Genomic DNA, 57671 nt, shown 5'->3' on the forward strand with positions numbered 1-57671 from the left:
TGGCCATGAACCTCGTGCGCGCGCCCGGAGACCGACACAGCCTCAAGGTCAGGCGAAAGCTCGCCAATCTCAACCCAGACTACCTCGAGGCCCTCATCCGACAGACCCCAAAATCAGCAACAAAAAGCTGAAGCGATTCCCCTGGCGGGAATGCGGGGCGGGAAACGCGCCGCGGGCAGCCCGTTGCGAGGTTTGAACGGATTCGATCGGGCGCTCCGCGCAGTCCCGTGCAGAGTCCCGGACAGCCCGCGCGAGGCGAACCCGAGCTCCGTCGTCGCCGTTGCCCCGGTCCCGGGCCGCGTGTGAAAAGCGCGCCGGACAAGCGGGATTCGAGGGAGTTTTTGGTGGCCGAGGTTCCCGAGCGGAACGAAGCAGCTGCGGCTGGCGCCGTACGGGTCGAGGCGCCCGCGCGTCTGCATTTCGGCTTCCTGGACCTGCATGGCGGCCTCGGCCGACGCTTCGGCAGCATCGGACTCGCCATCGACGAACCCTCCCTGGCACTCACCGCGCGACGGTCGGCGCAGGCTTCGGTTACGGGTCCCGAGGCCGAGCGGGTGCGCGGCTACGTCCGGGCCGCCGCAGCGCATCTCGGACGCGGCGAGGACGTCGCCGTCACGGTGGAACGGGCGATCCCGGCCCATGCCGGCTTCGGCTCCGGCACGCAGCTCGGTCTGGCGGTGGCGGCCGCGATGGCCCGCCTGAACGGGGCGCCCTTCGCGGCCGACGCCTTCGCGGCGATTCTGGATCGCGGCAACCGGTCGGGCGTCGGCCTGCGCGCCTTCACGGAGGGCGGCCTGATCGTCGATGGCGGGCGCGGGGCGGATGGCGGACCGCCGCCGGTCATCGCGCGCCTGCCCTATCCCGCGGACTGGCGGATCGTCCTGATCATCGATCCCGACAGGGCGGGCGTCCACGGCGTGCGCGAGATCGAGGCGTTCCGCGATCTGCCGCGCTTCCCCGAAGCGGAGGCCGCGGAGATCTGCCGAATCACGCTGATGCAGGTTCTGCCCGCCGTCGCCCTCGCGGAACCGCAGGGTTTCGGCGCCGGGATCACCCGGATCCAGGATCTGATCGGCGATCACTTCGCGCCCCACCAAGGCGGCCGATACGCCAGCGCCGCGGTCGCGCAGGTTCTGGCGAACGTCGCCGCGCAGGGCGTGCCGGGCTACGGCCAGTCCTCCTGGGGGCCGACCGGATTCGTGCTGATGCCCTCGGACGCCGAGGCCCGCGCCCTGGTGGCCAGTCTCGACCGCGGAGGCCCGCTCCGCTTCGTCATCGCCCGCGGCCGAAACGGCGGCGCTTCGGTAACCGGTCCGACCTGAGCCACCCGCCCCGGGCTTGACCCGGAACGCCGCTCCGGGTTTGGACGATGGTGATGCGCACCGGTCGCGCACCGCAGGGGGAATCCATGGCCCGCTCGATCCTCCATATGCTGACGCCGCTCCGGCACATGAGCCCGTTCGACGTGAACATGGCCGTGGATGCCGGCTTCGAGACGGTGGTGACCTACACGGAGGTCAGCCTCGCCGACGTGGTGTCGCTGACCCAGGATTCGATCTTTTCGCGGTCTCCGGCCGACGGGACGCGGACCGGAATCTTCATCGGCGGCAAGAACGCCGAGGATGCCCTCGACATGGTCGACCGGGCCAAGAAGGCCTTCGTGCCGCCCTTCGTGAACCACGTCTTCGCCGACCCGGCGGGCTCGTTCACCACCGGCGCCGCGATGGTGGCCCAGGTCTCGCGGGCGCTCCGACAGAAGTTCAACACCGACCTCCAGGGCAAGCGGATCGTCATCTTCGGCGGGGCCGGCGTCGTCGCCTACGTGGCGGCGGTGATCGGCGCGCTCCAGGGCGCCACCACGGTGCTGGTCGGCCATGACGGCGAGGAGCGCGTCTCCAAGATCGCCTTCACCATGAAGTGGCGCTTCGGCATCGAGGTCGGCGCCGTCGACGGCACCACGCCGGAGGATCGCCGCGCCGCCATCCGGGACGCCGACGTGATCCTCTCGGCCGGCCCCGCCGGCATCCCGATCCTCACGGCCGAGGATCTGGGATCGGCGCCGAAACTGCTGGTCGCCTCGGACGTCAACGCCGTGCCGCCCGCCGGCATCGCGGGGATCGACGTGAACGCCGTGGACGTGCCCCTGCCCAAAGGCCAGGGCGTCGGCATCGGCGCGCTGGCGGTCGGGAACGTGAAGTACCAGACGCAGCGGCGCCTGTTCGACCGCATGCTCGCCTCCGACACCCCGCTCTGCCTCGACTTCCGCGACGCCTACACCCTCGCGGTCGAGATCGCGGGTTAGGGCTTTTCGGGCCCGGATGGCGGATTCGATCCTGATCGCCACCCAGGCCGGGCGCGCCCTCGCGCAGGCGGCGCGGCGCGCCGGCCTGCGGCCCTACGTGGCCGACCTGTTCGGCGATTCCGATACTCTGGCCGCCGCGGAGGCCTATCGCCCGCTGCCGGGCCGCTTCGGCACGACGCCGTGTGCCGCCGAGACGCTGGCCGCGCTCGACGACCTCGCGGACGCCGCCGGATCCCCGGTCGGCCTCGTCCTAGGCAGCGGCTTCGAGGATGCACCGGGCCTCGTGGCGGAGCTCGCGCGCCGGCACCGGCTGCTCGGCGCCTCCGCCGGGACCATCGCGGACCTCAAGGATCCCTCCGCCTTCGCGGCCCTCTGCGCGCGCCTCGCCGTACCGCACCCTGCGGTCTCGATGGATCCGCCGGACGACCCGTCGCGGTGGCTGCTCAAGCGGATCGGCGGCAGCGGCGGCGCCCATATCCGCCTCGCGACGCGGTCGGTGCCCCCGCCGGGCCATTATCTCCAGGCGCGCGTCCCCGGGCGGGCGCATGCCCTCAATGTCCTCGCCGACGGCCGAACGATCCGGATCCTGGCCGTGACCGAGCAATGGTGCGCGCCGACGCCGATCCGGCCCTACCGCTATGCCGGCGCGCTGGTCCGTGGCCCCGCCGAGCCGCCGTCTCTCCCCGCCGGCCTCGTCGCGGCGGTCGCGGACGCGACAGCGCGGATCGTGGCCGCGACCGGATTGGTGGGGCTCGCCAGCGCGGACGTTCTCATCGACGGCGCCGACTGGTGGCTGATGGAGATCAATCCCCGCCCCGGCGCGACGCTCGACATCCTCGACCGCCGGGCGGCGCCGCTGCTCGAAGCCCATATCGCCGCCTGCCGCGGCGCGACGCCGGACCTCGGTGCGCCGCCGGTGGGTGCGGCGGCCGCGCAGATCTGTTACGCCGACCGGGAGCTTGCGCCTGTGCCGGACCAGGATTGGCCGGACTGCGTGCGTGACCGCCCGCGCCCCGGCTCGGTGGTCCGCCGCGACGCGCCGCTCTGCACGGTGCTGGCCGAAGGCGCGGACCGGGCGGAGGCGCTCGACCTGTTGGAATCGCGAACGGCCCGCCTGCGGGCGGCCTTCGCAGCGCAGAAAACACAGCCCGAGGAAGCCCCGTCATGAGTGCCAGCCCATCCTACCCCAGCGTCAATGCGCTCACAGGCCCGCTGGTCGAGCGCCTCGTGGCCGACGCCGCGACCCTGCGGCTTGCCGTGTCGCAGGCGGCGGGCGGCGCCCGGATGGTCGATGCCGGGGCGCAGGCGCGGGGGTCGATCGAGGCCGGGCGGCGGATCGCGGAGATCTGCCTCGGCGGCCTCGGGACCGTCACCATCGCGCCGAGCGGGCCGATCGCGTCCTGGCCCTACTCGGTGACGGTTCACGCCGCCGATCCGGTCCTCGCCTGCCTCGGCAGCCAGTATGCGGGCTGGAGCCTCGCGGACGAGACCGGCGATTCCGGCTTCTTCGCCCTCGGTTCGGGTCCGGGCCGTGCGGTGGCGGTGGTCGAGGACCTGTACCAGGAACTCGGCTACCGGGATTCGGCGACCAGCACCGCCCTGGTGCTCGAAGCCGCCGGCGGCCCGCCCGACAGCGTCGTCGCCAAGGTGGCCGAGGCCACAGGCCTGCGGCCCGAGAACCTGACCTTCATCTTCGCGCCGACCCAGAGCCTCGCCGGCTCCACCCAGGTGGTGGCCCGCGTCCTGGAGGTCGCCCTGCACAAGGCCCACACGGTGGGCTTCGATCTGCACGCCATCGTGGACGGGATCGGCTCGGCCCCGCTGTCGCCGCCCCATCCCGATTTCATCAAGGCGATGGGCCGGACCAACGACGCGATCATCTATGGCGGCCGGGTCCAGCTCTTCGTGGACGCGGACGATGCGGACGCCAAGTCCCTCGCCGAGCAGCTGCCCTCGACCACGTCGAGCGATCACGGCGCGCCCTTCGCCGACATCTTCGCCCGGGTGAACGGCGACTTCTACAAGATCGACGGGGCGCTGTTCTCCCCGGCGGAGGCGATCGTCACCTCGGTGCGCTCGGGCGCCACCTACCGGGGCGGCCGCCTGGAGCCGTCGCTGGTGGACGCGTCCTTCGCCTGAGGCCACCAACGCGCTCGCCCTCTGATCCTTGCGGGATCGGTCCCGGTGAAACCGGTGCAGGATCGTGCACGGGTCCCCTCTTCCGTGCGGGAGAGGGACAGGGTGAGGGATCAGGTCTTCAAGGAAGAGGCTCGCTCCGAAGGCGCAGCGACGGTTCGTTTGATCCTGAAGCTTCTCCTCCCTCACCCCAACCCTCTCCTGCTCGGGAGAGAGAGCCGGTCGCGTTCCATCCCAACCATTGCGGTGCGATCGCGAAGGGGCCAGCACCATCAGCCCCAAGCCAAACCCGCGGATCAGCTCTTTCCGTGACGAAGCAGGACCCTCATGCGCATCGGGCTCGCGGCCGATAATGGCACCTGGCACAAGAACCGTCTGCTCGCGGCCCTGCGGACGCAGGGCGTCGAGCCGGTGCTGTTTTCCCTGGCCGACGTGGCCGTGGTCACGGGCGGCGGCGAGCCCCTGCGCGTCCCGGGCTTCCCGGAGGCGCTGCCGGACGGCGTGCTGATGCGTACGATCGCGGGCGGCACCTTCGAGGCCACGACCATGCGGCTCGGGGTGCTGCACGCCCTGGTGGCGGCAGGCGTCACCGTGTGGAACAGCCCGACCGCCACCGAACGCTCGGTCGACAAGGCCGCCACCTCGCTGCTCATCGCCCGGGCCGGTCTGCCGACCCCGGCGACCTGGGTGTTTTCCAAGCGTGAGGCTGCGGCCGATCTCGTCGCCGCAGAAGCCCGGCCCGGCGCCCCCCTCGTGCTCAAGCCGCTGTTCGGCTCGCAGGGGGAGGGGCTCGCCCTCATCGAGCGCCCGGAGGATCTGCCCGACGAGGAGGCCGTGGCCCGGGTCTACTACCTCCAGCGCTACGTCCCGCGCCGCGACGGGCTCTGGCGCGATTACCGCGTGTTCGTCTGCGACGGGCGGGCGATCGCCGGCATGATCCGCGAGGGCGACGGCTGGATCACCAACGTCCACCGGGGCGGACGGCCGCTGCCCTGGGCGATGCCCCGCGCCGCCGCGGACCTCGCCGAGGCCGCCGCGGCGGCGATCGGCGTCGATTATTCCGGCGTCGACTTGGTCGAGGACGGGGAGGGCGGCTTCTCCATCCTGGAGGTCAATTCCATGCCGGCCTGGTCGGGGCTTCAGACCGTGTGCGAGACCGATATCGCCGCCGCGGTGGTCCGCGGGTTCCTCGCCGCCGTCCGGGGCGCGAGCCGGCCGCGGCTCGTGGTGGCATGAACGGGCTCGACCCGGGGCTTGTCGGCACACTGTACCGGGCGGCCTGCCTCGCGGAGTTGGACGCAATCAAGCCCGGCAACGTCCACGCCTTCGCCCCCGGCCATCGCATGGTGGTGGCCGATTTCGTCACCAGCGCCGAGGTCTCGGCGCCGCCCCTGGCGCGGCCCGGGGCGGGCGTCGGCGAGAGGATCCGCGACGGGGTCGCCGCCACGATGGCCGCAGTCGGCCAGAACACCAATCTCGGCATCCTGCTCCTCTGCGCCCCCCTCGCCGCCGCGGCCGAGCGGGGCGCGGGTGTCGCGACGGTGCTCGATACCCTCGATCGCTCGGATGCCGAGGCGGCCTTCGCGGCGATCCGGATGGCCAATCCCGGCGGACTCGGCCGGGCGGATAGGCACGATGTCGCCGCCGCGGCCCCCGAGTCCCTCCGCGACGCGATGGCGGAGGCCGCCGGGCGGGACCGCGTCGCCCGGGCCTACGGAACCGGCTTCGCCGACGTGACGGAGATCGGCCTCCCGGCCCTCACGGAGGCCCGGGCGCGGGGGCTCGACCCGTCCTGGTGCACCACCGCGGTGCATCTCGCCTATCTCCGCGCGGTTCCGGACAGCCACGTCGCCCGCAAGCACGGCCGCGCCGTCGCCGAGGATCTTCGCCGGGAAGTTGAAAAAAGTCTGGCCGGCCTGGACCTCGCCGCGCGGCCGGTCGAGCGGCTGCTGGCCCTCGACGCGTCGCTGAAGGGGCGCGGCCTCAACCCGGGCACCAGCGCGGATTTCACGGTGGCGACCCTGTTCTGGGAAGCGCTGGCGGCGGCGGGCGCCACGCTGGCCTGAGCCGTGCAAGTTCCCGTGTTGCCTGGGGCGAAGGCCAAAGAAATTCCTTCGCGGCAGGGCCTTGCGCGGGTTGTGAGCCGCAGGGGCGCGCTGTAGGGTCCGCCGCGCTGTCCGGCCCAACCGGCTCGACCCTTCCGGCTCGGCCGGTGGTCGGGCGCCGATAACAAGGATGGCTTCCCGGCCGCGGCGCATGCCCGGCGCGGCGGCTCTAGTTCGGAATCCAGGGAGAGACACCGAATGGCGAAGATCACCAAGGTTCAGGTCGGCGAAGCCCTCGTCGGCGACGGCAACGAGGTCGCCCACATCGACCTCATCATCGGACCGCGCGGTTCGCCCGCCGAGACGGCTTTCTGCAACGGCCTCGTGAACAACAAGCACGGCTTCACCAGCCTGCTCGCGGTCATCGCGCCGAACCTGCCGTGCAAGCCCAACACCCTGATGTTCAACAAGGTCACCATCAACGACGCCCGTCAGGCCGTCCAGATGTTCGGCCCGGCCCAGCACGGCGTGGCCAAGGCCGTTCAGGATTGCGTGGCCGAGGGCATCATCCCGGCGGACGAGGCCGACGACCTGTACATCCTGGTCGGCGTGTTCATCCACTGGGAGGCGGCCGACGACGCCAAGATCCAGAAGTACAACTACGAGGCGACCAAGCTGTCGATCCAGCGCGCCGTCAACGGTGAGCCGAAGGCTTCGGCCGTCACCGAGCAGCGCAACTCGGCGCAGCACCCCTTCGCCGCCAACGCTTAGATCGGAGACGGTCCTGGGCAGAGCGCGCCTCCGCCCGCACCGCGGGGCCTGCTCCAGCGACTGGCTTCGATCTTCCTTGGCCGATAGGTAGGCCCCGGACGGGACGGCGCGAGCCGTCCCGTTTTCGTTTGGACGCTGCACGCCTGTATGCCGCCGACGCAGAAGGCCAGATGGGGTCCGGACACCCGGCATCGTCCCCGCGTGCCTTGGGCGGCGGGGGCATGGCCGAAGAGACGAACACGAGGGACGCGGGACGCCGCGGAGACCCAGGTGTCGAATAACGCGCGGGATCCGATCCCCGCTGCGCCCGCGGCATCGACCGGGCCTCTTCCCCGGCCGGTACCGTCTTTCTTGTCGCGGTGTCTTTCGGCGATCCCGGTCCTGCAACGCGCTGTCTGGCAGTCTCTGACGCGGTGAACCACTGCCGGAACCGGCACAGCGTTGTGGCCTTCCAGCTGTCGCCCGCCTCGTCGTGGGCGGATCCGCAGGTTGCGCAGGGTCGGCCCAGGTGGGGGTCGGCGCGGGAGCTTTTCAGCCCCGCCGAGTGGGTCCGTTCTTTCTCACACCCGCATCCGAGACATGCCCCGTACCGGCTCTGCCGCCCGGGGCGATGGCGGCTGAGAGCCACCGACGCGGGCACCGCCCCGCCTCCGGACCCGACCGGTCAGCCACCGGGCAGGCCCCACGAGGGACGCCGCAGGATAGCTCCCGAAGCGCCGTGGGCAGGTGCAGCCAGGAAGCAGAAAATAGGAATACTATCAAGGACAGGCGGCTTCCCGGAACCCTTGGTCCTGGGAAGCCGCAGCTTTCCAGCGCGGAGCAGCCCGGTACGGGTTGCTGCGACCCTTTAGAACCGCAGGGTGAAGTTGCCCTTCACGGCTTGGTCCTGCGCGTGTGCGCCGGTCTGGCCGGTATAGGCCACGCCAAGACTGGCGTTCGGCGCCACCGCCAGATCCAGACCCACCTGCGCCACCAGCGCGTCCCGGTCGATCGGCACGCCCGCGCTCAGGAAGGCCGGGCCGCCCGCCCCGAAGGCCAGCAGAGCCGTCGGCACCACATCCCCGAACGCCCGCCGGTAGCCGACCAAGCCCCGCAGCGTCACCGGAAGGCCGAGCCCCAGATCCAGGCGCGTCTGCGCCCGCACGCCCGCGGTCGCCGCACCCAGATCGTAGTCGCGCGCCAAGCTCACCAGCGCCGCCGCGCCCCCGGCCTCCGCGAACCCGTCCCGCCGGATCCCGACATACGCCCCGCCCACGAACGGCTCGACATACGAGGCCGCCGGCTGCACCGCGAAAGCCGCCCCGTCCTTCGACACCAGAGCCGCCGCCGCCGGCTCACCCAGCGCGATCCGCCAGCCGATCTCGCCGAACCCCTGAACCGTGTAGCCGCCGCCATGCCCGCTCAGCGTGTCGGACAGCCCGTACAGAACCGCCCGGCGCGTGCGCGTGTCGGTATCGGCGTAGATCACGCCCAGCCGCAGCGACAGCGGACCGGCCGCGGTGCCGCCATACACGCCGCCGAACCCGCTCTTCAGCGTCGCGCTCTCCGCCCGGCTGGTGCCGCCCGTCCGGCCGGCGCTGTCGAGGGAGGCCTCGGTGTAGCCGCCGACCACGCCGAAGCGCAGCCCGTTGGCCAGCCGCACATCCGCGCCCGCCGCGAAGCCCGCGATCTGCCGGTCGAGGGGGAACGCGTTGCCGCCGCCCTCGGCCGTGCCGAACGACCCGAAGCCCTGGCCCCACAGCCCGAACACCTGCGGATCGAGGGTCCGCACCGGCACGTTCGCCACCACCGGCGCCCGGCCGGGCAGGTCGGCCGTGTAGGCGGCGGGCAGGGTGCCGTCGTCGAGCCCGGTGCCGGGATTGCCCCAGCGCAGCCGGTCGAGCACCGCCTCGCGCACGAAGAAGGCGGTCTCGTAGGCCGCCGACACCGTGCCGGCATGGATGTCGCCGGCCAGCGCCCGGAAGCCGGCATCCGCCTCGGTGGTGGTGAAGGCCACCGCCGCGTCGGTGAGCCGGCCGGCGCCGAGTGCCTGGACGGCGTTGGCCGCAGCCCAGCCGTTGCGGCTGGTGGCGGAGGCGGAAAACGGCACGTCGTTGCGGGTGAGCGTCAGGTCGACCTCGTTGGGCAGGTAGCGCAGACCCGGGGACAGGAAGGCGAGGTTGGACGTGACGCCGGCGAACTGTCCGGAGACGCCGCCTGCGGCCGACAGGATGGTGTAGGTGGTGCGCGGGTTGTAGGCGCCGGCGGCGGCCAGCACCTGGACGGTGCCGCCCGACAGCGCGGCGGTGCCGCCGGCATTGATCCGGTCGGCCTGTCCGGCGGCGTTGGCCTCGACGCGGTAGGTCGAGCCGGGCGCGAAGGCGGCGCTGCCGGTGACGGTGAGCGTGCCGATCGAGTTGCCCGGCGACACGGTGCCGCCCGTGAGCGCGCTGATCCCGCCCACCGTGCCCGAGCCGCCGAGCAGGCCGCCGGATCCGACCGAGACGGTGCCCGTGATGGTGCCGTTGGCCGAGAGGGCACCGCCCTGGCCGATGCGGACGTCGAGGCCGAGGCGGTCGCCGGCATCCATGCGCAGCGTGCCGGTGACGTTCCCGAAGTAGCCGGCCGCCGAGTAGAGGTCGAGGCGGCTCCAGTAGCTGAGCGGACTGCCGTAGAAGGCGGCGAGCGCGTTGGTCTCGGTGTTGACCAGGATCTGGTTGATCGTGCCGGTGGAGAGCTGGCCGTAGAGGCCGCCATTCGGGGCGAGGGTCTTGGCCGCCGCGGTCGAGCCGCCGTAGAGGGGCGCGAGCAGGATCGAGGCGTCGGGCCCGCCGGCCGGCGCCGGCTCGCGCGGCGCCTGGGCGAAGGTGAGGGTGGGCAGGCCGTAGGTCAGGCGGGACTGGTAGAGGGCCTGGTTGGCGGCCGAGGGGATGTAGGGGTTGCCGGCCTGGTTGGCGGCGCTGCCGGCGCAGGCGGCGACGGTGTTGCCGCACTGGGCGGCGAGGTAGGCCTGGAGTTCGCCCTGGGCCTTCACGAACTGGGCCGGCAGGTTGATCGCCGTGCCGGTCACCGCGGCGTTGTCGATATAGGCCGGATTGGTGAAGGCCTGGGCGAGATCGTAATAGGAATGGGCCCGGGCGCCGATCACGTCGAGCACGTAGTGCACGCCCAGCACGCTGCGGCTCTCGCCATACTCCGACGCGCGCAAGAGCATACTCTGGTATTGCTGTGGCACCAGCATCCCCAGGAGCATTCCGTAGCTGAATCCGTAGGCGGCGTGGCCGCTCGGGAAGGACGGATTGGTATCGACGCCGATCACCGCCAACGGATTGTAGATCGTGATCCGCGAAGGGGCGACCTGATAGGGACGCGAGCTGCCATAGGGATCCTGGCCGGTCTGGGTATTCGAAACGCCGTACGCCAGGTCGTAGACGCTGTTGGTAGTGTTGGGCAGGCCGTTAGCGGTCGGCAGGCTGTAGCCGGCCGGCGCGCCTGCCGGGACCGGCCTGGTGCCGGGGACGTATGTGCTCGGATTGTTGGCCGCGCCGTTGGCGAAGTAGTTCTTGGCGATCGCGGAATCGCCCCCCGCGATGGCAAAGGCGGATGACAGCAGCTTGTCGACCGAGGCGAGCGGCCCCTTGCTGCCGCCCGCCACGCCCTTCTGGTAGATCGGGCCGAGAACGGCGCCGTACCCGCCCACCGGCTGCCTCGGCGTAATTCCGTTGACGGTCGTCTGATCCGGCAGGCCGCCGGCAAGGTTGGCACCTGCGCCATACGCGGTCAGACCGGCCGGCGAGTAGGCGTTGCCCGCGGAGAAGAACAAGTTCATGTCGCTGACCGCCAGCCCCCTGCGGCTGGCCGAGGAATTGTTCAAAGCAACCGTCGCGTCGAGGTTGCTTTGAAGGGTCGCCTGACCGACCGGTGTCGCGTTGAGGCTCAGATAAGGGCCGAGCAGATTCAGGACATTGGCATTCGCCGGTGTGATTCCGGCTGTCTGGGCGTGTGCTTCCGATCCCAGAAACGACGCCGCGGCAAGCGCTATGATCGAAACATGACCCGACAACCGCATAGACCGACCCCTGCAATGATTCGCTGAATGCGAACGCGCGAGGCAGAATGCAAATTATCCCAAGATCGCCAGCGTCATAAAAAGTCATAATCCATATGACCTTAGCCTGTTGTACAGCAACAACACAAAGTTAATCGGCAAAGTATTCTCCGATCGATGGACATATTCTGACGAATGCATTGTCACAAGGGCAAGGTGAAAGCGAAATCGACCGGCATCAACTTGTGGCGATCGGTCTTCGCACGCGGGTACGGCATGATCGCGCCGGCCGCGATAACAGAAAAGGGCCGCCTCTCGGCGACCCCCTCCCTTCGTCTCAGCGGGTGGCTTGGACTTAGAAGTCCATGCCGCCCATGCCGCCGCCCGGCATGGCCGGAGCGGGGCTGTCCTTCTTCGGAGCGTCGGCGACCATCGCCTCGGTGGTCACCAGCAGGCCGGCGACGGAGGCCGCGTCCTGCAGGGCGGTGCGCACCACCTTGGCCGGGTCAACGATGCCCGACTGGATCATGTCGACGTACTCTTCGGTCTGGGCATTGAAGCCGAAGGTCTCGGAGTCCGTCTTGTCGGTGATCTTGCCGACCACGATCGAGCCCTCGACGCCCGCGTTCTGGGCGATCTGGCGGATCGGGGCCTCAAGGGCCTTCAGGACGATCTTGATGCCGGCCTGGACGTCCGGGATGTCGGACTTCAGCTCGGCGACCGCCTTCTTGGCGCGCAGCAGCGCGGTGCCGCCGCCCGGGACGATGCCTTCCTCGACCGCCGCGCGGGTGGCGTTGAGGGCGTCGTCAACGCGATCCTTCTTCTCCTTCACCTCGACCTCGGTCGCGCCGCCGACGCGGATCACCGCGACGCCGCCCGCGAGCTTGGCCAGACGCTCCTGGAGCTTCTCGCGGTCGTAGTCCGAGGTGGTCTCCTCGATCTGCGCCTTGATCTGGGCGATGCGGCCCTCGATGTCCGACTTCTCGCCGACGCCGTCGATGATCGTGGTGTTCTCCTTCTCGATGCGCACGCGCTTGGCGCGGCCGAGCATGGGGAGCGTCACGTTCTCGAGCTTGATGCCGAGATCCTCGGCGATCATCTGGCCCTTGGTCAGGATCGCGATGTCCTCGAGCATCGCCTTGCGGCGATCACCGAAGCCCGGCGCCTTGACGGCCGCGACCTTCAGGCCGCCCCGCAGCTTGTTGACCACGAGCGTGGCCAGGGCCTCGCCTTCAATGTCCTCGGCGATGATCAGGAGCGGCTTGCCGGTCTGGACCACGGCCTCGAGCACCGGCAGCATGGCCTGGAGCGAGGAGAGCTTCTTCTCGTGGATGAGGATGTAGGGGTCCTCAAGCTCCGCGACCATCTTCTCCGCGTTCGTGATGAAGTACGGGGAGAGGTAGCCGCGGTCGAACTGCATGCCCTCGACGACGTCGAGCTCGGTCTCGGCGGTCTTGGCCTCCTCGACCGTGATCACGCCCTCGTTGCCCACCTTCTGCATGGCGTGGGCGATCATCTCGCCGATCTCCTTGTCGCCGTTGGCGGAGATCGTGCCGACCTGGGCGACCTCGTCGGAGGTCGAAACCTTCTTGGCGCGCGAGGTGATGTCCTTCACGGCGGCGGCCGTGGCGAGGTCGATACCGCGCTTCAGGTCCATCGGGTTGATGCCGGCAGCGACGTACTTGGCGCCCTCGCGGACGATGGCCTGGGCCAGCACGGTCGCGGTGGTGGTGCCGTCACCCGCGATGTCGTTGGTCTTCGAGGCCACTTCGCGCACCATCTGGGCGCCCATGTTCTCGAACTTGTCGGCGAGCTCGATCTCCTTGGCGACCGTCACACCGTCCTTGGTGATGCGCGGGGCGCCGAAGCTCTTCTCGATCACGACGTTGCGGCCCTTCGGGCCCAGCGTCACCTTCACCGCGTCGGCGAGGATGTCGACGCCGCGCAGCATCTTATCGCGGGCGTCGGCGGAGAAACGAACGTCTTTCGCTGCCATGGTATGCCTCTTGTCTGGTTGGAGTGAGCCCCAAAGCCTGGACTGGCCTCAAAGGGCGGTGACGGGTGATCCGATCAGGCGGCGACGACGCCCATGATGTCGGATTCCTTCATGATCAGGAGATCCTGACCGTCGATCTTGACCTCGGTGCCGGACCACTTGCCGAACAGGACGCGGTCGCCGGCCTTGACGTCGAGCGCGTTGACGCGGCCCTGCTCGTCGCGGGCGCCGGGGCCGACGGCGACGATCTCGCCTTCCTGCGGCTTCTCCTTGGCGGTGTCCGGGATGATGATGCCGCCCTTGGTCTTCTCTTCGCTCTCGATGCGACGGACGACCACGCGGTCGTGCAGCGGACGGAACTTCATGAGCTGCCCTCTTGCTTCAGGTCTTGAGTTGGCGTTGATGCGGCCGGCGGGACCGCCGCGAACTCGACTGTTAGCACTCTGTCTCGGCGAGTGCCAAAGACGGCCGCGAGATAGGCGCGGTCCGGTTCCGTGTCAAGGCTGTCGCACCTCAAGCGGCCAAGCTTCCGTTCCCTCCCGTGGATGATGCGCTGCGATGCTGAACCTGCACGGTTCCGAAGGCCCGGTCGCGCCAGACAGCGCCCGATCCGTGGCTCGCGAGGCCGTCTGGCTCGATCTCAACGACCCGAGTTCGGAGGAGGCGCAAGCGGTCGAGGCCGCGACCGGCCTGCGCGTGCCGTCGCGCGCCGCCCTGTCGGAGGTCGAGACATCGAGCCGTCTCCGCCGGGTGAAGGGCGGCCTCTCGCTCTCGACGCCGATGATCACCTTCGAGCGGAGCGAATCGCAGCTGAAGCCCCTGGGCTTCCTGCTGACGAAGGATCACCTCGTCACGATCCGCTTCCACGAATTGCGCGCCTTCGACTCGTCCGCCAAGCGGATCGCGGAGGGCGACGGCAGCACGAGCCCCAGCGAGATCTTCCTCGTGGTCCTGGAGGAGCTGGTGGACAGCCTCGCGGACGCGCTGGAGGACATGGGCTCCGAACTCGACGCGCTCTCCACCCGGATCTTCGATTTCGACCTGCGCGGCGCGGACCGCCGGCGGCTGGAGAGTCCGCCGCCCCGGCGCCGCGACCTCGCGCTGCGCCGGATCCTGCGCGGGATCAGCAACCGCGGCAAGGTGCTGGGCAAGATCCGGGCGAGCCTGCTCGGCCTGGAGCGGATCGTGCCGTTCGTGGCGGCGGCCTGCGACGGCCTCGGCCTGCCCGAGGACGGGCGATTCGACACGATCCGGCGGGATATCGAATCCCTCGACGAATTTGAGACGCGGCTCGCCGAGAACGTGCAGTTCCTGCTCGACGCGGCCCTCGGCCTGATCAACATCGAGCAGAACAACGTCTTCCGCGTACTGACCGTCGTGTCGGTGGTGGGCGTGCCGCCGACGCTGATCGCCTCCATGTACGGCATGAACTTCAAGCACATGCCGGAACTCGACTGGACCTACGGCTACCCCTACGCGCTGGCCCTCATCGTCCTGAGCGCGCTGGCGCCGATAGTCTATTTCCGTATTCGTGGGTGGTTTTGAGACTTCGATACAGGCCCGCTTGCGCCGTATCCTGGTACCCAAAACAAACTCGCCGCTGAATGCACGAAACAATCCGGACTATTCGTTTGCGGTTCAAGCCAGCCAAAGATCATACAAATTGTTCAACTGCAAAGTTTGATGCTCATTTTAGCGATCAATTAACGCTCTCATGTCTTGTTTCGGCGCACGTGACAGCGAGCCGAAACATGTTCAAGCGATCCATATACAGCGAGGCCGACGCCAAGATCGAGGCGCTGGACCGATCGCTGGCGATCATCGAATTTTCGTTGGATGGCAGCATCTTACGTGCCAACGAAAATTTTTTGAAGGTGGTCAGATACTCTCAGGCCGAACTGGTCGGCAAGCATCATCGCATCTTCATCGAGGATGCTTACGCCCAATCGGCCGAATATGCGGAATTCTGGGCCAAGCTGACGAAGGGCCAGTTCGTGACCGGCGAATTCCTCCGGCTCGACAGGGACAAGAACCCGGTCTGGCTGGAAGCCACCTATAACCCGATCCTGGATGCGCAGGGCAAACCGGTAAAGGTGGTCAAATTCGCCTCCGACATCTCGGCGAAGAAGAAGCAGATCGGCCGGCTGATGTCGATGATCGACAACATGCCGGTCGCCGTGATGACCGCGGATCCGAAGGACAACTTCCGGATCGATTACCTGAACGCGACATCGCGCAGGACCCTCGGGCCGCTCGAACAGTATCTCCCGATCAAGGTCGACGAGATGATGAACAACTCATTCGACGTGTTCCACAAGAATCCGCACCACCAGCGCTCGATGCTGGCGGATGCGAGCCGCCTTCCGCACCGGACCAAGATCAAGGTCGGCCCTGAGACGCTCGACCTTCAGGTCACGGCGGTCAACGACGAGAAGGGGAACTATATCGGGCCGATGCTGACCTGGGCCGTGGTCTCCGCGCAGGTTCAGATGGCCTCCGAGGTGACGCGGGTGGTCGAGGCGGTCGGGTCGGCAATCCAGGAGATGCAGCAATCCGCCGAAGGGCTGACTCAATCGGCCGATGCCGCGCGCGAGCAGGCCGCCTCGGTCGCGGTGAATTCGGAGCAGATGAACAACGCGATCCAGGAAATCTCCGGCCAAGTCGGGCGCGTCTCCGAGCGGGCGCAGCAGATCGCCACGCAGGCCGAGACCACTGACGTGACGATGCGGCAACTCGCCGAGAACGCCCGGAAGGTCGATGCCGTCGTCGCGATGATCAAGTCGATCGCCGATCAGACGAATCTGCTGGCGCTGAACGCCACGATCGAGGCCGCCCGGGCGGGGGCCGCCGGCCGCGGCTTCGCTGTGGTGGCCAGCGAGGTCAAGGCGCTCGCCGAGCAGACCGCCAAGGCGACCGGTGAGATCACCCAGCAGGTCTCGGCCATTCAGAGCGCGACCGGCGAGGCGGTGGGCGCCATCGATATGATCACCGCGGCGGTCGGCGAGCTCTCCAAGCTGACGCTGGCCATGGCCAGCGCCGTGGAGGAGCAGGCGGTCTCGACCCAGGAGATGTCGGGCAGCATCGGCGGGGTCTCGCGGGCGGCGAGCGCGACGGGCCAATTCGCCGTCGCGGTCCGCGGCATCGCCGGGAGCCTGGCGGACCATTCCTCGGGCCTGTCGGAAAGCGTCAGCCGCTTCATGAACGCGGGCTGATCCGGCGTCCGGCCATGGCGCGGATCGCTCAGTCCCGGGCGAGCTGCGCCCGGCCGATCGCGAAGACCCGCCCATCTCCGAGGAGGTGGGCGGTGAAACCCTTCGGGAACAGCCCGTCGATCGCCTTGTCGCGCACGTTCAGGCCGCCCGCATAGGCGCCGAAGGCCGGCATCACGAGGCGGGTGCCGTCGGTGACGAAGCAGCGGCGGCGCACCGCGCGGCCCCGCATCGCGACCTTGCCGCAGGGATGGAGGTGGCCGGCGATCTCGCCGGGGGCATCGCCCGGGCTCGGCTCGTGGCGCAGGAGCAGACCGCCGAGCGTCAGCGCCTCGGCGTAGCGGCCGCCGACACCCTCGCTGACCGCGGCATCATGGTTCCCGGCGATCCACACCCAGTCCCGGCCCTCCTGCAGCGCCGCCACCAGCGCGCGGTCGCCCGGTTCCATCCGCTCCGGTCCCCTTGCGTCGTGGAAGGAATCGCCCAGCGCCACCACCCGGGCGGGATCGTGGCGCACCACCGCCTCGTGCAGGCAGGCCAGGGTCTCGCGGGTGTCGTAGGGCGGCAGGAACTGGCCGGAGCGGGCCGCGTAGGACGACCCCTTCTCCAGATGGAGATCGGACACGATCAGCGTCCGGTGCTCCGGCAGCCAGAGACCGCCGCAGAGGTCGAGCACCAGGGTCTCGCCCGCAAGGTGAAGGGTCGGGTGCTTGTGAGTCTTCTCGAGTCTCAGGCCGGCCGCCAAGATCGCATCCTCGGAATCGTCGGGGGAGGGCGGATCAGCGGTCAGGACAGGGCCTCTTGAAGAAGCTCCGCCTCGGCCTCGGCCAGGATCTCGTCGGCCCCCTCGCCGTAGACCCGCTCGCGCCCGATCTCGAGCATCACGGATACGGAGAGCGGCGAGACCCGGTCGAGAGACCTGTGGATGATTCGCCCCTGGATGCGCTCTAGCATCATGCCGAGGCGCCTCACGTCGAGGAGTCCGGTTGCCGCATCCTGCCGCGCGGCCCGCAGCAGGAGGTGGTCGGGCTGGTGCTTGCGCAGCACGTCGTAGATCAGGTCGGTCGAGATCGTGACTTGCCGGCCGGATTTTTTCTGGCCGGGGTGATGGCGCTCGATCAGCCCGGCGATCACCGCGCATTGGCGGAACGTGCGCTTCATCATGGCCGATTCATCGAGCCACGCCTCCAGGTCGTCGCCCAGCATGTCGACCGCGAAGAGATCGGCGATGAAGTCCGGGTCGAGGGCGGCGCGCTCGGCGACGTCGCGGATCGTCCAGATCGCGATGCCGTAATCGTTCGCCGCGAAGCCGAGCGGCCGCAGGCCGGCCCGCTCCAGCCTTCGGGTCAGCAGCATGCCGAGCGTCTGGTGGGCGAGGCGGCCCTCGAAGGGGAAAGCCGTCAGGTAGTGGCGCTTGCCCCGCGGAAACGTCTCGACCAGGAGGTCGCGCTCGCCCGGCAGGACCGAGCGGCGGCGCTGCTGGACGAGGTATTCACCGATCTGCTTCGGCAGCCGGTCCCATTCGAACGGATCGGCGATCAATGCCCGGACCCGGGCCGCCAGGAAGGTCGAGAGCGGAAATTTCGAGCCCGCATAGGACGGGATCGCCGGATCCGTACCGGGCGGCGCGCGGGTGACGAGGCATTCATCCTCGGCGAGCCCTTCGAAGCGCAGGGTCTCGCCGGCGAACAGGAAGGTGTCGCCCACCGTCAGAGTCTCGGCAAACTCGTCCTCGATCTCGCCGAGCACGCGCCCGGTCTTCGGCAGGACGGTGCCGGGCTTGCCCCGCAGGGTGCGGCCGAGGCGCACCCGCACGCGGGCCGCCTCCACGATCGTGCCGACATTCATCCGGTAGGCCTGGGCGGTGCGGGCATCACGCACCCGCCAGAGCCCGTCCGGTCCGCGCAGGATCTTGGCGAAGCGCTCGTAGGCGCGCAGCGCGTAGCCGCCGGTGGCGACGTAATCCACCACCTGCTCGAACGATTCCCAGGTCAGCCAGGCATAGGGCGCCGCCGAGACGATCTCGTCGTAGAGGTCTGCCGGATCAAAGGCGTCCGCGCAGGCCATGCCGAGCACGTGCTGGGCGAGCACGTCGAGGGCGCCCTGGCGGGCATCGGGCGTGTCCTGCGCCGCTTCCTCCACCGCGTCGAGGGCCGCTTGGCATTCCAGCATCTCGAACCGGTTGCCCGGGACGAGATAGGCCTTCGAGGGCTCGTCCATGCGGTGGTTGGCCCGGCCGATCCGCTGCATGATCCGGCTCGCCCCCTTCGGCGCGCCGACATTGACCACGAGATCGACATCGCCCCAGTCGATGCCGAGATCGAGGGTGGCGGTGCAGACGATCGCCCGCAATTGCCCCGCCGCCATGGCGGCCTCGACCCGACGGCGCTGCTGCGCGTCGAGCGAGCCGTGATGGATCGCGATCGGCAGGGCGTCCTCGTTGAGCCGCCACAGCTCCTGGAAGGTGTACTCGGCCTGGAGGCGGGTGTTCACGAAGACCAGCGTGGTGCGGTGCTCCTTGATGAGCTCGTAGATCGCCGGCATCGAGTGCCACGCGGTGTGACCGGAGATCGGCAGCGTCCGGCCGAGGTCGAGCATGCGCAGATCCGCCTTCGCGCCGCCGGCGACGGTGACGAAATCGGCCATGAGGGGCACCGCATTCCCTCCCCCCTCTGCGGGGGAGGGTGGGCCGGCCGTCAGGCCGGGTCGGGAGAGGGGAGCGACGGCTCCGGATTTGGCAAGACCTTCATGAAGGTCAGCGCCTCGTTCTGCACCGTCGCTCCCCTCTCCCGACCCCCTTCGGGGGCCACCCTCCCCCGCAGAGGGGGGAGGGGGAAGCCGGCCCTGCGGCACCAGATATTTCCGCAGCTCATCCGGCTCGCGCACCGTCGCCGAAAGCCCGATCGCCGCGAGTCCCGGGCTCAGCCGGTGCAGCCGCGCCAGCGCCAGCGACAGCAGATCGCCGCGCTTCGACGTCACGAGCGCGTGCAATTCGTCCAGCACCACGCAGCGCAAGCCGGAAAAGAATTCGGCCGCCTCGCGGTGGGCGATCAGCAGCGCCAGTTGCTCGGGCGTGGTCAGCAGGATGTCGGGCGGGCGGCTGATCTGGCGGGTGCGCTTGTGGGCCGGCGTGTCGCCCGTGCGGGTCTCGACGCGGATCGGCAGCGCCATCTCGGCGATCGGCGCATCGAGGTTGCGGGCGATGTCGACCGCCAGCGCCTTCAGCGGCGAGACGTAGAGCGTATGCAGCCCGGCCGCCTTCTGCGGCCCGCGCTGGCTAAGGGCGACGAGGCTCGGCAGGAACCCGGCGAGCGTCTTGCCGGCCCCGGTCGGCGCCACCAGCAGGGCCGAGCGGCCGGCTCCGGCGATCCGCAGCAGATCGAGCTGGTGCGGCCGGGGCGCCCAGCCGCGCGCGGAAAACCACGCCCGGAAGCGTTCCGGCAGGATCTCCGCCGGGTCGCTCAGGCGAGGGCCATCAGGAAGCGGTCGATCAGCTCGAGCGCCCGCTCGCTCATCGGGCTCGGGTAGCGGGCGAAGACGTGGCAGCCGCCGGGATAGATCGCGGTGTGGCCGCCATTGCCCGCCGCTGCCCAGCGCGCCGACATGTAGAGCGTGTCGTCCAGCAACGGATCCATGGTGCCGATCGTGAACAGGGCGGGCGGGAGACCCTTCAGCTCCGCGTAGATCGGCGACACGTCCGGCCTGCGGCGGTCGATCCCCTCGCGGACATAGCCGTTCGCGAAATTGGTCAGGTCGCGGGTGTTCACCACCAAGCGCTCCTCGCCCCAGTTGCGCACCGAGGGGGTGAGGCCCAGGTCGAAGAACCCGGCATTGAGGTTCGCGCCCCGGAACGCCCGCGGCAGGTTGTGCTTGTCCCGCAGGCGCAGCAGCACCATCACGGCGAGGTGGGCGCCGACCGATTCCCCGCCGATGGTCAGGGCATGGATGCCGAACTCGGCCCGGCCGGGCCCGGCCAGCCACAGGGCCGCCGCCTCGCAATCGAGCAGGGCGGCCGGATAGGGGTGCTCCGGGGCCAGCCGATACTCCACCGACAGGGCGACGAAGCCGCAGGCATCGGCGATCCGCTCCAGCCAGGGATCCTGCTCGTCCGCCGCGCCCCAGACCCAGCCGCCCCGGTGGATGTGCAGATAGGCGCCGCGCAGCTTCGTTCCGGGCTTCGGCTTGACCACGCGAAGCTTGAGCGGGCCGCCGGGACCGTCGATCGTCAGCCACTCGGCCCGGGCGCTGTGCGGCATCGCGGGTGCGGCCTTCGTCCCCGCGCGACGGCGCTCGCGGACCTCCTGGACCGACAGCGACCAGGGATCGGGCAGAGCCGCGTGCGCGGCCACGATCTCGGCGTTCAGCCGGGTGGTCTCGGGATCGATCGTCGCCGGGTCGAACAGGGCGTGGTCGATCATCGTGCGTTGAGTCCCGTCGGCACTTCGCATCCCTCAGGCAACGTTCGGCCCCGGGATACCCCCCTTTGGCCTGCGCGGCGAGCCGGGCGTGGCCCGGCAGCGCCTCCCGCTCCGCCCGACATCTTGGCGAGAACATCGCCGCTTGCCATCTCGGGGGCGCGGGAGAAACCAGCCAACGCTCGACCGCCCCACGGGTTTCGCTGGGGTGTGATGTGCCGGCCACGGTTCCGCCCGCTTCATCGCCGATCGAACGGCGTGCGGTTTCACGAGGACACGATGCTCGTCGATCATCAGCGGCACCGGCGGGACGACACACAGCATGCGGTGCCGCCGGGCGCCTACGGGCCGGATTCCTACCGCCCAAGGGACTCGGCACTCCGGCGCTTCCTCGGCGGCTCGCCGGCCGGCGTGTTCCTGCGCCTCCTGTTCCTGTCGATCCTGGTCGGCGCCTTCATGTCGATGCTCGGCCTGACGCCGGGGCGCCTGTTCTGGCACCTCTACGATTCGGCGCGGGCGCTGCTGGAGGTCGGCCTCGCCTCGCTGCACGATTTCGGCGGCTGGATCGTGGCCGGGGCGATCGTGGTCGTGCCGCTCTGGTTCATCGCCCGCCTCTTCGCCGTCTCGCGCTGACCGGCGGCCCGCAAGGATCGACGATACGGGTTCACGAATCGTTCGCGGCGGCTAAGGTCGCGGCATGACGCCCGTGACCACACGCCTGGACCGCCCGACGCATCGCCGCGTGTTGGCCCTCGCCCTGCCGATGACGCTCGCCAACGTCACGACGCCGATGCTCGGCTTCGTGGGCGCGGCGGTGATCGGCCGGCTGGGCGACGCGGCCCTGCTCGGCGCCGTCGCGCTCGGGGCGGTGATCTTCGACGCGATCTTCTGGTCCTTCGGCACCCTGCGCATGGCGACCGCCGGTCTCACCGCGCAGGCGGTCGGCGCCCGCGACGACCGGGAGGTCGACCGGATCCTGGCGCGGACCCTGGCGGCGGGCGCCCTGATCGGTGTCCTCCTCGTCGCCCTGCAGGAGCCGGTCGGCCAGATCGCCTTCGGGATCAGCGGGGCGAGCGACGCCGTGCGCGCCGGGCTCACGACCTATTTCCACATCCGCATCCTGTCCTCGCCCTTCGTGCTGGCGAATTACGGGGTGCTCGGCTCCGTCCTGGGCCGCGGCCGGACCGATCTCGGCCTGCTGCTCCAGGTGGCGATCAACCTGATCCATATCGGGCTCACCCTCGCCCTGGTCCTGGGATTCGGCTTGGCGTTGGCCGGGGCGGCGCTGGCGACCGTCTGCGCGGAGGCTTTGGGGCTCGGCCTCGGGCTGCTCGTCCTGGCGCGGCTGGGCTCAAGGCCCTTCCGGGTGAGCCTGCGCGACCTGCGTGACGCGGACGCCCTGCGCCGGACGCTGAGCGTCAATGTCGACGTGATCCTGCGGACGCTGGCGCTGATCACCGCGATCGTCCTGTTCTCGGCGCTCGGCGCCCGGCAGGGTGACGTGGTGCTGGCGGCCAATTCGGTGCTGTGGAATCTCTTCCTGATCGGCGGCTTCTTCCTCGACGGCTTCGCCACGGCGGCCGAGACCCTGTGCGGGCGCGCGGTGGGCGCCCGGGACGCGGACGCGTTCCGCACGGCCGCGTCCCTGAGCCTGCGCTGGTGCCTGGGCTTCGGGCTCGGGGTCAGCCTGCTGGCCTTCGCGGGCGGTCACGTGTTCATCGATTTCGTCACGACGAACGGGCCCGTACGCGAGGCTGCGCGGGCCTATCTTGTCCTGGCCGCGCTGGCGCCGCTCGCGGCCGCCGCGCCGTTCGCTTATGACGGGATCTATATCGGCGCGACCTGGACGCGGGCGATGCGCAACCTGATGCTCTGCGCGCTGGCGGTCTATGTCGCTGCGCTCGCGGGGGTGCAGGTTTTTGGTCTCGGCAATGCCGGTCTATGGCTCGCCTTCGTGGTGTTTCTGGGCGCAAGGGGCATCGGCCAAGCGATCGCGTATCCGGCGCTCGCCCGCGCGACCTTCACGGCCGCTGCTCCACCGTCGCTTCGGACGGCGGCCTGACGCGCCGGTCGCGGCTCAGGCCGACCTCCTCGCCCCCTCTCAGTGCGGGTCCTTCCAGGTGGTGGCGACGGGGGCAGCCGCCTGCGCCGTCGCGGGACGGGCCGCTGGGGCGGCCTCCCGTGGCACTGTGGCCTCGGCCCGGCGCGGGAGGGGTCGGCGGGCGGCCGCGTATCCGAAGCGGCGCCCATGCCGCACGCGGCGGTGCCGCCGTTCCGTCGAGTTGCCGACGAAGCCGCCGACCACGGCCCCCGCCACCGCGCCGATCGGGCCGCCGACCAGCGCCCCCGCGACGGCGCCGGAGCCGACCCCGAGCGTCGTCCGGCTCTGCGCCTGCGCTGATCCGGACGCGGCGAGCGCGCCGACCAGGGCGAGGGCGACCAGAACTTTGCGCATGTCGAAAACTCACAGTCCGAGACTTCAATTCGGTCTGCCTTTAATCGCCGGAACATGACCAAACCGCGGCTCCCACGCACGAAGATTACGGTCGGTATCAAACCGCGCCGGAACTCACCGAACCGCACCTTTCGGGTGTGGCATGCCTTGCCGCGTGCTTTAGGGTGCGCCGCAACGAGGAGGGGCCGCCCGGCGGCCGCACGAGGGAGAAGCCCATGGCCCTGACGACCGACCTGCGCCTGCGCCGGAGCGTGCTCTACATGCCCGGCTCGAATCAGCGGGCGCTCGACAAGGCGAAGACGCTCCCGGTCGACAGCATCATCCTCGATCTGGAGGATGCGGTCGGTCCCGAGGAGAAGGAGATCGCCCGCGCGCAGGTCTGCGCCGCGGTCAAGGGCGGCGAATACGGCAGCCGGGAACTGGTGATCCGCGTGAACGCCCCGCAGACGCCCTGGGGCGAGGCGGATCTCCACGCCGCCATCGAGGCCAAGCCCGACGCGATCCTGATGCCCAAGGTGTCGTCGCCTGCCGTGCTGGAAAGCATCGCCGACCGGCTCGAATCCCTCGACGCGCCGGAGGGCATCGCGATCTGGGCGATGATCGAGACACCGGCCTCGATCCTGAACATCCAGGACATCGCCCGGGCCAAGCGTGATCCGCGCAACCGCCTGACCTGTCTGGTGCTCGGCACCAACGACCTCGCCAAGGATACCTGGGCGAAGATCGTGCCGGGTCGCGTGCCGATGCTGCCGTGGATGATGATGGCGCTGGCCGCAGCCCGGGCCGAGGGCCTCGCGATTCTCGACGGGGTCTACAACGACATCGCCGACACGGAAGGGTGCCGCGAGGAGTGCCGGCAGGCCCGCGACCTGGGCTTCGACGGCAAGACCCTGATCCACCCGACGCAGTTGGAGCCCGCCAACACCTCGTTCGCGCCGACCGAGGAGGAGGTGCGCCGGGCCAAGCTGGTGATCGAGGCGTTCGAGCGGCCGGAATATGCCAAGCGCGGCGCGATCAAGCTGGAGGGCCGGCTCTACGAGCGCCAGCATCTCGGGGTGAACCGCCGGGCGGTCACCTGGGCGGAGGCCATCAAGGCCAAGGGGTTCTGAGGCGAGGGGCGATTGCAGAGGGCGGGCGCCTCTCCGGCCCCACGATGCCGCGGGCTGCACGATTTGAGGGTTCGGCCGGCAGGCCTGGCGGCACGAAAGGGCGCGTTTCCCCTCTCTCGCGCGGGCTTGTGGATTCACATATCGGGTTTGGAACCGCCGCGCGGTCGCCAAGTGAGGCGGCCCGGATGGCTCTTGCGCCCTCCCTTCCTCCTCTGCGGGGGAGGGAGGGGCGCAGAACCGCTCTCGCCTCTCCGAGGGCGAGGTGCGCATCCGTTAGCACGCGAAGGGAGAGGGCGAGTCGAGCGGGCTGGAAGCCAATTCCTCACGAACCGATCGCCGCAAACCGCGTCCGCTGCGTCCGCGCGTCCCGGGCCGTGACGGCGATGTGGCCCAGTTCCTCAAGCCCCGCCAATGCCCGCAACACGAGCGCGTGCTCCACCCCGAAGGTTCGCGCAAAGGCGCGGCTGTCACCCGGCAAGCCGACCTCCAACGATGCCAGAAGGCCCGCCTCCAGGGGCGGCAGTTCCGGATGGACGGCCGCGACCCGGTCGAGGGCCGCGACGAAGGCCGCCTCCTCGGGCGCCTCGCTCACGCCGCCGCGCGGGCCTGAAGGGTCACCAGCACCGATTTGGAGGTCGGCGTGTCGCTCCTGTCACCGAAGGTCGAGAGCGGCACGAGCACGTTCAGCTCCGGGTAGTAGCCCGCGAGGGCGCCACGGGGCATGTCGAAAGGCACGAGGCGGAAATCCTCGGCCCGGCGAGAGATGCCGTCCGCGTGCGTGCCGACGATGTCCACGCGCTCGCCGATCCGGTCGCGGATCTCTGCGAGATCGTCCGGATGGGCGAAGATCACGCGGCGCTCGCCGTAGACACCGCGATAGCGGTCGTCCAACCCGTAGATCGTCGTGTTGTACTGGTCGTGGCTGCGGAAGGTCTGCAGCACGAACGTGTCGTTCGTCTTCCGGGCGGCCTGATGCTCGGTCTCGTCCGGCAGGGCATCGGCGGAAAAGTTGGCGCGGCCCGTATCGGTCTCGAACACCCGCTCGGCGGCGAGGTTGCGGAGATAGAAGCCGCGCGGCTTGCGGACCCTGGTATTGTAGTCTTCAAACCCGGGGATCGTTGCGGCGATCGCGTCGCGGATCCGATCGTAATCGGCCGCGAACCCCGCCCAGTCGATCTTCGAGGAGCCGACCGTCGCTTCCGCCATCCCCGCGATGATCGCGATCTCCGAACGCAATTCCGGGGAGGCCGGCTTGTTGATGCCGCCGGAGCCGTGGACCATGCTCATCGAATCCTCGACAGTCACGATCTGGACCTTGCCCTCGGCGTTCCGGTCGATCTCCGTACGGCCGAGGCAGGGCAGCAGGTAGCTGACCGTGCCGGGCACGAGATGGGCGTGGTTGAGCTTGGTGGCGATGTAAACGGTGAGCCGGCACGAGGCCAGCGCACGCGCCACCACCGGGGTGTCGGGCGTCGCCCGCAGGAAGTTGCCGCCGAGCCCGATGAAGGCCTTGGCGGTGCCGTCGCGCAGGGCGCGGATCGCCGCCAGCACGTTGTGGCCGTGCCCGCGCGGCGCCGTGATGCCGAAATGCCGATCCAGCGCGTCGAGGAAGTCCGCGCCGGGGTGCTCGTTGATGCCGACCGTGCGGTCGCCCTGCACATTGGAATGGCCGCGCACCGGGCACAGGCCCGCACCGGGCCGGCCGATATGGCCGCGCAGGAACATGACGTTGGCGATCTCGCGGATCGTCGCCACCGAGTGCCGGTGCTGGGTCACGCCCATGGCCCAGGCGACGATCACCCGCTGCGCCCCGAGATAGACGTCCGCCAGCTCGGTGATCTGGTCCATCGTGAGGCCCGACTGGTCGAGGATCGCCTCCCAGGAGGTCGCCTCGACGGCGGCGCGATAGGCGTCGAGCCCGGCCGTGTGATGTTCGAGGAAGGCGCGGTCGAGGAGCGAGGGCTGGCCGGCCGCGAGCGCCTCGGCGTCGCGGGCGAACACGATCTTGGCGATACCCCGGAAGGCCGCCATGTCGCCGCCCGCACGGGGCTGCAGGTAGTGGCTGGCGATCGGGCGGCTCGCGCCGCGCAGCATCTCGACGGTGTTCTGCGGGTCGGCGAAGCGCTCGAGCCCGCGCTCGCGCACCGGGTTCAGCACCACGACCTCGGCCCCGCGCTCGGCCGCCCGGCGCAGGTCGCCGAGCATGCGCGGGTGGTTGGTGCCGGGATTCTGGCCGACGCAGAAGATTGCGTCCGCCTTCTCGAAATCCTCCAGCAGCACCGTGCCCTTGCCGACGCCGATCGCATCGATGAGGGCGACGCCGCTCGCCTCGTGGCACATGTTCGAGCAATCGGGGAAGTTGTTGGTCCCGTAGGCCCGGGCGAACAACTGGTAGATGTAGGCGGCCTCGTTCGAGGCGCGGCCCGAGGTATAGAATTCGGCCTGATCCGGATGGTCGAGCGCGCGGAGTTCCGCGCCGATCTCCGCGAAGGCTTCCTCCCAGCTCACCGGAAGGTAGCGGTCGCTCTCCGCGTCGTAGCGCATCGGATGCGTCAGGCGGCCCTCGCCCTCCAGGGCGTAGTCGCTCCAGGTCCGCAACTCGGTCAGGGTATGCTTCGCGAAGAACGATGGCGGCGTGCGCTTGTCGGTCGCCTCCCAGGAGACGGCCTTCACGCCGTTCTCGCAGAACTCGAAGGACGAGCCATGCTCCGGATCGCCCCAGGCGCAGCCCGGGCAGTCGAACCCGTCGGGCTGGTTCGCCTTCAGCAGGGCGCGGGCACCGGTGAGCGGCGCGCGGCTCCCGAGCAAATGCCGGCCGCAGCTCTTCAGAGCACCCCAGCCGCCGGCCGCGGACGAACGCTTGGAAGCCCCTTCGGACTGAGCCATGGATCGCTCCTGAACTGATAGACGCGAGCAATCTCGCGAGTGCGAGATAAGCGTCTCCGAACAGGCCTCACAATGGCGTATCCGTGCAGGCCCCTCATGCACGGGACACAGGCTAAGCTGGCACTCGGCAAAGTTTTTCCAAAGAACAGCCAAATGGATTTATGTTGCGCGGGCGAGGTCTTCCGCATCGCGGCCGATCATTGCGTCCAGTCGCGTCACGCCGGCCCGATCCATCCGCTCCAGCAGGCCCGCCTTGATGCGTGGAACGAGTCCGGGTCCGTCATACACGAGGGCCGAGTAGAGCTGGACGAGGCTCGCCCCGGCCAGGATCTTGGTCCAGGCGGCCTCGGCCGAGTCGACGCCGCCGACGCCGATCAGCGGAAGGTCCCCCCCGAGGCGCAGCCGCGCCTGCGCCAGCATCCGGGTCGCGGGTCCGAACAGCGGCCGGCCGGAGAGGCCGCCGGTCTCGCGGGCGAGGCCCTGCTCGACGAGGCTCGCCGGCCGCGCCACCGTGGTGTTCGAGACGACGAGCGCCTGCACGCCCCGCCGCCGGGCCGTGGCGCAGACGGCGTCGAGGGCATCGAGCGCCATGTCGGGGGCGATCTTCAGCAGGATCGCCGCCCCGGCGCCGGCCGCATCTCGCGCCTCGACCGTGCGGGCGAGCAGCTCGTCCAGGAAGGCTTCGCCCTGGAGGTCGCGCAGGCCAGGCGTGTTCGGCGAGGAGACGTTGACGGTCACGAAATCCACGAGCGGCGCCAGGGTGGATGTGCAGATTGCGTAATCGGCGAGCCGATCGGCCGAATCCTTGTTGGCCCCGATATTGACGCCGACGATGCCGGGCCGGCCCGCCCGGGCCCGCAACCGGGCCGCCACCACCGTCAGCCCCTCGCTGTTCAGGCCGTAGCGGTTGATCACCGCCCGGTCGGCGGCGAGGCGGAACACCCGCGGCTGCGGATTGCCGGGCTGAGGCTGCGGCACGACGCCGCCGACCTCCACGAAGCCGAAGCCGAGGCCGAGCAGCGCGTCCGGCACGCGCGCACCCTTGTCGAAGCCGGCCGCCAGACCGACCGGGTTTGGGAAAAGGCGCCCCAGGAGATCGACCACCAGACGCGGATCGTCGTCGGCCGGCCGCGCAGCCGGCATGAGCGCGAGGGCGCGCAGGGTCAGGTCGTGCGCGCGCTCCGCGTCGAGGCGGTGGAGCAGCGGCCGCACCAGCGGGAAGGCGGCGCCGATCATGCCGGCAGGAGCCCGGCCGGGAAGACGTGGTGGCCATCCGCGCCGAGCGGCAGGGCGCCCACGGAGGTCACGGCGTCGAGGGACAGCGGGCCGTAGAGATGTGGGAACAGATCGCCGCCCCGGGAGGGCTCGTAGCGCAGGGCGTCGCCGAGGGCGTCCGCATCGACGGCGATCAGGAGCAGGTCGTCCTGCCCGGCGAAATGGCGGGCCGCCGTCTCGGCCGCCTGCGCCGCGGTGGAGAAGTGGATGAAGCCGTCCTGTCGGTCGATCGGCGCCCCCGTGAACCGCCCCGCCGCCTCGGCCTCGCGCCACAGGGCGCGCGGACAGATCTTGTAGATGAGCGCCATCGAAACTCCCCGAACCGCCGCGTGGATAGAGATGCCGCCGGCCTGCGGCAACACCGGCACGCCGCGCAATTGGAGGAGCGATTGCAATCTGCGGTCGGTAGTTCTACTTTCCTACGCTTAGGTGGCGCGTCACAGAGCAGCATCCGGGCTGGGCGTTCAACGCCCGACCGTACAAGGTCTGATGTTTCCGTGCGTAACCGCCGGGTGTCGACCCTGCCCGGCGGGATCACGTGTCCGTGCACCCGAGACTGCCAGCCCTCGGCTGGTGGGCCGGGTGCCGGCCCGGTCAGGGTCAAGTCTTCGAGCCCGCCATGCTGTCGCACGAGCAGATCTGGAACGCCATCGACCGGCTCGCCGAACGCCACGGCTACTCGGCCTCGGGGCTCGCGCGCCGCGCCGGGCTCGACGCGACGAGCTTCAACCGATCCAAGCGCGTGGGCGCCGACGGGCGCAAGCGCTGGCCCTCGACGGAATCGGTCTCGAAGGTGCTGGCCGCCACGGGCTCCACCCTCGACGAATTTTTGCGGCTGATCGAGGCCCGGGAGATCCCGGCCCGCACCATGGTCCCGCTGATCGGCCTGACCCAGGCCGGAGCCGGCCGCCTGTTCACCGACGAGGGCATGCCCACCGGCGGCGCCGGCTGGGAGGAGATCGAGTTTCCGGATCTCGGCGAGGAGCGGGCCTTCGCGCTGGAGATCCAGGGCGATTCGATGATGCCCCTGTTCCGCGACGGCGATGTCCTGATCGTCTCGCCCACCGCCAGCGTGCGCAAGGGCGACCGGGTCGTGGTCCGCCTGCACGGGGGCGAGGTTCTCGCCAAGGAACTGAAGCGGCGCACGGCCCGCACCGTGGAGCTCGCCTCGCTGAACCCGGAGCACGAGGATCGGGTCCTCAATCTCGGCGAGGTCGCCTGGATGGCCCGGGTGATGTGGGTGCGGCAGTAGACATTCCGGCTTCATCGGGGACCGCGATCGCAACCTGCGGCTTGGCCGCGGCGGCGTTCGCCGCTATCGCTGACCCGTCGCGGTCCTTCCGCATCCGCTGAGCGCAGACGCAGCATGGCGCAGCCCGGGACGGATACTGACGCGGAGGGGCTGACTCAAGAGGCCCGCGCACTCCTCGACGCCCTGCCTACGCCAAGCCTCCTGCTCGACGCGGAGGGCCGGATCCGCCACGCCAATCCCGCCCTCGAACGCCTGACCGGACACCCGGCGGAGGCGCTGATCCAGACGGGTTTCGACCTCATCCGGCAGCCTCATACGGAAACACCCGATCCCGCCCGCGCGGGCCCGCAGGAATTTCCGGCGGCGCAGGCGGACGGGACGAGCTTCTGGGCCTGCCTGACCACGGCGCCGCTGCCCGGCACGCCCTTCCGCGTTGGACAGCTCCTCGACGTCACGAAGCGCCGCGAGACGGAGGGCGCGCTCGCCCTGTCCCGCCAGCGCGAGGCGCTGGGGCTGCTCACCAACAGCGTCGCCCACGAGTTCAACAACTTCCTCCAGATCCTGATCGGCTACATCGACGGCCTGAAGCGCCGGCTCGGCGACCGGCAGGAGCCGTTCATCCAGCGGGCGATCTCCCGCTCGGCCGACGCCACCGAGCGGGCCGCCATCCTGACGCGCCAGCTCCTGGCCTATTCCCGCCGCATCGCCCCGGAGGTGCGGGCGGTCGATCTCAACGCCATCGTGGCGGATCTGGCCGAGCGCATCGCGCCCGACCTGCCGTCCGGGATCCGGCTGATCGTGACGCCCGCCGAGGGCCTGAAGCGGGCGATCAGCAACCCGACGCAGATCGAGTTCGCCGTGCGCCACCTCGTCGCGAATGCCTGCGAGGCGATGCCGTCCGGCGGCACGCTGTCGCTCTCGACTTTCCGGGTCGATCCGGGCGACCGGGCGATGCAGCAGCCGGGGGAGGGCAGCGTCGGCATCCTCGTGGCCGATACCGGCCATGGCATGTCGCCCGAGATGCTGGCCCGGGCGCTGGCGCCGTTTCAGACCAGCCGCGAGGCCGGGCGCGGGGCGGGACTCGCCATCGTCCACGGCCTGATGAAGCGGCAGAACGGGACCATCACCCTCGACAGCCGGACCGGGGAGGGAACCGAGGTGCGGCTGTCGTTCCCGGCGGCCCCGGACCGGGTGCTGCATTAAGCCTGCGCGCAAGCGTGGCGGCCAGGACTAAAACCCGCGCTGGACCGTTCCCATATTGTTGCCGGCGCTCCGCGCCGTTCGGTTCTCGTCCCTAGGGGCCTGTTTATGGTGACTCAGATTTCGCGCCGCCGGCGTGTGGCCGCCCTCCTGGCGCTCGCCACCGCGCTGACCGTCGCGGCGCCCGTCGTGGAGGCCCGTCCGGGCGGCGGCGGCTCCATGGGCTCGCGCGGCTCGCGCACCTACACCGCCCCCTCGGCCACGCCGACCGCACCGGGCGGCGGCATGACGATGCAGCGCTCGCAGACCGCGCCGTCCCCCGGCATGGGCAGCCCCGGCATGCAGGCGCCCGCCCAGGGTCGCCGGTTCGGCGGCGGCTTCTTCGCGGGCCTGCTCGGCGCCGGCCTGATCGGCGCGCTGCTCGGCGGCGGTTTCTTCGGCGGCCTCGCCTCGATGATCGGCCTGCTGTTCCAGGTCGGGCTGGTCGTGTTCGTGGTGATGCTGGCCCTGCGCTTCTTCCGCCGCCGGAACGAGCCGGCCGGTGCGGGCGCGCCCTACGCGCGCTCGTCCCTCGACGGCCAGCAGGGCCCGGCCGGTCCGATGGGCGGCCCGGGTGCCGGCATGTTCGGCGGCCAGCGCCCGCCGCAGACCCGCCCGGTACAGATCGGCCCGAACGACTATCAGGCGTTCGAGCGCCTGCTCGGCGACATCCAGGAGGCCTATTCCCGCGAGGATCGCGTGACCCTGGGCAACCTCTCGACGCCCGAAATGGTCAGCTACTTCGACGAGGAGTTGCGCAACAACGCGTCCCGCGGCGTGGTGAACAGGATCTCGGACGTGAAGCTGCTGCAGGGCGACCTCGCCGAGGCCTGGGCCGAGGACCGCACCGAATACGCCACGGTGGCGATGCGCTACGCCCTCAAGGACGTGATGGTGGAGCGCGCCAGCGGCCGGATCGTGCAGACCGACGCGTCGGAGGCCACCGAGCTGTGGACCTTCCAGCGCCAGCCCGGCCGCGGCTGGGTCCTGTCGGCGATCCAGCAGACCCGCTGACCGCAACGCGCCCCGGCTATGGAGCCGGGGTGCTTCCTCCTCCAGACCCGGTTTTCCAACCCACCCCCTCATCCTGAGGTGCCGGAGCACAGCTGAGGCCTCGAAGGAGGGTTCCAGAAGGCGCTGCGATCCCTGGAGGCCTCCTTCAAGGCGGCTCCGCCGCACCTCAGGATGAGGTAGACGGTTGGAAAGCCAATCGAGAATCGGTTCTTACACCGGCATCGTCACCGCGATGCCGGTTTTTTGTTCATGTCCCACAGATTGGCCAGCTCCACGAATCCCGCCACCGGGATCTCTTCGGCCCGCGCCGTTTCGGCGAGACCCGCGGCTTCCAGCAGGCGGACAGGCTCCGGCGTCAGCGCCTTGAGGCTCTGGCGCAGCATCTTGCGGCGCTGGCCGAAAGCCGCGCGGGTCACCGTCCCCAGGGCGCCGGCCCGGCAGGGCAGGGGCGCGGCCCGCGGCACCAGCCGGACCACGCTCGATGTGACCTTGGGCGGCGGCACGAAGGCCGAGGGGCTGACGTCGAACAGGATCTCGGCCTCGGTGCGCCAGCCGCACAGCACGCCGAGCCGGCCGTAATCGGCCCGCTCATCGGGACCGGCGACGATGCGCTCGGCCACCTCGCGCTGGAACATCAGAACGGCCTGATCCCACCAGGGCGGCCACGCCTCGCCGTCGAGCCAGCCGGTGAGCAGCGCCGTGCCGACATTGTAAGGCAGGTTGGCGACGATCCGGGCCGGGCCGGAGCCGATCAGCGGCCGCGGATCGAAGGCCAGCGCATCGGCGTCCACAACCTCCAGGCGCCCGGGATAATGGGCGGCGATCTCGGCGAGGGCCGGCAGGGCGCGGGGATCGCGCTCAATCGCCACGACACGGGCGGCACCCTCGGCCAGCAGCGCCCGGGTCAGGCCGCCGGGTCCCGGTCCGACCTCCACCACCGTCACGCCGTCGAGCGGCCCGGCGGCGCGGGCGATCCGGCCGGTGAGGTTGAGATCGTACAAAAAGTTCTGGCCGAGCGCCTTGCGGGGCTCCAGACCGTGCCGGGCGACGACCTCGCGGAGCGGGGGCAGACCGTCCCCGGCGCTCACAGCTCGTCCTCGGGGTCGAAGTGCCGGGCGCCCGCGGGCCGGGGCCGTCCGGCATAGACGCTGAACGGAATAACCTCGCCCCCGCCCTGTGCCTCCGCACGGTCGGCCACGTTGGCGGCGAGCCGGGCCGCGAGGCGCAGGGCCGCCCCAAGGCTGTCGGGCCTCGCAACGCCCTGTCCGGCGATGTCGAAGGCGGTCCCGTGATCGGGCGAGGTGCGCACGAACGGCAGCCCCAGGGTGACGTTGACGCCGTCGTCGAACGCGATGGTCTTGATCGGGATCAGGGCCTGATCGTGGGTCGGCGCCAGGGCGACGTCGTAGGTCGCGCGGGCGCGGGCGTGGAACAGGGTGTCGGCCGGGAGCGGTCCGCGGATGTCGATACCGGCGGCGCGCAGGCGTGCCACCGCGGGGGCGAGCACGTCGCGATCCTCGTGGCCGATCGTGCCCGCCTCGCCCGCATGGGGGTTCAGACCCGCGAGCACGAGGCGGGGCTCGGGCAGGCCGAATTTTTCCCTCAGGTCCCGGGCGACGATGGTGGCGGTCTCTTCGACCAGCTCCTGCGTCAGAAGCTGCGGCACATCCTTGAGGGGCACGTGGATCGTCACCGGGACGACCGACAGCCCCTCGCTCCAGATCATCATCACCGGCCGCGGCGGCGTGCGGCCGGGGGGCACCGCCAGGGCGGCCAGGAACTCGGTGTGGCCGGGATGGGCGAAGCCGGTCCGGGTCAGCACGAACTTGGCGATCGGGTTGGTGACCACCGCGCTGGCGCGGCCGGCCTTCACGAACCCGACCGCGGCCGTGATCGACTCGATCGTCGCGCCGGCATTCGCGGTGTCCGGTACGCCGGGTTCGGCGGAGACGCGGGCGCCGCTCGGCAGCGGCACCACCGGCAGCGCGCGGGGAAACACCTCTGCGGCGGTCTCGGGATCGACCTCGGCCACCGGAACGAGGCGGTCCAGCCGGTGCGCGAGGCGCTCGATGAAGGCCGGATCGCCCACCAGGAAGAAGGGCGGCAGCGGATCCCCGCCGCCGCGCCCGAGCCAGGCGCTGAGCGCCAATTCCGGACCAATCCCGGCAGGGTCTCCGAGGGTGAGGGCAAGCGGCGGCATGAAGCGTCTATAGCGCCGGCCGGGCGCGGGCGCATCCGCGCCGCTGCCCTGCGCTCACCGCACCGACGCGATGCCGTCCGCCGTGGTGGCCGTGCCGACGTTCTGACGCAGGTCCGCTTCGCCCAGCGTCTTCAGCTCGACCCGGAGCAGCACCGTCTGGTTGCGCTCGCGCACGCCCGTCGCGGTGGCGATCGGCGAATTGATGTAGTTCAGCGAGACCGTGGTGCACTCGTCCTGATAGCCGCCGCCGAAGCTCGCCCCCGAGAGGTAGAACCGGCCCGGGTTCTGATAGATCGGCACCGTGCCCACCGGGTTCGCCAGGTAGCTGGTCAGCGCATCCTGATAGGTGTTGCGCACGTCGAGGAAGTGCGTGAGGTCGACCAGCAGCGAGCCCGTCACGAACCAGTTCGGCGTGATGTTGTAGGTCGCGGTGGCGGTGATGCCCTCGCGGTAGTGGCTGTAGCCCAGTAGCGGCTGCGCCTCGTAGTAGGAGTAGAAGGCCGAGAGCGTCAGCGGCAGGAAGGGGGCGAACCGGGCCGTCGCGCCCGTCTCCAGGCGGGCGACGTGGAAGTCGGACTGGTTGAACCGCGCCCGCGTGATGAAGGTGATGTTCTGGTTCGGCGAGACCTGGAACCGGCCGACGAAATCCGAGCGCCGCGTCTCCAGGCCGGAATCGAGGCCGACATCCGCGATGTCGCCGCGGCGGAACGAGTTCACGCCCGCGAGCTGGATCGACTCGCCGAACAGCACGTTCGCGTACCAGCCCGACGGCGTTACCACGGAGTACTGGCCGCCGAGATTGGTGCGCACGCCGCCCTCGACGCGGTCGTAGCCCGAGAACTTGTCCCACTCGAACAGCGACGTGTCGTCGAAGACGAGGCTCTGCGCATCCTCGTTGGGCAGGCGCCCGATCCGTGTCTCGGAGGGGCGCGCGATGATCTGGCCGATCGGCTCCAGGGTGTGGACGCCGAGCGCGCCGAAATTGGCGACGAACGGGTAGCGGTAGTCGAGGCCGATCGCCGGCATCACCCGACCGGCCAGGCCCTGATCGACATGGGCGATCTGCGGGACGAGGTCGTTCTGGTAGCCCGAGAAGCTCGTGCTGTGGAAGAACGCGTCGGTGCGCAGATACGCGAAGGGCGTGAACTTCTGGCCCATGTCGTCGATGAAGCTGCGCCGCCAGGACAGCTCCGCGGAGGCGCGGGTGTTGTTGCCGGCGAGCCCCTGGATCGCGCAGGTGCCACGCTGGAACACCGTGCAGGTCTGGTAGAGTGGGAAGCTGACGCCGTTGACGCTCGGCGAGAACAGGTAGCTCGCGGTGCGTGGCAGGCCCTGGAACTGCGTCGTATCGCGGTTCAGGCTGGTGATGTTGGCCTGGAAGCGCACCTCGCCGCCGATCTCGGCGGGGCCGTTGATGCGCTTGTCGTAATCGATCACCGGCGCGACGATCGGCTGCTGCTTCTGCCAGTCGAAGCTCGACAGGCCCTTGAAGTAATAGGCCCGCGCCTCGAACCACGAGCGGTCGCCCTGGCCGATCAGATAGGCGGTGGAGGTCGCCTCACGGAAATAATCCGTGGTGATGTTCTGGTTGCGGATCCGGTAATTGTCGAGGAACCACTTGTCGGTGACGCCGACGAGGTCCCAGCCGGTCCGCCAGCGCGGGTTGATGTAGAACCGGCCTTCGGATTCGACCGAGCCGCGGAAGTCGCGCTCGCCCGCGCCGAGCGGGCTCGGCAGGAAGGCCGAGGGCGTGGTCTGGGAGATGCCGGACAGGCGCAGGTTGTAGAAGCCGTTGTCGATCCGCTGACGGAACTCGCCCTGCGCCAGCAGGCCCTGGCGGCTCAGCACGGTCGGCGTCAGGGTCAGGTCGTAGTTCGGCGCGAGGTCCACGAAGTAGGGGAGCGACACGCCGGTGCCGAGCGCGGTCGTGCTGACGAAGCGCGGCGTCAGGAAGCCGGTCTTGCGCTTCACCGTGGGGTCGGGCGCCTCGAAATACGGCAGGTAGGCCACCGGGATCCCGGCGAGCTCAAGCGTCGAGTCGTCGAAATAGACCGTGTGGGTCTGGCTATCGTGGATGATCTTCTTCGCCTTGATCTGCCAGAGCGGCGGCGTCTCGGGGTGGTCCTTGCAGGGCTCGCAGGCGGTGTAGCTGCCGGACTCGAAGCTCGTCTGCTCGCCGTTCAGGCGCTCGGCCCGGGGCGCCGAGAAGCGGGTGCGCACGGTCTCGAACTTGCGCTGCACGGTCTGCTGGCCGCGGAAGGCGTCGACGAAACCGGTCTTGAAGTCGTCGGTGAGCTCCATGCGCTCGCCGGTCACGACACCGCCATCGGCCTCGGTCAGGCGGACATTGCCCTCGGCGAAGACGCGGCCGGTGTTCCGGTCGTAGCGCACGCGGTCGGCCTGCAGCGTCCGGGGGCCGTAATGCAGCTCGGCATTGCCGCGCGCGGTCACGGTGCTGTGGTCGTTGTCGTAGATCAGCTCGTCGGCCTCGACGAGCAGCTTGTCGCCCGGCTTGCCGGCCCGGAGTTCGGGCAGGCCCTGGGCATGCGCCGCCAGCCCACCCGCCAGCGGCGCGGCAAGCGCCAGCACGGCCAGGAGGCCCGCCTTCCGCAGGATGTCGGCGACCTTACGCAACGCGTGTCCCAACCCCTGTGACGTTGACCGTCACCAACTCCACCACCCGTCTCCCTGCCCGCGAGGGTTCGCAGGCGTCAGCCGTCTTCCTGGTACAGAAGCGTGAGCGTACCGAGAAGACTGCCTACCACGGCGGGGAACCAGGCCGCCACCGGTGCGGCCACGAGTCCGGACGCTCCGAGCCCCTCCATGACCTGGCGGATCACGTAGAGGGCGAAGCCGGCCGCGACCCCACCGAGGACGAGTTTGCCGACGCCACCAAAGCGGAAGAACCGTAAGGAAACGGTTGCGGCGACGATCACCATCGCAACGAAGAGGAGCGGTCTCGCCCACAGGATATCGTACTGGAGGCGGTATCGGGTGGCGTCCAACCCGGCCCGCTCGGTCCGCGCGATCGTTGTGGGAAGTTGCCAGAAAGGCACAGATTCCGGGGGCGTGAAGCGCTGCCGGACCTGCCCGGGGTCGAGGTTCGAGGCGATCAGGTAGGTGTCGAACGACTCAGGCGGTGCGTCCGGTGTGAGAACGCGCACATCGGAGAGTTCCCAGTAGCCGTCGTGGAGCGTGGCGCGGGCGGCGACCAGCTGGTCCACGAACTTGCCCGCGTCGTCGAAGGCGAAGACCGAGACGCCCGAGAGGGTCGTGGTCCCCTCGATCGCGGTCTCGGCGCGCAGGATCGCCTCGCCGTCGATGCCCTTCTGGCGGATCCAGAGGTCCTTGCCGGAGCTGGCCTTGGTGGCCTTGGCGAAGATCTTGGCCTCGATCTCGGTCGAGCGCTGCTTCAGCAGCGCCGAGACCGGGTTGTAGACCCCGACCGCCAGGGCGCCCAGCGCCAGGGCCACGAAGATCCCGGGCTGCAGGAACTGCCAGGCCGAGATGCCGGCCGCGCGGGCCACCACCAGCTCCAGCTTGCGCGAGAGCTGGAGCAGGGTCGCCATCGAGCCGAACAGCACCGCGAAGGGCAGTACGCCCTCCGCCACCGCGGGGGTGCGATAGAGCGAGAGCTGCGCCATCAGCCCTGTGGAGGCCCCCTGGCTCTCGCCGGCGCGGCGCAGCAGCTCCACGAAGTCCAGGGTGTAGACCAGCGCGAAGACGGTGACGAAGACGCCCAGCACCGTGCGGGCGAAGCGGGCGGCGAAGTACCGCCCCAGGGTCGGTCCGATGAACATGGCCGCGTCAGGCCGCCGGGGCGAGGCGACGGCCGGGCAGGAGGCTCCGCAGCCCCCGCGCCACGGCGCCGTTGAAGGCCCGCACCTTCGGCCCCCAGAAGATCAGCAGGCAGGACAGTCCGATGGCCAGAAGCGGCACGCCGTAGACCGCCGCCACCGCGGCCTGGCTGCGCGCGGCCGCGCTCACCGCCGCGAAGCCCGCGATGCGCAGGGCCACCACGGCGAGGATCGCCCCCGCGACGGCGAGCCCGCGCCCCTGGCGGGTGGTGCGGGGGTCGCCCAAAGCCGCGAAGGCGATGAAGGCGAGCGCCAGCGGGTACAGGCAGGCGGAGAGCCGGTCGTGCAATTCGGCCCGGAAGCGGCCCTTCTGCAACTTGTAGTAGCCCTCGCTCGTATCGGGGAACAGGAGCTGCGTCGTCGAGCGCTCGCGCGGCTTGTAGATCGTGTCGGAATCCGGTGGCGCGAAGGCTGCGAGGTCGATCGTGTAGCGCTCGAAGGTCAGGATCGAGGAATCCCGGGAGTCCTTCTGCTGCTGGTGGACGCTGCCGTTCTCCAGGATCAGGTAGCTCTGCCCGTCGATATCGACGGCGTTGCCCCGGTCGGCGAGGTAGACCTTGGTCTTGCCGGCCTCCCGCCGGTCCTGGATGAACAGGCCCTTGAGGGTGCCGCCCGGTCCGCGCTCGCGGAAATGGAAGGTGATGCCGTTGTCGAGCTGAGTGAACTGCCCCTCCTTGACGACATTGGCGATGAAGTCGCCGCGCACCCGGGTGATGACGTCGCGCAGCTCCTGGAAGCTCGCCGGCATCACCACCACCACGAGGAACCCCACCAGAAAGCTGACGATCACCGCGAGCCTGCGGAACGGGCGCAGCAAGGCCCGCGGCGGCATGCCGGCCGCCGACATCACGATCAGCTCGGAATCGCCGTTGAGCTTGTTGAGGGCGTAGATCGTCCCGATGAACAGGGCCACCGGGGCGATCACCACGATCAGGGTCGGCAGCGACAATCCCGTGACGAACAGGAAGACGAGCAGCGTCTGCCCCTTCGCGGTCACGAGGTCGAGTTCGCGCAGGGCCTGCGTCAGCCAGATGGTGCCGGTCAGCCCGATCAGACACGCCAGGGTGGCGCCGAGGGCGATCCGGAAGATGTAGCGCTCGATCTGCCTCATCGGCCCGGCAGTCCCGCCCGTCCCGTCATGCCCCCGGCGGGGCAGGGACCCGACAAAAGGGGCGATTCCAGGGCTGTCGCGCCGCGTTGCGTTCTCCGCCTCAGCGGCTACACAGGGCGGATGGCCTGCGCGGCGCGCGGCCTTCGATGTGCGGCTCCGGACAAGCGGGCAGGGCAACGGGTATGGCGGACGGTATCGAGATCGGTTTCGGTCCCCTGGAGACGAGCGGGCAGGGCCCCGGTGGATCCGGCGATCTCGTGGTCTTCACGGGCGACGATCTCGCCCTCGGATCGGCGGCCCGGGACATCCTCGGCGCCTCCGGGGCGGAGCTGGTGGCCCGGGCGGCCGCGTCGGAAAAATTCAAGGGCCGGTCGCTCAGCGCCCTGAGCCTCCCGGCGCCCGCCGGCGTCGCGGCGGACCGCCTCGTCGTGGTGGGCCTCGGCTCCGACAAGGACCGCGCCAAGATCGACTGGCCGGCGCTCGGCGGCTTCACGGCCAGCAAGGTCTCGGGCCGCACGGCCCGGGTGGTGCTCGATTGGCCGGGAGCGGTCGTGTCCGCCCGGGAGGCCGGCGAGTTCGCCCTGGGCGCGCGTCTGCGCAGCTACAGCTTCGACCGCTACAAGACCAAGAAGAAGCCCGACGCCGAGGACAAGGCCGGCACGGCGCTGACCCTGCTGCTCCCCGACCATGCCGCGGCCTCCCGCGAGGGGGAGGCCGCCCGCACGCTCGCCGACAGCGTGATCCTGGCGCGCAACCTCGTGAACGAGCCGCCGAACGTGCTCTTCCCCGCGGAATTCGCCAAGCGCGCCTCGGAACTCAGCAAGCTCGGCGTCGAGATCGAGGTGCTGGAGCCGGCGCGGATGCGCGAGCTCGGCATGGGCGCGCTGCTCGCCGTGGCGCAGGGCTCGGTCCGTGAGCCGCGGGTCGTGATCATGCGCTGGAACGGCGGCCCCGCGGGCGAGGCGCCGGTGGCGCTGATCGGCAAGGGCGTGATCTTCGATTCGGGGGGCATCTCCATCAAGCCGGGCGGCGGCATGGAGGACATGAAGGGCGACATGGGCGGCGCGGCCGCCGTGGTCGGGGCGCTCCACGCCCTCGCCTCGCGCAAGGCGCGCTGCAACGTGGTCGGCGCCATCGGCATCGTCGAGAACATGCCGGATGGCGGCGCCTACCGCCCCTCCGACATCGTGACCTCGCTGTCGGGCCAGACGATCGAGGTGATCAACACCGACGCCGAGGGCCGCCTCGTGCTGGCCGACGTGATCACCCACGTGATCCGCAGCTTCAAGCCCAAGGCGATGGTGGACCTCGCCACGCTCACCGGCGCGATCATCGTGGCGCTCGGCCAGGACATCGCCGGGATGTTCTCGAACGACGACACGCTGGCCGGCCACATCCACGCGGCCGGCGAGGCCACGGGCGAGAAGGTCTGGCGGATGCCGCTGATCCCGGCCTACGACAAGGCGATCGACTCCAAGTTCGCCGACATGAAGAACACCGGCGGCCGCCATGGCGGCGCGGCGACGGCGGCCTCGTTCATCAAGCGCTACGTCGAGGAGGTGCCGTGGGCGCATCTCGATATCGCGGGCGTGGCGATGTCGTCGAATGCGAGCGAGATCAACCGCAGCTGGGGCGCCGGCTGGGGCGTGCGCCTCCTCGACCGGCTGATCCGGGACCATTACGAGGCAAAGTAGGGGCAGGCGCCCTGGGCATGTCGGCGCGCGGGGCTGGCCTGCGGTCGGGGCGTTTCCGGCTTGAAGGCGGGAGCAGCCGAGGCCGCTTCTTTCCCTACCCCTCGGCGGAGGAGGGCGGCCGCCGAAGGGGGTCGGGGAAGGGGAACCCGGCGTCCGGAGAGGGCGCAACTTTCATGAAGGCCACAGCCTCGTTCCGTACCGTCGCTCCCCTATCCCGCCTCCTGCTGATGCAGAGGGCACCCATTGGACCACCCTTCCCCGCCGAGGGGGCAGGGAGGGCGCGTAGCAGATCCGATCTGCCGATCCTTGACGGTAGAGCATCGCGGGCTGGGCCGGCATCGGGCCGGTGCGCCCGATGAAGCGCCCGCAGCACGCGCGTACACCCACTGCTTCTGCGCGGGAATGGCGCCGCCCGCCCCGCGGCGCCGCGATTCCGATTCTGGCCATGCTGCTCGCCTTGGGCCTCGTCGCGGCTACCGGCCTCAGCCAGCGCTCGGCCCTGCCGGAGGCCGTCGAGCCCTTCGTCTACGGCTATTTCGCCAGGCGCTACCCCCTCTTCGCCTTCGCCCTCGTCTACGGGGTTGCCCATCTCGCCCGCGTGGCCGCCGGGCCGGGGCCGGCCTCCGTGCCACGCCGCATCGCGTTCGGCCTCTCCGGCGCAGTCATCCTGCTCCTGGCCGGGCTCTATCCGACCTTCGGCGGCGTGATCCTGCGCGCGGGCTTCGCCACCGGCGGGATGGCGTTCCTGACCCACCAGCCGCTGTGGCTCGCCTATGCGCTCGGCGCCGGCGTGGCGGCCGCCCTGTTCGGCGGCATCCTCGGCTTGTTCGTCGTCCTGGCGCGTCGTCTGAAGCGGCCGCGGCTCAGGCGGTTCGGCGCGGGGGCGCTCGCCTTCCTGGCCCTCTGGTTCGGTGCGGCCGTGATCGGCCTGTCCGGTTCTCTCGGGCTCGGCCCCTGGCCGCACCGGGCGCTTTACGCCGACGAAGCCGGCCTCGCCGCCCTCCTGCTCCTCGTCGCGGCCCTGCCGCATGCCGTCCTGACGACATTCCGCCAGCTTCGTCCGATCCCCGCGGATGCGCCGCCTTGCGGCACGCGCACCGTTCCCGCACAGTCGGACCGTCCTGCATTGAGGGACCCGGCCGTCGAGAGTCGGGCCCGGGGGAGGTGACCCGATGGATCAGGCGAACGTGATCGACCACGGCGCGCGACCGGTTCCGTCCGAACGGCAGCCGGATCCGCTGAACAACCAAGCCGCGGCGCATCCATGGCTGGCCTCGTATCCGCCGGGCGTGCCCGCCGAGATCGATGTGGCGCGCCTCGGCACCCTGGTCGACCTGTTCGAGACCAGCGCGACCGCCTTTGCCGGCCGGCCGGCGATCCTGTGCTTCGGCTCGACCATGACCTACGCAACCCTGAGCCAGCAGGCGCGCGACCTCGCGGCCTGGCTCCAGGCGGAGGGGCTGGCCAAGGGCGACCGGGTCGCCGTCATGCTGCCGAACGTGCCGGCCTACGCGGTGGCGATCTTCGGCGTCCTGCTGGCGGGCGGGACGATCGTGAACACCAACCCGCTCTATACCCCCCGGGAACTCACGCACCAGCTCAACGATTCCGGGGCGCGGATCCTGATCGTCCTGGAGAATTTCGGCCCGACGGTCGCGGGAGCGCTGCCGGACATCGCCCTGGACCGCGTCGTCCTGGTCGGACCCGGCGACGGGCTCGGCCTGAAGGGGCGCGTGATCAATCTCGCCAGCCGGCACGTGCGCAAGGCGGTTCCGCCGTTCCGGCTGCCAGAGGGCCTCGCGGTGCCGTTCGCCGCCGCGCTGAACCGGGGCCGCGCGCTGCCGCGCGCCAGGGCCAAGGTCGATCCGGAAGATCTCGCCTTCCTGCAATATACGGGCGGCACCACCGGCATCGCGAAGGCCGCCATGCTGAGCCACCGCAACATCATGGCGAATGTCGAGCAGGCGCAGCTCTGGTTCGGCTCGAAGGATCCGAGCGTCGCGCGCTGCTGCGTCACGGCCCTGCCACTCTACCACATCTTCGCGCTCACCGCGTGCTTCTTCCAGTTCATGCGCAGCGGCGGTTCCTGCCTCCTGATCCCCAATCCGCGCGACTGCGACGGCATGGTCAAGACGCTCAGCCGAACGCCCTTCACCCACCTGATGGGCGTGAACACGCTGTTCAACGTGCTGATCAACCACCCGAAGATCGGGACGGTCGATTTCTCGAAGCTCGACTTCGTGGTCGGCGGCGGCACGGCGGTGCAGCGGGCGGTGGCCGAGCGCTGGAAGGCGCTCACCGGCAACACGATCATCGAAGGCTACGGCCTGTCGGAGACCTCGCCTGTCGTCTGCGTCAACCCGCGGGGGATACGGGAGTTTTCCGGTACGATCGGCTTCCCGCTGCCCTCGACCGAGGTCTCGATCCGCGACGCTTCCGGCGAGCCGGTCCCGGCCGGCGAGCCGGGGGAGATCTGCGTGCGCGGCCCCCAGGTGATGCGCGGCTACTGGAACCGGCCGGACGAGACCGCCCGCGCCATGACGGCGGACGGCTTCTTCCGCACCGGCGACATCGCGATCCGGCTGCCGGACGGCCAGTTCAAGATCGTCGACCGGATGAAGGACATGATCCTCGTCTCCGGCTTCAACGTCTACCCGAACGAGGTCGAGGACGTGCTCGCCGCCCATCCCGGCGTGCTCGAATGCGCGGTGGTCGGCGCGCCCAGTCCGGAGACCGGCGAGATGGTGGTGGCGCATGTGGTCCGGAAGGACCCGTCGCTCACGCCCGACACCCTGCGCGCCTACGCGCGCACGCAGCTCACCGGCTACAAGGTGCCCCGGAACGTGGTCTTCCACGAGACGCTGCCCAAGACCAATGTCGGCAAGGTGCTCCGGCGGATGCTGCGCGACGAGATGCCGGAGGCCTGATCCCGGCCCGCGACGCCGGGACGCGTAACCGCCCGGCCGGTCTCGCCGAAAGGTGAGGCTGCGGCGCTTGCAGCCCCGTCGGCCTTGGCCGATCTGTGAGGTGTCGGCGCGGGAAACCGGAAGAGGCGGCCATGTTGATCAAGCGCAAGCGCGAATGGGAGATCCCGGAACGCCTCGCCACCCCGGAGGCCCTGTTCCTGAACCGACGCGCCCTGATCGGCGGCGCGGCCGGGCTCGCGGCCGGCTCGCTCCTCGGTGGCCGGACCGCCCTGGCGGCGCCGGGCGACGCCTCGCCCTATCCGGCCGTGCGGAACCCCGCCTACACCCTCGACCGGCCGGTCACGCCCGAACGGTTCAGCGGCGACTACAACAACTTCTACGAGTTCGGCACGTCCAAGACCGTGCTGCCCGCCGCCAGCGCGCTGAAGACCCAGCCCTGGACCCTGAAGATCGACGGGCTCGTCGAGAAGCCGTTCGAGATCGGGGTGGACGACCTGATCCGGACGGTCGGCCTGGAGGAGCGTCTGTACCGGCACCGCTGCGTCGAGGCGTGGTCGATGGCGGTGCCCTGGACCGGTTTCCCGCTGGCGAAGCTCGTGGCGCTCGCCAAACCGAGTTCGGGGGCGAAGTACATCCGCTTCGAGACCTTCATGGACAAGGCGATGGCGCCGGGTCAGCGCGCGTTCTACTACCCCTGGCCCTATACCGAGGGCCTGACGCTGGCCGAGGCCGGCAACGACCTCGCCTTCGTGGTGACCGGCGTCTACGGCAAGCCGCTGCCCAACCAGTTCGGCGCACCGATCCGCATCGCGGTGCCGTGGAAATACGGGTTCAAGTCGGCGAAGTCGCTCGTCAAGGTCTCGTTCACGGCCGACCGGCCCAAGACCTTCTGGGAGGGGCTACAGGCCTCCGAGTACGGCTTCTGGGCCAACGTGAACCCGGCCGTGCCGCATCCGCGCTGGAGCCAGGCGACCGAGCGGGTGCTCGGCACCGACCAGCGCGTGCCGACGCTCATCTACAACGGCTATGGCGAGCAGGTCGCGGGGCTCTACAAGGGCCTGGAGGGCGAGCGGCTCTTCGTGTGAGCCGCCCGCGCCTTCAGTAGGTCCAGCGCTGCGCCTTGTTGACGAGGAAGTCCCGGAACGCCTGGACCCGGGCGACGGAGCGCATCTCCTCGGCGTAGACGAGATAGCTCTCAAGGCTCGGCATCTCGGTCTCGCGCAACACCTGCACGAGCTGGTGTTCGCCGTCCACCGCATAGTCGGGCAGGATCCCGATGCCGGCGCCGGCCTCCATAGCGCGCTGCAGGGCGCCGATGTTGTTCACCGTCAGGTGGACCTGGCGCCGGTCGCGCCCGTCCCGACCGGCATCGGCCAGCCAGTGGGCGGCGAGCAGGTAGGACGGCTCGTTGCCGCCGAACGAGACGAGACGGTGGTCGTCGAGTTCATCGACCGTCTTGGGCTCGCCGAAGCGCTTGACGTAATCCTGGCTCGCGAAGGCGTGGTAGTGGACGGTGAACAGCCGCCGCTGGATCAGGTCCGGCTGGGCCGGGCGGCGCATGCGGATCGCCACATCTGCCTCACGCATGGCGAGGTCCAGCTCCTCGTTGGTGAGGATCAGCTCGATGCGCACGTCCGGGTAGAGATCGAGGAATTCGCCGACCCGCTGGGACAACCACGAGGTGCCGAGCCCGACCGTCGTCGTGACCTTGAGGTCGCCCGTCGGCCGCTCGGCGGTCTCGACGAGGCGGGCGCGGGTATTCTCCAGCCGCAGCTTCATGTCCCGGGCGGCCCGGAACAGGAGATCGCCCTGCTCGGTGAGGAGGAGGCCTCGTGCGTGGCGGTGGAACAGCGGCGCCTTCAGCTCCCGCTCCAGGGCGCTGATCTGGCGGCTCACCGCCGACTGGCTGAGGCCGATATCGTCGCCCGCCTTGGTGAAGCTGCCCGCCTCGGCGACGTTCAGAAAAATCCGGATCTTATCCCAGTCCAAGGCAAGAACCCCTACCAGCGCGAGCCCGGACGCGGCGCCCGTACGAAGGCGGACGGGTAGCGCAGCGGGCGGATCACCGGCCGAGCTGCGCGGCGCCGACAGTGGAGAGACACGCCCGGCATCGCGCGGGTATGCGTGAGACGCATCCCGGCTCGGTCGACACCCCTATGCGCATGGCGCATGATCAAGCGCAAGCGCCAGGATCAGTTATTCGGTGCAAGATCGCCCGTCGACGCAATCACAAGATCACGTGGCATGACCTGAGACGAATCGCCTACTCAGCCGCCGCTGCCTGGACCGGGTTCTCGCCGATCTCGAGGTTGGCGAGGAATTTTTCCGCCTCCAGCGCGGCCATGCAGCCCATGCCGGCGGCCGTGATCGCCTGACGGTAGACATCGTCCGTCACGTCGCCGGCCGCGAACACGCCGGGAATGTCGGTCTCCGTGGTGCCGGGCTTGACGGTGAGGTATCCGCCATGGCGCATCGGCAGCTGCCCCTCGAAGATCGCGGTCGCCGGCTGATGGCCGATCGCCACGAACACGCCGTCGGCCTTCACCTCGCTGATCTCACCCGAGCGCGGGTCCTTGAGGCGGACATGGGTCACGCTCGGGGCGGGCTTCTGCACGCCGCAGATCTCGGCGATCTCCCGGTGCCAGAGCACCGCGACGTTCGGGTGCTTGAAGAGGCGCTCCTGGAGAATCCGCTCGGCCCGGAACGAATCGCGGCGGTGGACGACCGTGACCTTGCTGGCGATGTTGGCGAGGTAGAGGGCTTCCTCGACCGCCGTATTGCCGCCGCCGACCACCACGACCTCCTTGCCGCGGAAGAAGAAGCCGTCGCAGGTCGCGCAGGCCGAGACACCGCCGCCCTGGAAGGTCGCCTCGGAGGGGATGCCGAGCCACTTGGCCTGGGCGCCGGTGGCGATGATCAGCGCGTCGCAGGAATAGGTCTCGCCCGAATCCGCTTCGAGCCGGAACGGCCGCTGCTTGAGATCAACCTTCGTGATGTACTCGGAGACGATCCGGGTGCCGACATGTTCGGCCTGGAGCCGCATCTGCTCCATCAGCCACGGACCCTGGATCGCCTCGGCGAAGCCGGGATAATTCTCGACATCCGTGGTGATCATGAGCTGGCCGCCCGGCTGGAAGCCCGAGATCAGCAGCGGCTCCACCATGGCGCGGGCCGCGTAGATCGCCGCCGTGTAGCCGGCCGGCCCCGAGCCGATGATCACCAGCTTGGCGTGCGTATGGGCCATCTCTGTCTCCTCAGGCGCGATCGGCCGTGCGGTGCGCAGCATAAGCATTCGCGAGCGCCTGCGCGATCACCGGCGTCGCATCGATGGGCTTGTAGGTCAGATCCACCAACTGACCGGTGAACGGCCGCAGGGCTCCGGCGATCGCCAGCCCGGCGAACATCCGCCGGTGCCGGATATAGGTACGCGGCAGGTCGAACAGCAGGACCGGCGCGCCGGTGGCCACGGCCTCGCTCACCATGTTGGCCGAATCGGAGGTGACCACGATCGCGTCGGCCAAAGCCAGCATGGCGACGTAGGGATTCTCGCCGCTCCCGTCCCAGAGGAAACCACCCGTCTCGGCGGCCAGTGCCTTGACGGCGTTCCGGAGCGGGTCGGGGGTCCGGCGGGAAATCGTCACCATAAGGCGGCAGCCCTGCTCCACCAGATTGCGCAGGTCGCCGACGAGGCGGATCATATCCGTCTTGCGATAGCTCAGGTGCCGGCTGTCGCCGCCGACGAGGACGGCCACCCGCGGCCCGTCGAGGCGCGCGAGGCGCGGATCAGGCCGGGCGCGGGCCGCCGCGAGCCGGGCCGCCGTCACGAGGTGCGGCGCCGTCAGCGTGGTGAAGACGTTGGGGCCGCGCAGGTCGTCGTAATCCGGCACCCAGATGAAGTCGGCGCTGTCCTCGCCGGTGCGCGGGTCCTTGAGGAAGGCCGTGAAGGTGCGCCCGCCCGTGGCGCGCCGCACGGCCCGCAGATACGGCACGGACCGGCGACCCGAGGCGATCAGGATATCGGGATAAGGGCCCGACAGGGCACCGGCCCGGCGCCGGGGTCCCTCCCGCGGGTCGATGGGTCCCCAGGGCGCCATCCAGCCGAACGGCCCCGAGGCCGGCACCTGCCGGATCTCGAAGGCGACGCCCAAAGTCTCGGCGATCCCGACGCACTGGTTCTCATCGCCGGCCTTGCCGTCGGTGACGATCCAGGCGCGGGCGCGGGCCAGTTCGGGGAGGGGTTCGGATCGCGCGTCCGGTCGGTTGCGCAGGGCGGGTTTCGCCTCCGTCACGTCGATGCTTGCCATACGCCTTGCTCGGGAAATCCGCTCCTGCCCCGGTGCCGAGCCCGACCGCCGGAGCACCGCATTTAAGATCGGCCCTTCGATCCCATCCATCCTCCTCGTCCTGAGGTGACCGCTGCGCGGGCCTCGAAGGAGGGCTCCAGGGATCGCAGTGGGATCTGGAGGGCTCCTTCGGGCCTGCGCTGCGCTCCGGCCCCTCAGGATGAGGGGATGGTTGGGAGAACCGTCACCTGAACATACCCCGCGCCGGCGGATCGGTCCGTCTTCCCCACCTTCAAAACACCTGTCGTGAAAGCGTGGTCACTCCCGCGGCAGGTCCCGCGCCAGCCACTGGGCGTAGATATCGGCGATCGCCGCCAGCCGACGCCCCTCGAATTGCGGATCGTACCACGCACCGCCGTAGCTCGACGGCATCGCGGTCATCTGCGGATGCCGACCGAGGATCTGTCCCTTCGGCCCCACGAGCAGCGCCTCGCCTTCGAGGTAATCGGTCTGGAAGTTGCCGCCCAGGCCCGGCCGCGCACCACTGCCGGCATAGGGCCGCAGCGACAGGCTGCTGACCACCACGACGAGGCGCGGGCCGCGTCCGCCGATCCGATCCGAGAAATTCCTGCGCAGGGCCTCGGTCAGGTCGGCCGCCAGCGCCTCGGCCTGCAAGCCCGCCCCCTTGTCGCGCAGCGGCCGCACGTCGACGCGGATGTCGGAGAACCGGGCGGTCGCCGGAAACTCGTCCGCCGCCGCGGAGCCCGCGGCGGCGAGGAGGATCAGCCCGGCGAGCCGGCCCCAGAAGCGCAAGAGCATGCCCTCAGCCGCCGTACTGGACGGCGACGACCTCGTAGGACTTGCCGCCGCCGGGCGTCGTCACCTCGACGGTGTCGCCGACGCCCTTGCCGATCAGCGCGCGGGCGATCGGCGAGGTGATCGAGACCCGGCCGGAGCGCACGTCGGCCTCCGGCTCGCCCACGATCTGGTAGGTCTTCTCCTCCTCCGTGTCCTCGTCGACGAGCTTCACGGTGGCGCCGAACTTGATCTTGCTGCCCGAGAGCTTGGTGACGTCGATGATCTCGGCGCGCGCGATCATGCTCTCCAATTCCATGACGCGGCCCTCGTTGTGGGACTGCGCCTCCTTGGCGGCATGGTACTCGGCGTTCTCCGACAGGTCGCCCAGCGCGCGCGCCTCGGCGATCGCCTGGATGATGCGCTGGCGCTCCACCTGCTGGCGGTGTTTCAGCTCCTCTTCGAGGGCTGCGAAGCCGCGCACCGTGATCGGAACCTTGTCTATCGTCATCGTCTCGCGCCACAATGAAGAGGCCCGGCCGAGAGTGCAGCACTCTCTCCGGGCCACGAGATAAAGTCAGCGGGACCCTGAGGCTCAGGCCGCGAAGTATTCCTGCAACGCGCGGACCTTGAGATCGCCTTCTAGATAGGCCTTGATCCCCTCGGCCGCGGCCACTGCGCCGGCTAGAGTGGTGTAATACGGCACCTTATGCAAGAGGGCCGCGCGCCGGAGGGAGCGCGAGTCCGACAGGGCACCGGCGCCCTCCGTGGTGTTGAGGACGAGGTGGATGCCGCCGTTCTTAATCGCGTCGACCACGTGCGGCCGGCCTTCCAGAACCTTGTTGATCCGCTCGGCCGGGACGCCGTTCTCGACCAGATAGCGCTGCGTGCCACCGGTCGCCAGGATGGTGAAGCCGAGGTCGCACAGCAGCTTCATGGTCGGCAGGATGCGGACCTTGTCGGCGTCGCGCACCGAGACGAACACGGCGCCCGCCTTCGGCACCTGCGTGCCCGAGCCGAGCTGGCTCTTGGCGAAGGCCACGCCGAAGCTGGCATCGAGCCCGATCACCTCGCCGGTGGAGCGCATCTCCGGCCCGAGCAGCACGTCGACGCCGGGGAAGCGCGCGAACGGGAACACGGCCTCCTTCACGGCGATGTGGGGCAGGGTCTTGGGCTTCAGGCCGAAGGCCGAAAGCGGCTCGCCCGCCATGATCCGCGCCGCGATCTTGGCGATCGGCTCGCCGATCACCTTGGCGACGAACGGCACCGTGCGCGAGGCGCGGGGGTTCACCTCCAGCACGTAGATCGTCCCGTCCTTGATCGCGTACTGCACGTTCATCAGGCCGACGACGTTGAGGGCGAGCGCCATCGCCTTGGTCTGCCGCTCCAGCTCGGCCATGATCTCGGGCGAGAGCGAGCGCGGCGGCAGCGAGCAGGCCGAATCGCCGGAATGGATGCCGGCCTCCTCGATGTGCTCCATGATGCCGGCGATGAACACGTCCGTGCCGTCGCAGACCGCATCCACGTCGACCTCGACCGCGTCCGACAGGTAGCGGTCGAACAGGAGCGGGTTCTTGCCCAGCACCGTGTTGATCTGGCCGGTCTTGTCGTTGGGGTAGCGGGCCTTGACCTCGGAGGGGATCAGGCTCGGCAGCGTGTCGAGGAGGTAGTCGGCGAACTGCGTCTCGTCGCGGATGATCGCCATGGCGCGGCCGCCGAGCACGTAGCTCGGGCGGACCACGAAGGGCAGGCCGAGATCGGCCGCGACCAGCCGGCTCTGCTCCACCGAATAGGCGATGCCGTTCTTCGGCTGCTTCATCCCGAGCTTGTCGAGGAGCCGCTTGAACTGGTCCCGGTCCTCGGCGAGGTCGATCGCGTCGGGCGAGGTGCCGAGGATCGGCACGCCGGCGGATTCGAGGGCGCGGGCGAGCTTCAGCGGGGTCTGGCCGCCGAACTGCACGATCACCCCGTGCAGGGTGCCGGCCTGCCGCTCGGTCTCGATGATTTCCAGCACATCCTCGGCGGTCAGCGGCTCGAAGTAGAGCCGGTCGGACGTGTCGTAGTCGGTCGAGACCGTCTCCGGGTTGCAATTGACCATGATGGTCTCGTAGCCCGCATCCGACAGCGCGAAGCAGGCGTGGCAGCAGCAATAGTCGAACTCGATGCCCTGGCCGATCCGGTTCGGGCCGCCGCCGAGGATCACGACCTTCTTGCGGTCCGAGGGCTGCGCCTCATCGACCACCGCGCCCGCGAAGGGGGCCACGTAGGTCGAGTACATGTAGGCGGTCGGCGACTTGAACTCGGCCGCGCAGGTATCGATCCGCTTGAAGACCGGCCGAACGGACAGCGCCCGGCGCTTGGCGCGCACCTCGGCCTCCTCCAGGCCGGCCAGCACCGCGAGGCGCGCGTCGGAAAAACCCGCCGCCTTGAGCTGGCGGAAGGCGCCCGCCGTGCCCGGCAGGCCGTGGGTCTTCACGCGGTTCTCCAGATCGATGATCGCCTGAAGCTGCTCCAGGAACCACGGATCGATCTTGCAGGAGGCGTAGACCTGCTCGTGGCTGACGCCGAGCCGCAGGGCCTGCGCGACCTTCAGGAGCCGGTCCGGGGTCGGGGTGCCGATGGCCGCCTTGATGGCGTTGTGGTCGTCGCCCTTGCCCAGCCCCTCGATCTCGATGTCGTCGAGGCCGGTCAGGCCGGTCTCCAGCGAGCGCAGCGCCTTCTGGAGGGATTCGGCGAAGCAGCGGCCGATCGCCATGGCCTCGCCCACCGACTTCATGGCGGTGGTCAGCGTCGGCTCGGCGCCCGGGAACTTTTCGAAGGCGAAGCGCGGGATCTTGGTGACGACGTAGTCGATCGTCGGCTCGAACGAGGCCGGGGTGGCGCCGCCCGTGATGTCGTTGGCGATCTCGTCGAGCGTGTAGCCGACCGCGAGCTTGGCGGCGACCTTGGCGATCGGGAAGCCGGTGGCCTTCGAGGCGAGCGCCGAGGAGCGCGAGACGCGCGGGTTCATCTCGATCACGATCATCCGCCCGTTCTCGGGGTTGATCGCGAACTGCACGTTCGAGCCGCCGGTCTCGACGCCGATCTCGCGGAGCACCGCCAGCGATGCGTCGCGCATCACCTGGTATTCCTTGTCGGTGAGCGTCAGCGCCGGGGCGACGGTGATCGAGTCGCCCGTGTGGACGCCCATCGGGTCGATGTTCTCGATCGAGCAGACGATGATGCAGTTGTCGTTCTTATCGCGGACGACCTCCATCTCGTACTCTTTCCAGCCGAGCACGCTCTCCTCGATCAGCACCTCGTTGGTCGGTGAGGCGTCGATGCCGCGCTCGACGATGTCGAGGAACTCTTCCCGGTTGTACGCGATGCCGCCGCCGGTGCCGCCCATGGTGAAGGACGGGCGGATGATCGCCGGCAGGCCGACCTCGGCCAGCGCGATCAGCGCCTGCCCGATGGCGTGCTCGCCGTAGCGCTTGCGCCGGTCGGTCTCGCCGGCCATCCAGCTCTTCTCGAAGGCCGCGAGCGCAACCCGGCGCGCCTCGGGATCCGCGTTGGCGGCCTCGATGCGGGCGATCTCGGCGAGGTATTTTTCGCGATCCGCCTTCTTGGCCGCGGAGGCGTTCGCCAGCGCCGATTTCGGGGTGTCGAGCCCGATCTTGGTCATGGCGTCGCGGAACAGGCTCCGGTCCTCGGCCTTGTCGATCGCCTCCGCGGTGGCGCCGATCATCTGCACGCCGTACTTCGCGAGCACGCCCATCTTCTGCAGCGAGAGCGCGCAGTTCAGCGCCGTCTGGCCGCCCATGGTCGGCAGGATCGCGTCGGGGCGCTCCTTCTCGATGATCTTGGCGACGATCTCCGGCGTGATCGGCTCGACATAGGTCGCGTCCGCCATGTCCGGATCGGTCATGATCGTGGCGGGGTTCGAATTGACCAGGACGATGCGGTAGCCCTCCTCGCGGAGCGCCTTGCAGGCCTGGGTTCCCGAATAGTCGAACTCGCAGGCCTGTCCGATGATGATCGGACCCGCACCGATGATCAGGATCGAGGAGATGTCGGTGCGTTTGGGCATCGGGGGCCTTTTCAGGCCAAGCGCGCCCGATCGGACAGGGCCAGAACCCTGCGCCCGGACGCGCGTGGCGGGATTATCGTTGAGCCCCGCGTTTACACGGGCCGTCCCCGCTTTGGAAGGCCGGAGCGGATTCACAACCCAAGCGCGCACATGACGCGCGACGCAGCCACCTTAAGCTAAATCTGGAGATCTTCCAAGTTTATCGAGCGGTCAAATGCGTGCTTGCTGGTTGTGAACGCGGTCCGTAAGGCTCGAACGATCGTCATTTTCGTCGATCGTCATGACAATGGTTCGAGACTGGCTATGATCAGGGGATCCATGGGAGCCGCAGCACTGCTGATCGGCTCGATCTTCGGAGCGAACGCTGCGGAAACCGTCGTGAAGACGTTGAACAGCGGCCCCGGCGGGATGATGGTCTTCGATCCCGCCTACGTGAAGATTCAGCCCGGTGACACGATCCGGTTCGTGCCGGCCGACAAGGGCCACAACGCCGAACTCATCAAGGGCATGGCGCCGGAGGGCGCGCCGGCCTTCAAGACCGTGGTTGGCAAGGAGGAGACCGTGACCTTCGACAAGGCCGGCCTCTACGGCTTCAAATGCGCGCCGCATTACATCATGGGCATGGTCGGCCTGATCCAGGTCGGCGACAAGCCCGAGAACCTGGAGGCCGCCAAGGCGGTCCAGCACGGCAAGCTCGCCGCCAAGCGCTTCGAGCCGCTGTTCGAGAAGGTGCAGTAAGCCGGTCGGGGCGGCGCGGGCCGCCCCGTCTCAAAAGCCGGCGTAGAGGGCCGCCACGGCCCGGTCGATCGAGAGGTAGAACACCCCGAACGCCACTACGGCAGCCGCCGCGAACTCGACGGCGACGTTCGAGAGCGTCTGCGCGCGGCGCAGGGTCTCGCGGCCGAAATACAGGGACACCCAGGCCAGGGCGAGGACGGCCGGCAGGGCGAACAGGTAGGACACCGTGCTCTCGATCCGGTCGAGGCCGCCGGCGGGATCGATCAGCGCGCGGATGTTGCGCACCCACGGGGCGTAGAAGGCGGCGGTGAGGGCGGTCAGCCAGGACAGGCCCACCGCCACGCCGAGATGGAACGTGAAGGTGCGGTGCAGGCGGGAGAAGTCGTCACGCGCCTCGTCGATGGTCATCCGGCATTTCCCTCCGACGGAGCCGGTGCCGGCGGGCGCGGATGCGCCGCCGCTCACGGCCGTCACGGGTCTCTTAAGCCGGCGGATTTCGCGGATTTTATGGCCCCGGCGGGGCCCGATTGGGATGCCGCCGGAAACCGATCAGGCTTTCGCTTCGCGCTCCGGCTCGCCCGAGCGCATCAGCGTCACGAACCGCTCGAACAGGTAGTGGCTGTCGCGCGGGCCCGGCGAGGCCTCGGGGTGGTGCTGGACCGAGAAGGCCGGGCGATCGGTGAGCGTCAGGCCGCAATTCGAGCCGTCGAACAGCGAGACGTGGGTCTCCACCGCGGTCTCCGGCAGGCTGTTCGGATCCACCGCGAAGCCGTGATTCATCGAGACGATCTCGACCTTGCCGGTGGTCTTGTCCTTGACCGGATGGTTCGCGCCGTGATGGCCCTGGCCCATCTTCACGGTCCGTCCGCCGAGCGCCAGGCCCATGAGCTGGTGCCCGAGGCAGATGCCGAAGGTCGGCACCTTCGCGTCGAGCAGCTTGCGGATCACCGGCACCGCGTAGGCGCCGGTCGCGGCCGGGTCGCCCGGGCCGTTCGACAGGAACACGCCGTCCGGCTTCAGCGCCAGGATCTCTTCCGCCGTCGTGGTGGCCGGCACCACGGTGACGTCGCAGCCGGCCTGGGCCAGCAGCCGCAGGATGTTGCGCTTCACGCCGTAATCGATCGCCACGACCTTCAGGCCCTCGCCGGAGGCGCGCTTGCCGTAGCCGTTGCCCAGCGCCCAGACGGTCTCCGACCATTCGGACGGCGCGCGGCTCGTCACCGGCGGCACGAGGTCGAGGCCTTCCATCGGCGCCAGCGCCGCCGCGCGGGCCTTCAGCGCCTCGCGGTCGAACCGGCCCTCGGGATCATTGGCGATCACGGCGTTCGGCATGCCCTGGTCGCGGATTCGGGCGGTGAGCGCCCGCGTATCCACACCGGTGATGCCCACGATGCCGCGCGCCTTCAGCCAACCGTCGAGGTGGGACGAGGAGCGCCAGTTCGACGGCTTCGTCACCGCCGAGGCGATGACCGTGCCGCGCACGCCGGAGGCCGGGGCCGCCTCCAGGCTCTCCAGATCCTCGTCGTTGGTCCCGACATTGCCGATATGCGGGAAGGTGAAGGTGACGATCTGCCCGGCATAGGACGGGTCGGTCAGGATCTCCTGATAGCCGGTCATGGCCGTGTTGAAGCAGACCTCGCCGTCGGCGATGCCGGTCTGCCCGATGCCAAAACCCTCCAGGATCGTGCCGTCGGCCAGGACCAGCAGGGCCGTGGCGACGGGCTCGGCCCAAGGCTCGGGCGCCGGGGCGTCGGAAGCGGGCGCAGCGGCGTCTTGCAGCATGGGGTGAGTCTCGCTTATGTCCGGCCGAAGGCGGGCGCCGGGTTGCGGCGCTCTCGGCTTGCGGCATGATCGTGTGCGGCGCTCTTAGCGAGCGGCCCGCGATGGGGTCAATGTGGCTCCGCGCCCCGCAGGGCTCAACGTCTGCTTATCACAGGGCAGATCCGCAAATCGCAGGCCAGCCCGCCGTTTCGACCGTTGGAAGGTTTACCCAGATGCTGCGCGCGCGCTTCACCACCGAGATGAAGGAGGCCATGAAGGCCGGCGACAAGGAGCGGCTTGCCACCGTCCGGATGATCCAGGCCGCCCTCAAGGACCGGGACATCGAGGCGCGCGGCAACGGCAAGGACCCGATCTCCGACGACGAGATCCTGTCGCTCCTCCAGAAGATGATCAAGCAGCGCACCGAATCGGCCAGCGTCTACGAGCAGGGCGGCCGCCCGGAGCTCGCCGCCAACGAGCGCGCCGAGAGCGCCATCATCGAGAGCTTCCTGCCGAAGCAGATGGACGAGGCCGAGACGCAAGCCGCGATCGACGCGGCGATCGCCGAGACCGGCGCCGCCGGCCCGAAGGACATGGGCAAGGTGATCGCCGCCCTGAAGGGCGCCTATGCCGGCCGGATGGATTTCGGGAAGGCCAGCGGCCTGGTGAAGGCGGCGCTGGCCGCGAAGGGCTGAGGCGCTCTCAACTCTCGCGGTCCATCCGAGCCCTGACGTAGCTCCGCAGGACCGCGTTGATTCGGCTCTGGTACCCGGCGCCCTCGTGCCTGAAATAGTCGAGCACGTCGGCATCCAGGCGGATCGAGACCGGGATCTTGCGGGGCGGCACGGTCACTTCGGCCCGCGACCAGTCGATATCGAGGGGCACGGCATCCGGATCCTGGCCGGCTGCGTCCGCAATGTCCGCATCGCTCAACGCTGCGAGCCGACCGAAATCGGTCACGCCAGGGCGGCGTTCAGGCTCCAAAACGTGCCGTGTAGGCTTGTCTCTCATCGCGCCTCGCAGCCCTCGCGGAGATGACCCGGATGATCCCGACTCGATCGGTCCAGACCAGGGCGATCACGCACTGATCCATCTTGCCGAGGCTGACCTTCCGAACTTCCTCGTTCCTGATCGTTTCGACGGTCAGGTGAGGATGATCGAACACACCGATCGCATCGCGAAAATCGATGCCGTGCTTCTCGAGGTTGAGAACCCGCTTGCGCTCGTCCCCTTCGAAGCCGTCCGGCGGCATTGCATAGCCTGGAATCGATTCCGCGTCGATACGATCGTATATACGCGATCGGGAAACGCGAGCAGGGACCGCAGGCCGGCATGGTTCAGGGTGCCGCAACGCGGCGTTCTCCACGCAATCCCCCATCCGTCCTGAGCCCTGCCGAGGAGCGGGACTCAACCCCGTTGCCACGCTAGACTGTGCGGCCCCGCAAACCGATCACAGGCCCCGTGCGCTATCCGCCCCACATCCTGGAAGAGATCCGTGCCCGGCTGCCGGCCTCCTCAGTGGTCGGACGGCGGGTCCAGCTCAAGAAGGCCGGCCGGGAATGGCGCGGCCTGTCGCCGTTCAACGCCGAGAAGACCCCGTCCTTCTACGTGAACGACCAGAAGCAGTTCTATCACTGCTTCTCCTCCTCCAAGCACGGCGACATCTTCACCTTCCTGATGGAGACGGAGGGCCTGAGCTTTCCCGAGGCGGTCGAGCGGCTGGCGGGCGAAGCCGGCGTCAGCCTGCCCGCACCCACCGAGGACACGCGCGCCGCGGAGACCAAGCGCGCGGGCGCGATCGAAGTGATGGAGATGGCCGCGCGCTGGTTCGAGGAGCGGCTTCAATCCGGGCAGGGGAGCGAGGCCCGCGCCTACCTCGAACGCCGGGCTCTCGGACGGGAGATCCAGGAAAAATTCCGCCTGGGCTATGCCCCGAACGAGCGCTACGCCCTGCGGGATCATCTGGCCCGGCAGGGCGTCGACAAGGCGCTGATGATCGAGATGGGATTGCTGGCGGCCGGGGAGAACGTCTCGGTCCCGTACGATTATTTTCGCGATCGGGTGATGTTTCCGATCACCGACACGCGCGGCCGGGTGGTGGCCTT

The 57671-nt window shown here is 69.6% G+C and carries 48 protein-coding genes (1 of these 48 running past the window's edge); 22 read left to right on the plus strand and 26 right to left on the minus strand.

Going from position 1 to position 57671, the window contains the following annotated elements; translation table 11 throughout:
• The first annotated feature begins 344 nt into the window (after window positions 1-344).
• From FVE89_RS16240 to fae, 7 genes are all read left to right on the plus strand, one after another.
• Window positions 345-1322 (plus strand): beta-ribofuranosylaminobenzene 5'-phosphate synthase family protein, encoded by a 978-nt coding sequence (locus FVE89_RS16240; protein ID WP_160534991.1) that lies wholly within the window; start codon window positions 345-347, stop codon window positions 1320-1322.
• 86 nt (window positions 1323-1408) lie between these two features.
• Entirely contained in the window at window positions 1409-2302 is an 894-nt protein-coding gene (locus FVE89_RS16245; protein WP_160534992.1) for an NAD(P)-dependent methylenetetrahydromethanopterin dehydrogenase, read from the plus strand.
• A gap of 16 nt (window positions 2303-2318) precedes the next feature.
• Window positions 2319-3470 (plus strand): ATP-grasp domain-containing protein, encoded by a 1152-nt coding sequence (locus FVE89_RS16250; RefSeq protein WP_160534993.1) that lies wholly within the window; start codon window positions 2319-2321, stop codon window positions 3468-3470.
• Entirely contained in the window at window positions 3467-4441 is a 975-nt protein-coding gene (mch, locus tag FVE89_RS16255; RefSeq protein WP_160534994.1) for a methenyltetrahydromethanopterin cyclohydrolase, read from the plus strand. Before FVE89_RS16250 ends, mch begins: the two co-directional genes overlap by 4 nt.
• Before the next feature lie 324 nt (window positions 4442-4765).
• Window positions 4766-5674, plus strand: a complete 909-nt coding sequence (locus FVE89_RS16260) for a RimK family alpha-L-glutamate ligase (RefSeq protein ID WP_160534995.1) — start codon at window positions 4766-4768, stop codon at window positions 5672-5674.
• The gene (locus FVE89_RS16265) at window positions 5671-6504 is read left to right on the plus strand and encodes a triphosphoribosyl-dephospho-CoA synthase (protein WP_160534996.1); all 834 of its coding nucleotides are present in this window, start codon (window positions 5671-5673) and stop codon (window positions 6502-6504) included. The genes FVE89_RS16260 and FVE89_RS16265 overlap by 4 nt, the downstream gene beginning before the upstream one ends.
• Window positions 6505-6741: 237 nt before the next feature.
• A complete protein-coding gene (gene fae / locus FVE89_RS16270; RefSeq protein ID WP_160534997.1) occupies window positions 6742-7254 on the plus strand; it encodes a 5,6,7,8-tetrahydromethanopterin hydro-lyase in 513 nt (170 codons plus the stop codon).
• 847 nt (window positions 7255-8101) lie between these two features.
• On the opposite strand, the gene FVE89_RS16275 is transcribed toward fae, so the two are convergent.
• The 3 genes from FVE89_RS16275 to groES form a co-directional block, all read right to left on the minus strand.
• Window positions 8102-11062, minus strand: a complete 2961-nt coding sequence (locus FVE89_RS16275) for an autotransporter domain-containing protein (protein WP_246730883.1) — start codon at window positions 11060-11062, stop codon at window positions 8102-8104.
• 574 nt (window positions 11063-11636) lie between these two features.
• Window positions 11637-13277, minus strand: coding sequence for a chaperonin GroEL (groL, locus tag FVE89_RS16280; protein ID WP_160534999.1), 1641 nt, complete (start codon window positions 13275-13277; stop codon window positions 11637-11639).
• Window positions 13278-13351: 74 nt separating this feature from the next.
• The gene (gene groES / locus FVE89_RS16285; protein ID WP_160535000.1) at window positions 13352-13642 is read right to left on the minus strand and encodes a co-chaperone GroES; all 291 of its coding nucleotides are present in this window, start codon (window positions 13640-13642) and stop codon (window positions 13352-13354) included.
• Between the two features lie 193 nt (window positions 13643-13835).
• Here groES and FVE89_RS16290 point away from each other — a divergent pair, with 193 nt between their 5' ends.
• On the plus strand, window positions 13836-14822 hold the full coding sequence (locus FVE89_RS16290; RefSeq protein WP_160535001.1) for a CorA family divalent cation transporter: 987 nt from the start codon (window positions 13836-13838) through the stop codon (window positions 14820-14822).
• Between the two features lie 206 nt (window positions 14823-15028).
• Window positions 15029-16489, plus strand: coding sequence for a PAS domain-containing methyl-accepting chemotaxis protein (locus tag FVE89_RS16295; RefSeq protein WP_160535002.1), 1461 nt, complete (start codon window positions 15029-15031; stop codon window positions 16487-16489).
• Between the two features lie 28 nt (window positions 16490-16517).
• Here FVE89_RS16295 and pdeM read toward each other — a convergent pair whose 3' ends face one another.
• The 3 genes from pdeM to FVE89_RS16310 are packed head-to-tail and all read right to left on the minus strand — an operon-like array spanning window position 16518 to window position 20904.
• A complete protein-coding gene (pdeM, locus tag FVE89_RS16300; RefSeq protein ID WP_160535003.1) occupies window positions 16518-17231 on the minus strand; it encodes a ligase-associated DNA damage response endonuclease PdeM in 714 nt (237 codons plus the stop codon).
• 41 nt (window positions 17232-17272) lie between these two features.
• On the minus strand, window positions 17273-19951 hold the full coding sequence (locus tag FVE89_RS16305; RefSeq protein ID WP_160535205.1) for a ligase-associated DNA damage response DEXH box helicase: 2679 nt from the start codon (window positions 19949-19951) through the stop codon (window positions 17273-17275).
• Entirely contained in the window at window positions 19948-20904 is a 957-nt protein-coding gene (locus FVE89_RS16310) for an alpha/beta hydrolase (protein ID WP_160535004.1), read from the minus strand. The genes FVE89_RS16305 and FVE89_RS16310 overlap by 4 nt, the downstream gene beginning before the upstream one ends.
• A 276-nt stretch (window positions 20905-21180) precedes the next feature.
• Between FVE89_RS16310 and FVE89_RS16315 the strand changes: the two genes are divergently transcribed.
• Entirely contained in the window at window positions 21181-21534 is a 354-nt protein-coding gene (locus FVE89_RS16315; RefSeq protein WP_160535005.1) for a DUF6460 domain-containing protein, read from the plus strand.
• Window positions 21535-21664: 130 nt separating this feature from the next.
• Window positions 21665-22963: an MATE family efflux transporter gene (locus tag FVE89_RS16320; RefSeq protein ID WP_246730927.1), complete on the plus strand. Its 1299-nt coding sequence runs from the start codon at window positions 21665-21667 to the stop codon at window positions 22961-22963.
• Between the two features lie 39 nt (window positions 22964-23002).
• Here the strand turns inward: FVE89_RS16320 and FVE89_RS16325 are convergent, their stop codons facing one another.
• Entirely contained in the window at window positions 23003-23356 is a 354-nt protein-coding gene (locus FVE89_RS16325; protein ID WP_160535007.1) for a hypothetical protein, read from the minus strand.
• Between the two features lie 215 nt (window positions 23357-23571).
• On the opposite strand from FVE89_RS16325, the gene FVE89_RS16330 reads away from it, so the two are divergent.
• Window positions 23572-24465: a CoA ester lyase gene (locus tag FVE89_RS16330; RefSeq protein ID WP_160535008.1), complete on the plus strand. Its 894-nt coding sequence runs from the start codon at window positions 23572-23574 to the stop codon at window positions 24463-24465.
• A gap of 322 nt (window positions 24466-24787) precedes the next feature.
• Here the strand turns inward: FVE89_RS16330 and FVE89_RS16335 are convergent, their stop codons facing one another.
• From FVE89_RS16335 to FVE89_RS16350, 4 genes are all read right to left on the minus strand, one after another.
• A complete protein-coding gene (locus FVE89_RS16335) occupies window positions 24788-25057 on the minus strand; it encodes a hypothetical protein (protein ID WP_160535009.1) in 270 nt (89 codons plus the stop codon).
• On the minus strand, window positions 25054-27351 hold the full coding sequence (locus FVE89_RS16340; RefSeq protein WP_160535010.1) for an FdhF/YdeP family oxidoreductase: 2298 nt from the start codon (window positions 27349-27351) through the stop codon (window positions 25054-25056). The genes FVE89_RS16335 and FVE89_RS16340 overlap by 4 nt, the downstream gene beginning before the upstream one ends.
• 159 nt (window positions 27352-27510) lie before the next feature.
• The gene (locus FVE89_RS16345; RefSeq protein ID WP_160535011.1) at window positions 27511-28587 is read right to left on the minus strand and encodes a quinone-dependent dihydroorotate dehydrogenase; all 1077 of its coding nucleotides are present in this window, start codon (window positions 28585-28587) and stop codon (window positions 27511-27513) included.
• Entirely contained in the window at window positions 28584-28934 is a 351-nt protein-coding gene (locus tag FVE89_RS16350; RefSeq protein ID WP_160535012.1) for a DUF952 domain-containing protein, read from the minus strand. Before FVE89_RS16350 ends, FVE89_RS16345 begins: the two co-directional genes overlap by 4 nt.
• 311 nt (window positions 28935-29245) lie before the next feature.
• Here FVE89_RS16350 and FVE89_RS16355 point away from each other — a divergent pair, with 311 nt between their 5' ends.
• The 3 genes from FVE89_RS16355 (at window position 29246) to FVE89_RS16365 (ending at window position 32131) form a co-directional block, all read left to right on the plus strand.
• Window positions 29246-29878: a helix-turn-helix transcriptional regulator gene (locus tag FVE89_RS16355; RefSeq protein WP_160535013.1), complete on the plus strand. Its 633-nt coding sequence runs from the start codon at window positions 29246-29248 to the stop codon at window positions 29876-29878.
• A 114-nt stretch (window positions 29879-29992) separates the two neighbouring features.
• Window positions 29993-31081 (plus strand): ATP-binding protein, encoded by a 1089-nt coding sequence (locus FVE89_RS16360; protein WP_160535014.1) that lies wholly within the window; start codon window positions 29993-29995, stop codon window positions 31079-31081.
• Between the two features lie 105 nt (window positions 31082-31186).
• Window positions 31187-32131 (plus strand): TIM44-like domain-containing protein, encoded by a 945-nt coding sequence (locus FVE89_RS16365; RefSeq protein ID WP_160535015.1) that lies wholly within the window; start codon window positions 31187-31189, stop codon window positions 32129-32131.
• Between the two features lie 224 nt (window positions 32132-32355).
• Here the strand turns inward: FVE89_RS16365 and rsmA are convergent, their stop codons facing one another.
• From rsmA to lptF, 5 genes are all read right to left on the minus strand, one after another.
• On the minus strand, window positions 32356-33219 hold the full coding sequence (gene rsmA / locus FVE89_RS16370) for a 16S rRNA (adenine(1518)-N(6)/adenine(1519)-N(6))-dimethyltransferase RsmA (protein WP_160535016.1): 864 nt from the start codon (window positions 33217-33219) through the stop codon (window positions 32356-32358).
• Entirely contained in the window at window positions 33216-34331 is a 1116-nt protein-coding gene (pdxA, locus tag FVE89_RS16375; RefSeq protein WP_160535017.1) for a 4-hydroxythreonine-4-phosphate dehydrogenase PdxA, read from the minus strand. The genes rsmA and pdxA overlap by 4 nt, the downstream gene beginning before the upstream one ends.
• Before the next feature lie 54 nt (window positions 34332-34385).
• Window positions 34386-36965 carry an LPS-assembly protein LptD gene (locus tag FVE89_RS16380; RefSeq protein ID WP_160535018.1) on the minus strand — a complete coding sequence of 860 codons (2580 nt, stop codon included), beginning with the start codon at window positions 36963-36965 and terminating at the stop codon, window positions 34386-34388.
• A 77-nt stretch (window positions 36966-37042) separates the two neighbouring features.
• Window positions 37043-38131 (minus strand): LPS export ABC transporter permease LptG, encoded by a 1089-nt coding sequence (gene lptG / locus FVE89_RS16385; RefSeq protein ID WP_160535019.1) that lies wholly within the window; start codon window positions 38129-38131, stop codon window positions 37043-37045.
• A 7-nt stretch (window positions 38132-38138) separates the two neighbouring features.
• Window positions 38139-39299 (minus strand): LPS export ABC transporter permease LptF, encoded by a 1161-nt coding sequence (lptF, locus tag FVE89_RS16390; protein ID WP_160535020.1) that lies wholly within the window; start codon window positions 39297-39299, stop codon window positions 38139-38141.
• Window positions 39300-39481: 182 nt separating this feature from the next.
• Between lptF and FVE89_RS16395 the strand changes: the two genes are divergently transcribed.
• The 4 genes from FVE89_RS16395 to msrP all read left to right on the plus strand — a co-directional run bounded on the left by FVE89_RS16395 (window position 39482) and on the right by msrP (window position 45005).
• Window positions 39482-40993 carry a leucyl aminopeptidase gene (locus FVE89_RS16395; protein WP_160535021.1) on the plus strand — a complete coding sequence of 504 codons (1512 nt, stop codon included), beginning with the start codon at window positions 39482-39484 and terminating at the stop codon, window positions 40991-40993.
• A 445-nt stretch (window positions 40994-41438) separates the two neighbouring features.
• A complete protein-coding gene (locus FVE89_RS16400) occupies window positions 41439-42161 on the plus strand; it encodes a hypothetical protein (RefSeq protein WP_246730886.1) in 723 nt (240 codons plus the stop codon).
• Window positions 42162-42165: 4 nt separating this feature from the next.
• Window positions 42166-43920, plus strand: a complete 1755-nt coding sequence (locus FVE89_RS16405) for an AMP-binding protein (protein ID WP_160535022.1) — start codon at window positions 42166-42168, stop codon at window positions 43918-43920.
• Window positions 43921-44051: 131 nt separating this feature from the next.
• The gene (gene msrP, locus FVE89_RS16410; RefSeq protein WP_160535023.1) at window positions 44052-45005 is read left to right on the plus strand and encodes a protein-methionine-sulfoxide reductase catalytic subunit MsrP; all 954 of its coding nucleotides are present in this window, start codon (window positions 44052-44054) and stop codon (window positions 45003-45005) included.
• A gap of 13 nt (window positions 45006-45018) precedes the next feature.
• On the opposite strand, the gene FVE89_RS16415 is transcribed toward msrP, so the two are convergent.
• From FVE89_RS16415 to carB, 6 genes are all read right to left on the minus strand, one after another.
• Window positions 45019-45909: a LysR family transcriptional regulator gene (locus FVE89_RS16415; RefSeq protein ID WP_160535024.1), complete on the minus strand. Its 891-nt coding sequence runs from the start codon at window positions 45907-45909 to the stop codon at window positions 45019-45021.
• Between the two features lie 274 nt (window positions 45910-46183).
• Entirely contained in the window at window positions 46184-47164 is a 981-nt protein-coding gene (trxB, locus tag FVE89_RS16420) for a thioredoxin-disulfide reductase (RefSeq protein ID WP_160535025.1), read from the minus strand.
• A 10-nt stretch (window positions 47165-47174) separates the two neighbouring features.
• Window positions 47175-48224, minus strand: coding sequence for a mitochondrial fission ELM1 family protein (locus FVE89_RS16425; protein ID WP_160535026.1), 1050 nt, complete (start codon window positions 48222-48224; stop codon window positions 47175-47177).
• Between the two features lie 297 nt (window positions 48225-48521).
• Window positions 48522-49022: a hypothetical protein gene (locus FVE89_RS16430; RefSeq protein WP_160535027.1), complete on the minus strand. Its 501-nt coding sequence runs from the start codon at window positions 49020-49022 to the stop codon at window positions 48522-48524.
• 4 nt (window positions 49023-49026) lie between these two features.
• Entirely contained in the window at window positions 49027-49503 is a 477-nt protein-coding gene (greA, locus tag FVE89_RS16435; RefSeq protein WP_342106222.1) for a transcription elongation factor GreA, read from the minus strand.
• Between the two features lie 90 nt (window positions 49504-49593).
• On the minus strand, window positions 49594-53067 hold the full coding sequence (gene carB / locus FVE89_RS16440; RefSeq protein WP_160535029.1) for a carbamoyl-phosphate synthase large subunit: 3474 nt from the start codon (window positions 53065-53067) through the stop codon (window positions 49594-49596).
• Window positions 53068-53385: 318 nt separating this feature from the next.
• Here carB and FVE89_RS16445 point away from each other — a divergent pair, with 318 nt between their 5' ends.
• Window positions 53386-53805 carry a pseudoazurin gene (locus tag FVE89_RS16445; RefSeq protein WP_246730889.1) on the plus strand — a complete coding sequence of 140 codons (420 nt, stop codon included), beginning with the start codon at window positions 53386-53388 and terminating at the stop codon, window positions 53803-53805.
• 30 nt (window positions 53806-53835) lie between these two features.
• Here the strand turns inward: FVE89_RS16445 and FVE89_RS16450 are convergent, their stop codons facing one another.
• Both FVE89_RS16450 and carA read right to left on the minus strand, forming a co-directional pair.
• On the minus strand, window positions 53836-54213 hold the full coding sequence (locus FVE89_RS16450; RefSeq protein ID WP_160535031.1) for a hypothetical protein: 378 nt from the start codon (window positions 54211-54213) through the stop codon (window positions 53836-53838).
• Window positions 54214-54354: 141 nt separating this feature from the next.
• A complete protein-coding gene (carA, locus tag FVE89_RS16455) occupies window positions 54355-55587 on the minus strand; it encodes a glutamine-hydrolyzing carbamoyl-phosphate synthase small subunit (RefSeq protein ID WP_160535032.1) in 1233 nt (410 codons plus the stop codon).
• Window positions 55588-55799: 212 nt separating this feature from the next.
• Here carA and FVE89_RS16460 point away from each other — a divergent pair, with 212 nt between their 5' ends.
• The gene (locus tag FVE89_RS16460; protein WP_160535033.1) at window positions 55800-56261 is read left to right on the plus strand and encodes a GatB/YqeY domain-containing protein; all 462 of its coding nucleotides are present in this window, start codon (window positions 55800-55802) and stop codon (window positions 56259-56261) included.
• Window positions 56262-56268: 7 nt separating this feature from the next.
• Here FVE89_RS16460 and FVE89_RS16465 read toward each other — a convergent pair whose 3' ends face one another.
• The gene (locus tag FVE89_RS16465) at window positions 56269-56526 is read right to left on the minus strand and encodes a BrnA antitoxin family protein (protein WP_342389926.1); all 258 of its coding nucleotides are present in this window, start codon (window positions 56524-56526) and stop codon (window positions 56269-56271) included.
• Window positions 56527-56539: 13 nt separating this feature from the next.
• Window positions 56540-56932 (minus strand): BrnT family toxin, encoded by a 393-nt coding sequence (locus FVE89_RS16470; RefSeq protein WP_342389927.1) that lies wholly within the window; start codon window positions 56930-56932, stop codon window positions 56540-56542.
• A gap of 95 nt (window positions 56933-57027) precedes the next feature.
• Between FVE89_RS16470 and dnaG the strand changes: the two genes are divergently transcribed.
• Window positions 57028-57671 carry the 5' portion of a DNA primase gene (dnaG, locus tag FVE89_RS16475; RefSeq protein WP_160535036.1) on the plus strand. 1237 nt of this gene lie beyond the right edge of the window, so the window shows 644 of its 1881 coding nt (coding positions 1-644); its start codon is at window positions 57028-57030; its stop codon lies beyond the right edge, outside the window.

Source organism: Methylobacterium sp. 2A, assembly GCF_009806555.1.
Taxonomy (GTDB): Bacteria; Pseudomonadota; Alphaproteobacteria; order Rhizobiales; family Beijerinckiaceae; genus Methylobacterium.

Bases quoted from the DNA above. Each gene is read 5' to 3' on its own strand.
- FVE89_RS16245 (WP_160534992.1), top strand. From the start codon at position 1,409: ATGGCCCGCTCGATCCTCCATATGCTGACGCCGCTCCGGCACATGAGC.
- FVE89_RS16250 (WP_160534993.1), top strand. From the start codon at position 2,319: ATGGCGGATTCGATCCTGATCGCCACCCAGGCCGGGCGCGCCCTCGCG.
- mch (WP_160534994.1), top strand. From the start codon at position 3,467: ATGAGTGCCAGCCCATCCTACCCCAGCGTCAATGCGCTCACAGGCCCG.
- FVE89_RS16260 (WP_160534995.1), top strand. From the start codon at position 4,766: ATGCGCATCGGGCTCGCGGCCGATAATGGCACCTGGCACAAGAACCGT.
- FVE89_RS16265 (WP_160534996.1), top strand. From the start codon at position 5,671: ATGAACGGGCTCGACCCGGGGCTTGTCGGCACACTGTACCGGGCGGCC.
- fae (WP_160534997.1), top strand. From the start codon at position 6,742: ATGGCGAAGATCACCAAGGTTCAGGTCGGCGAAGCCCTCGTCGGCGAC.
- FVE89_RS16275 (WP_246730883.1), bottom strand. From the start codon at position 11,062: ATGAACTTGTTCTTCTCCGCGGGCAACGCCTACTCGCCGGCCGGTCTG.
- groL (WP_160534999.1), bottom strand. From the start codon at position 13,277: ATGGCAGCGAAAGACGTTCGTTTCTCCGCCGACGCCCGCGATAAGATG.
- groES (WP_160535000.1), bottom strand. From the start codon at position 13,642: ATGAAGTTCCGTCCGCTGCACGACCGCGTGGTCGTCCGTCGCATCGAG.
- FVE89_RS16290 (WP_160535001.1), top strand. From the start codon at position 13,836: ATGCTGAACCTGCACGGTTCCGAAGGCCCGGTCGCGCCAGACAGCGCC.
- FVE89_RS16295 (WP_160535002.1), top strand. From the start codon at position 15,029: ATGTTCAAGCGATCCATATACAGCGAGGCCGACGCCAAGATCGAGGCG.
- FVE89_RS16310 (WP_160535004.1), bottom strand. From the start codon at position 20,904: ATGATCGACCACGCCCTGTTCGACCCGGCGACGATCGATCCCGAGACC.
- FVE89_RS16315 (WP_160535005.1), top strand. From the start codon at position 21,181: ATGCTCGTCGATCATCAGCGGCACCGGCGGGACGACACACAGCATGCG.
- FVE89_RS16320 (WP_246730927.1), top strand. From the start codon at position 21,665: ATGACGCTCGCCAACGTCACGACGCCGATGCTCGGCTTCGTGGGCGCG.
- FVE89_RS16325 (WP_160535007.1), bottom strand. From the start codon at position 23,356: ATGCGCAAAGTTCTGGTCGCCCTCGCCCTGGTCGGCGCGCTCGCCGCG.
- FVE89_RS16330 (WP_160535008.1), top strand. From the start codon at position 23,572: ATGGCCCTGACGACCGACCTGCGCCTGCGCCGGAGCGTGCTCTACATG.
- FVE89_RS16340 (WP_160535010.1), bottom strand. From the start codon at position 27,351: ATGGCTCAGTCCGAAGGGGCTTCCAAGCGTTCGTCCGCGGCCGGCGGC.
- FVE89_RS16345 (WP_160535011.1), bottom strand. From the start codon at position 28,587: ATGATCGGCGCCGCCTTCCCGCTGGTGCGGCCGCTGCTCCACCGCCTC.
- FVE89_RS16350 (WP_160535012.1), bottom strand. From the start codon at position 28,934: ATGGCGCTCATCTACAAGATCTGTCCGCGCGCCCTGTGGCGCGAGGCC.
- FVE89_RS16355 (WP_160535013.1), top strand. From the start codon at position 29,246: ATGCTGTCGCACGAGCAGATCTGGAACGCCATCGACCGGCTCGCCGAA.
- FVE89_RS16360 (WP_160535014.1), top strand. From the start codon at position 29,993: ATGGCGCAGCCCGGGACGGATACTGACGCGGAGGGGCTGACTCAAGAG.
- FVE89_RS16365 (WP_160535015.1), top strand. From the start codon at position 31,187: ATGGTGACTCAGATTTCGCGCCGCCGGCGTGTGGCCGCCCTCCTGGCG.
- pdxA (WP_160535017.1), bottom strand. From the start codon at position 34,331: ATGCCGCCGCTTGCCCTCACCCTCGGAGACCCTGCCGGGATTGGTCCG.
- lptG (WP_160535019.1), bottom strand. From the start codon at position 38,131: ATGTTCATCGGACCGACCCTGGGGCGGTACTTCGCCGCCCGCTTCGCC.
- lptF (WP_160535020.1), bottom strand. From the start codon at position 39,299: ATGAGGCAGATCGAGCGCTACATCTTCCGGATCGCCCTCGGCGCCACC.
- FVE89_RS16395 (WP_160535021.1), top strand. From the start codon at position 39,482: ATGGCGGACGGTATCGAGATCGGTTTCGGTCCCCTGGAGACGAGCGGG.
- FVE89_RS16400 (WP_246730886.1), top strand. From the start codon at position 41,439: ATGCTGCTCGCCTTGGGCCTCGTCGCGGCTACCGGCCTCAGCCAGCGC.
- FVE89_RS16405 (WP_160535022.1), top strand. From the start codon at position 42,166: ATGGATCAGGCGAACGTGATCGACCACGGCGCGCGACCGGTTCCGTCC.
- msrP (WP_160535023.1), top strand. From the start codon at position 44,052: ATGTTGATCAAGCGCAAGCGCGAATGGGAGATCCCGGAACGCCTCGCC.
- trxB (WP_160535025.1), bottom strand. From the start codon at position 47,164: ATGGCCCATACGCACGCCAAGCTGGTGATCATCGGCTCGGGGCCGGCC.
- FVE89_RS16425 (WP_160535026.1), bottom strand. From the start codon at position 48,224: ATGGCAAGCATCGACGTGACGGAGGCGAAACCCGCCCTGCGCAACCGA.
- FVE89_RS16430 (WP_160535027.1), bottom strand. From the start codon at position 49,022: ATGCTCTTGCGCTTCTGGGGCCGGCTCGCCGGGCTGATCCTCCTCGCC.
- carB (WP_160535029.1), bottom strand. From the start codon at position 53,067: ATGCCCAAACGCACCGACATCTCCTCGATCCTGATCATCGGTGCGGGT.
- FVE89_RS16445 (WP_246730889.1), top strand. From the start codon at position 53,386: ATGGGAGCCGCAGCACTGCTGATCGGCTCGATCTTCGGAGCGAACGCT.
- FVE89_RS16450 (WP_160535031.1), bottom strand. From the start codon at position 54,213: ATGACCATCGACGAGGCGCGTGACGACTTCTCCCGCCTGCACCGCACC.
- carA (WP_160535032.1), bottom strand. From the start codon at position 55,587: ATGCTGCAAGACGCCGCTGCGCCCGCTTCCGACGCCCCGGCGCCCGAG.
- FVE89_RS16460 (WP_160535033.1), top strand. From the start codon at position 55,800: ATGCTGCGCGCGCGCTTCACCACCGAGATGAAGGAGGCCATGAAGGCC.